Consider the following 56,368-nt stretch of genomic DNA (forward strand, 5'->3'; position numbering starts at 1 on the left):
CATCCGGCTGGTCTTTTTTTGTTTGTAATTAAAAAAAATTTCCTTTTTCAGGGACAGCACGGACTGGCCTTATTTGAATTGGTAGTCATATCATGAGGAGGAATGGATGAGCTGGGGAAATGGGGCAGAATTTAAGTGGTGAAACCTTAAGGAGAAGAAAAATTTCAGGTTTTACATCCATTAATATAGGGTATTTATGTAAGATATTTCAACTTTAATGTTCAATGGGGTATGTAACTACATATAATTTGGAGAAAATGGATATTACAGAAAGAAAGTGCGTTTAAGTTGCAAAATGCATTATTCCTTGTATAATAATAGTCAAATATAGTCAAAGTCAGAATGGAGGAGGCTGAGTGAGAAACATATCTGATGTTATCGAAACTTATTTGAAGCAGGTACTTGAAATAAGTCAAAAAGATATCTTGGAGATTAAAAGAAGTGAAATAGCAGATAAATTTCAGTGTGTTCCTTCTCAAATCAATTACGTAATCAATACCAGGTTTACCATCGAGAGAGGTTATGTTGTAGAGAGTAAGCGTGGAGGCGGCGGTTATATACGCATCATGAAAGTGGAATCACAGGATTCCGTGCAACTTATCAACCAATTATTATCGCTTATTGGTTCCAGGGTAACTCAATCGATGGCTGAAGGAGTAATTTCACGGCTGATGAATGAAGACGTCATTAATGAAAGAGAAGCAAAGATTATGATGAGCGTCATAGATAGATCGGTGATTTATATCGACCTGCCTGACCGCGATGAGCTTAGGGCAAGAATTTTAACTGCGATGCTTACGACTTTAAAATATAAATGAAACTGGCAGAGGTGATGAACGTTGATTTGCCAAGAATGTCATCAAAGGCCTGCTACCCTGCACTTCACCAAAATCATCAATGGAAAAAAGACTGAAGTCATGATTTGTGAGAAATGTGCTCAGGAAAAAGGTGAAATGTTCATGGAGGCAGGTGGACCTGGTTTTTCAATAAATAATTTATTAGCAGGATTGTTGAATATGGAGTCGAATATTCAACAGACAAAGGCAAATGCATTTCCGAAAACGGAGGAGAGACGTTGCCCGCATTGCCATCGATCTTATAAAGAATTTGTCCATATTGGCAAGTTTGGCTGTGCCGAATGTTATAAAACGTTCAATGAACAGTTAAATCCCATTTTAAAGAGGGTTCATAGCGGCAATACAGCACACATAGGAAAAATTCCAAAAAGGATTGGCGGCACCATATATCTTCGAAAGCAAATTTTGGATTTGAAAGAAGTTTTAAAGGTCCACATTGATCAAGAGGAGTTTGAGAAAGCGGCAGAAGTAAGAGATAAGGTTCGTTCCCTTGAAAAAAGGTATGAAGCACAAGAGGGAGGCGAGGAATTATGAGCTTGGAAAAGTTTGTAGAAAACGCCTTGAGTTCCTGGATGAGTGCCGAAGGGCCGGAAATCGATATTGTATTGAGTTCGCGGATTCGGCTGGCCAGGAATTTCAAAGACTTTACCTTCCCAACCTCCTTTTCGAACGAAGAAGCTAATAAAATCATTGAATTGGTCAAAAAAAGAATCGAAGAGGAAGTAACCCCGGAGATTGGAAAATTGGAACTATTAGAGATTGACCAATTGCAGCCACTGGAAAAGCGCGTTCTGGTTGAAAAACATTTAATCAGTCCTCATTTAGTTGAAGATTCAGCGAAAAGCGCTTGTCTCCTTTCGGAAAATGAAGAAATAAGTATCATGATAAACGAAGAGGACCATCTCCGTATTCAATGTTTAATGTCGGGATTGCAGCTAAAGGAAACCTTAAAGATTGCAAATGTTCTTGACGATTGGATTGAAGAATCCATAGACTATGCATATGATGAAGAAAGAGGATACCTAACTAGTTGTCCGACTAATGTGGGAACTGGGTTAAGGGCTTCAGTCATGATGCATCTGCCGGGCCTGGTCCTTACACAGCAGATGAATAATATCATACCGGCTATCAACCAATTGGGGTTGGTGGTTCGAGGGATTTATGGAGAGGGAAGTCAGGCGTTGGGGAATATTTTTCAAATTTCCAATCAGATCACTCTTGGAAAATCGGAAAGGGACATCGTTGAAGATCTAACGAGTGTAGTGCAACAAATCATAGCCCAGGAACGGTCAGCGAGGGATGCATTAGCGAGGACTTCCCACATACAATTAGAAGATAGAATTTTCCGTTCATATGGGGTTTTGTCCAATGCTCGAATCATCGAGACCAAGGAAGCAGCTACATGTATCTCCGATGTTAGGTTAGGGATAGATCTTGGGTATATAAAGAATATTTCCAAAAGCATTCTAAATGAATTGATGATTTTGACGCAGTCGGGATTTTTACAAAAGTACGCTGGCGGCCCTTTAAGACCCCATGAAAGGGATATCCGTAGAGCAGCACTCATCCGGGAACGCTTAAATTTCACGGAATCTTCCTCCTCATAGAGGTTATTGACCTCTTTAGGGAGAATTAAATTTCATTAATAGATATGGAGCAAGAATAAGCTTCTGCCATTACTTAGAGTATTGCCAGCAACTTTATTCAAAACGAAAATTCTAAAGGAGGAATTCCCTATGATGTTTGGTCGTTTTACTGAAAGAGCCCAGAAAGTATTAGCATTAGCTCAAGAAGAGGCAATCCGTTTAGGTCATAATAATATTGGCACGGAACATATTTTACTGGGCCTGGTTCGAGAGGGTGATGGTATTGCAGCCAAAGCATTATTCGCTCTTGGATTGGGTCCGGAGAAGATTCAGAAAGAAGTGGAAAATTTAATTGGCCGTGGACAGGATACGGCTCAAACGATACATTATACCCCAAGAGCCAAGAAGGTCATTGAGCTTTCCATGGATGAAGCAAGAAAATTAGGTCACTCATATGTTGGGACAGAGCATGTCCTTCTAGGTCTTATTCGAGAAGGGGAAGGTGTCGCTGCCCGCGTATTGAATAATCTGGGAGTAAGTTTAAATAAAGCTCGACAACAAGTATTACAGCTTTTGGGCAGCAATGAATCAGGTGGTCATCAAGGTTCAGCCGCTGCAAATGCAAGCACGCCGACACTGGATGGCCTTGCCCGTGATTTAACGGCGATTGCCAGGGAAGGAAGCTTGGATCCGGTTATCGGAAGAAGTAAGGAAATACAGCGTGTCATTGAGGTATTAAGCCGTCGTACAAAAAATAACCCAGTATTGATCGGTGAACCTGGCGTTGGTAAAACAGCCATTGCTGAAGGGCTTGCCCAACAGATCATCAATAATGAGGTACCTGAGATTTTACGTGATAAACGCGTCATGACACTTGATATGGGTACTGTTGTGGCTGGCACTAAATACCGGGGTGAATTTGAGGACCGGTTGAAGAAAGTCATGGATGAAATACGCCAGGCGGGTAATATCATCCTATTCATCGATGAATTGCATACATTGATTGGTGCAGGTGGTGCAGAAGGTGCCATTGATGCCTCCAATATCCTTAAACCATCATTGGCCCGTGGTGAATTACAATGTATCGGTGCTACAACTTTGGATGAGTACCGCAAGTATATTGAAAAGGATGCTGCCCTTGAACGTCGCTTCCAGCCAATCCAAGTCGATGAGCCGACAATTGAGGAATCCATCCAAATTCTCAAAGGTCTTCGTGACCGTTATGAGGCACATCACCGCGTATCGATTACTGACGAAGCGATTGATGCTGCAGTCAAATTATCAGACCGTTATATTTCCGATCGCTTTTTACCTGATAAAGCGATTGACTTGATTGATGAAGCTGGTTCCAAAGTTAGGCTGCGCTCATACACAACGCCACCTAACCTAAAGGAACTTGAAGTGAAACTAGATGATGTTCGCAAGGAAAAGGATGCTTCCGTTCAGAGTCAGGAATTTGAAAAAGCTGCTTCGCTTCGCGATACAGAACAACGCTTAAGAGAACAATTGGAAGAAACGAAAAAAACTTGGAAAGAAAAACAAGGGCAGGAAAACAGTGAAGTGACTGTGGATGACATTGCACACGTCGTATCCAGCTGGACGGGAGTGCCGGTCACTAAGTTGGCGCAAACGGAGTCAGACAAACTGCTTAATATGGAGTCAATCCTCCATGATCGTGTAATTGGGCAGGAAGAGGCCGTCATTGCGGTTTCTAAAGCAGTACGACGTGCAAGGGCAGGTTTGAAAGATCCTAAGCGTCCAATTGGTTCATTCATCTTCTTGGGGCCTACAGGGGTCGGTAAAACCGAGCTAGCCCGTGCTTTGGCTGAATCCATTTTTGGTGATGAAGATGCCATGATCCGCATCGATATGTCCGAATATATGGAGAAACATTCGACTTCACGTCTTGTTGGATCGCCTCCAGGATATGTTGGGTACGAAGAAGGCGGTCAGTTAACGGAAAAAGTGCGGAGGAAACCATACTCCGTCGTTCTGCTTGATGAAATAGAAAAGGCGCATCCGGATGTCTTCAATATTCTTCTTCAAGTGTTGGAAGACGGAAGACTGACAGATTCAAAGGGGCGTACTGTCGATTTCAGGAATACCATTCTGATTATGACATCGAATGTAGGGGCATCTGCCTTGAAAACTGATAAGTATGTCGGCTTTAACATCCAGGATACTGGTCAGGACTATAAAAATATGAAAGGGAAAGTGATCGAAGAACTCAAACGTGCATTCCGTCCGGAATTCCTGAATCGTATTGATGAAACTATCGTGTTCCACTCATTAGAGAAGGATCATTTGAAACAAATCGTTACATTAATGTCAAATCAGCTTACTACCCGTTTGAAAGAACAGGAGATATACTTGGAGCTGACAGATGCGGCTAGAGAAAAAATTGCCACGGAAGGTTTTGATCCGGAATATGGGGCAAGGCCAATCCGCAGGGCGCTTCAGAAGCATGTAGAGGATTATCTATCCGAAGAGTTGCTTAAAGGCAACGTGAAAAAAGGGCAAACGGTCGTAATGGATGTCGTGAATAATGAGTTTGCAATCCGACAAGGCGAGCCTGTTAATGTAAGTGAATAACCTAGTCCTAAACTTCGAGGTACACGCAGATTCTTTTGCAGTGTACCTCTGTTTTTTATCTATAGGTAGATATGAGTATATATGGGACAAGCAAAGTGAATATTTTTTTAAAAAAACTTATCCTTAAGAAGGATTAAATAAAACAGAGATATAATATCCTTAATATAGATATTTTTTCCAAAGAAAGAGGAGTAATTTATGGCTGTAAAAAAGAAAACAAAATTCATGTGTCAGTCTTGTGGGTATGAGTCCGCGAAATGGATGGGGAAATGCCCAGGCTGCGGTGAATGGAACAAAATGGTCGAGGAAACAGAAATCGTTAAACCTGCAAGAAAAGGCGCTTTTACCCATTCAGAGGTTAGAGTTTCCGGGGAACGGGATAAGGCAGCACCCATAACGACTATTCAATCAGAAAAAGAACCACGCATTAAGACGGATTTAATGGAATTGAATCGTGCTCTTGGGGGAGGGATCGTACAGGGATCACTTGTATTGATCGGAGGGGACCCAGGTATCGGTAAGTCCACCCTGCTTTTACAGGTATCATCCCAATTGGCGCATAAACAGAAAAAAGTGCTTTATATATCAGGTGAAGAATCAGTCAAGCAGACCAAATTGAGAGCGGACCGGCTTGGGACCATGTCGGAAAATCTATTCGTTTATTCTGAAACCGATATGGACTATATCCAACAGGCAATTGCAGACGTTAAACCGGATTTGGTCATTATTGACTCGATTCAAACGGTTTACCATTCGGAGGTTACATCTGCCCCTGGAAGCGTTTCACAAGTGAGGGAATGCACAGCCTCACTCATGCGCATTGCTAAAACGAACGGGATCGCGATTTTTATCGTCGGTCACGTTACAAAAGAAGGGGCCATTGCGGGACCACGGCTGCTTGAGCACATGGTCGACACCGTATTATATTTTGAAGGGGAAAGACACCATACATATCGAATTATACGTGCGGTTAAAAATCGCTTTGGTTCGACGAATGAGATGGGTATTTTTGAAATGAAAGAACATGGATTGGAAGAGGTTGCGAATCCATCGGAAATTTTCCTTGAAGAACGGTCGCAAGGAGCTTCGGGGTCCACAGTCGTCGCATCCATGGAGGGCACAAGGCCGGTGCTTGTTGAAATTCAAGCATTGATTTCTCCTACGAGTTTTGGCAATCCGAGGCGGATGGCCACGGGAATTGACCACAATCGAGTTTCGCTTTTAATGGCTGTCCTGGAAAAGAGAGTGGGCTTGCTGCTCCAAAACCAAGATGCGTATTTAAAGGTTGCTGGCGGTGTCAAGCTGGATGAACCGGCAATCGACCTCGCTGTCGCAATAAGCATTGCATCAAGCTTCCGTGATAAACCAACAAACCCAGCAGATTGCATCATTGGTGAAGTGGGGCTGACTGGTGAAGTGAGAAGGGTGTCACGAATTGAACAAAGGGTGCAGGAAGCCGCTAAATTAGGGTTTGAGCGGGTTATCATACCGGCTAATAATATAGGAGGGTGGACCGCGCCAAAAGGTATTAAGATCATTGGTGTTTCATCGGTTTCGGAGGCTCTTAAACAATCGTTAGGGGGTTAAGCATGACAGATAAAAAAGGGTATGAGAAAACAAAATTGGAAATTCTGCAAATCGTAGCACCGGGTACCCCGCTTCGGGAGGGCATCGAAAATGTTTTGAGGGCAAATACGGGCGGTTTGATAGTGGTCGGTTATAACGAGAAGGTGCGAACGATCGTGGATGGCGGCTTCGAAATCAACTGCAGCTGTACCCCCAGCACATTATATGAGTTGGCGAAGATGGACGGGGCCATCATTTTAAATGAAACCGCCGATAAGATCATTTTCGCAAATGCCCAATTAGTGCCTGATAACAGTACACCTTCCACTGAAACGGGAATGAGGCATAGGACAGCGGAACGAGTGGCAAGGGAGACCAAGTCGTTGGTCATCGCAATCTCACAACGCCGGAATGTCATCACTTTATATCAGGGCAATTTCCGGTATGCCCTTAAAGATATAGGAGTCATACTTGCCAAGGCTAATTTAGCCATCCAGACCTTGGAAAAATACAAGGTGGTCCTGCAGCAGAGCATATCGGTTTTAGGAGCGCTCGAGTTTGAGGAAATCGTGACCTATGCCGATCTTTTGCAGGTATTTCACCGTTATGTGATGGTGCTCCGGATCAAGGCGGAGCTGCTAACGTACCTTAATGAGCTTGGTACGGAAGGAAGGCTGATCCGTTTGCAAATGAATGAAATCCTGGCAGATATTGAAACGGAAGGGAAATGGCTTATCAAGGATTATACCTCCAGTAACGATGAAAATCCCGAGGAAATCATTTTTAGGCTTCAAGAGTTGGCCATGCAGGAAAAATTGGATGAAAGCATTCTACTTAAGGTGTTGGGCTATCATGGATATATACATCTTGATGAGTCAGTACATCCCCGTGGTTACCGTATTCTTCATAAAATCCCACGCTTGCCGGGTTTGATCATCGAAAATTTGGTGAAACAGTTCGGAAGCTTTAGTGAAGTCAATAAAGCTACGGTTGAAAACCTTGACGATGTGGAGGGTATAGGTGAAGTCCGGGCCAATAAAATTAAAGAAGGACTCCGGATTTTGAAAAATCAGCTGGTCACAAATAGAAGGATGTAAGGTTCGGCCGGCTTTTATAAAACTCCTGAATGGGCTTGAAATTGATTGGTGTTTATTTTTGACACTCAAAACTCAGGGTGCTAGGCTAATATTACGAAAAAGAGATGAATTCATATTTGTAAATCCACTAATTCCTTAAGTGAATTTAACGTATATAGTGAAAACGAATTTTCGAAGGTTTCATTTTATTTTATTGGTCAATAATGAGTAGAAGGAGGTGAAAGGGATGTTAAAACGCATTATACAAGCATGCTTCTTAATAGTCGGCGGAACACTTGGTATGTTGCTTATTCCGGAATTATTAATTGTTTTACATGCAGACGATATTGCTTTATTAAACAATCCTTATGTAAGTGTACTGTTGGGTGCCATTATCTTTTATCTTATAACTTTTTGGGCAGTAGATCACGTGATCTATTTTATGAAATGGCTGGAGGAACAGCTTGTAAAGATACCAATTACGGATATAATCTTTGGCAGCGTAGGTCTTTTAGTTGGACTGCTGGCAGCGTTCCTGGTTGGATACGCATTCAGTGCCATCAAGGTTCCCTTTTTGAATACAGTGGTTCCTATCATCCTTACGCTTTTATTTGGATATCTTGGTTTTCAGGTAGGCTTTAAAAAACGTGATGAGCTATTGAGTTTATTCACGAAAAGCAATAAGAAAAAGAACACGGATGGTGAAGTCAGCGAAGAGGATGAAGAGGGGTATAGCAAGCGCCTGAAGATTCTTGATACAAGCGTCATCATTGATGGCAGAATTGCGGATATTTGTCAGACAGGCTTTTTGGAGGGTACCATAGTCATTCCTCAATTCGTATTGAACGAATTGCAGCACATTGCCGATTCATCTGATGCTTTGAAAAGGAATCGTGGAAGGCGGGGTTTGGATATCTTGAATCGGATTCAAAAAGACCTACCGATTAAAGTGGAGATGTACGAGGGGGATTTTGAAGACATTCAGGAAGTGGACAGTAAACTGGTGAAGCTTGCCAAAATATCCGGCGGAATGGTCGTTACCAATGATTTCAATTTAAACAAAGTATGCGAGTTTCAAAATGTGGCGGTACTTAATATCAATGACCTGGCCAATGCCGTAAAACCTGTTGTACTTCCTGGGGAAGAGATGAACGTTCAGGTCATAAAGGACGGGAAAGAGCAGAACCAGGGAATCGCTTATTTGGACGATGGAACCATGATCGTTGTCGAGGGTGGCCGTGACCATATCGGGAAACGGATCGATGTACTTGTCACAAGTGTATTGCAAACCTCTGCAGGCCGGATGATATTCGCTAAACCGAAACTATTAGAAAAAGCATTATAAAGAAGAGTAGGAGAAACCGTTATGTTTTATGAAGTAGTGATCCCTGCAGCAGGACAAGGCAAAAGAATGAAAGCGGGCAAGAATAAACTTTTTATTGAACTATCTGGTATCCCGATCATTGTTTATACACTGCGTGTCTTCGAAGAAGATCCTGACTGTCGGGGGATTATCCTTTCGATAAACCCGGCAGAAAAGGAATATTTCAATCAATTGATAGCAGCGTATGGTCTTAAAAAGATCAAGAAACTGGTCATGGGTGGCAAGGAGCGCCAACAAAGCGTTTATAATGGACTGCAACATGCAGAAGAAGACATCGTTCTGGTCCATGACGGTGCCCGCCCTTTTATTACCCTAGGTCAAATCGGTGAATTGACTACTGCCGCCTCCCTTCATGGAGGTGCCGTAATTGCAGTGCCCGTTAAGGATACGATTAAAAAAGCGGCAAACAAAAAGGTATTGGAAACAGTGGAACGATCAAGCTTGTGGGCGGTGCAAACTCCACAAGCTTTTCGTGTATCCATATTAAAAAGTGCGTATGAACAGGCAGAAGCAGAAGAATTTTTAGGGACGGACGATGCAAGTTTACTAGAGCGGATCAATGAACAGGTAGTTATTATTGAGGGCAATTATGATAATATTAAGATTACGACTCAAGAAGACCTTTATTTTGCAGAAGCGATTTTACATAAACAACAACATGGAAAACGATGATTGGGGAGAATGATATGTTTAGAATAGGACAAGGATATGACGTTCATCAACTAGTGGAAGGCAGGCCTTTGATAATTGGCGGGATTACGATTCCGTATGAGAAAGGGCTGCTGGGTCATTCGGATGCGGATGTCCTTCTGCATACTGTTGCCGATGCCTGCTTGGGGGCAATTGGTGCAGGGGATATCGGTAAGCATTTTCCGGATACCGACCCTGAATTTAAAGATGCCGATTCGGCAAAACTGCTGCAATATATTTGGGCGATCGTAAAAAAAGAAGGATATTCCCTAGGCAATGCGGATTGTACAATCATTGCACAAAGCCCTAAAATGGCACCGTATATCGAGGAAATGCGAGGCAGGATTGCAGAACTTTTAGATTCCTCGATTGACAGGATTAATGTAAAGGCGACCACAACGGAGAAACTAGGATTTACAGGCAGGGGCGAAGGAATCGCGGCACAGGCTGTTGTCTTATTGGTCAAATCAAACTAAATCGTTTTTAGAGTCGATGCCTTTATCCCAATGTATTTAAATGATAATATAAACAATAGAATAGAACGACTGGGAGGTCTATATATATCATGAGCAGCGATATTCGAGTTCGCTATGCACCGAGTCCGACTGGACATTTACATATTGGTAATGCACGGACTGCTTTATTTAATTATTTATACGCACGAAATAAAGGCGGGAAATTCATCATCCGTATTGAAGATACCGACCAGAAGAGAAATATCGAAGGTGGAGAGGAAAGTCAGCTTAAATATTTGAAATGGCTTGGCATGGATTGGGATGAAGGTGTTGATGTTGGCGGTGAATACGGTCCATATCGTCAATCCGAAAGGAACGACCTTTATCAGGAATTGTATCAAGAGCTTTTGGATAAGGGTTTAGCATATAAATGCTATTGTACGGAGGAAGAGCTTGAAGCGGAGCGTGAAGGACAGGTCGAACGCAATGAAACGCCAAAATATTCCGGGAAGTGCAAGCATTTAACTGAGGAAGAGCAAGCGGAATTAGTGGCACAAGGAAGAAAACCGAGCATTCGCTTTGCCGTTCCAGCTGGGAAGGTCCTTACTTTCAAAGATATGGTCAAGGATGAGGTTTCATTTGAAACAGATGGTTTTGGTGATTTTGTCATCGTTAAAAAAGATGGCATTCCAACTTATAACTTTGCAGTGGCCGTCGATGATCACTTGATGAAGATTTCCCATGTCCTTCGCGGTGATGATCATATCTCCAATACTCCAAAACAATTGATGATTTATGAAGCTTTCGGCTGGGAACCGCCGGTATTCGGACATATGACGCTGATTGTAAACGAAAGCAGGAAGAAACTGAGTAAACGTGATGAGTCGATCATCCAATTCATTGAACAATATGAAGAGCTTGGTTATGTGCCTGAAGCTTTATTCAATTTCATTACATTACTAGGATGGTCTCCGGTCGGGGAGGAAGAGATTTTCACGAAGGAAGAATTCATTAATCTTTTCGATGCTGACCGCCTGTCTAAATCACCTGCACTTTTCGATAAGCAAAAGCTTACATGGATGAATAACCAATATGTGAAGCAATTGGACGTCAATCGTGCGGTGGAATTGTCATTGCCTCACTTAATTAAAGCCGGGAAGGTTTCAGAGACACTGACCGCCGAAGAAGAAGAGTGGGTTCATGGGCTTGTTTCACTTTTTCAAGAACAGATGAGCTATGGAGCGGAAATAGTCGAGCTTTCTGAACTGTTTTTCAAGGATGAGGTCGAGTTCGAGCAAGAAGCTAAGGAAGTGCTGGCCGAAGAACAGGTACCTGAAGTCATGAAAGCTTTCCTTCAGGAGATCGAAGGGCTTGAAGAATTTAATGCGGATGAAATCAAGAAGTCGATTAAAGCCGTACAAAAAAGTACAGGGCATAAAGGAAAAAAATTATTCATGCCGATAAGGGCTGCCGTCACGGGTCAAACACATGGTCCTGACTTGCCTAAGGCAATTTCATTACTGGGCCAAGAAAAAATTAAACAGCGTATTCAGAGTATTTTATATTAACAATTTGTCAAAAATGTAATATAGTATTTAATAATCTTACAAAAGAACGCGTAGATGGGGAGAAGTAAGTTAACGAAGCTTTTTAGAGAGAACCATAACCTGCTGAAAGTGGTTCAGGCCTCTCGTTTTCTGAAATGCACCCTTGAGTCCTTTGCTGAACTAACCTATAGTAGGCACAGGCGGAATGTCCTCCGTTACAGGGATTAAAGTTGGGGATGAAGAAACAGGAAAAAGCTATACCTGGTTCGTACATTCCAAACAGAGTGGAACCGCGCTTCAAGCGTCTCTGTCTATTTGGACAGAGACGCTTTTTTATATGCTTTAAAAGCTTCAAAAGGGGATGTTGGAAAAGGACGGAACATAGGGGGGAATCATTTTGTTAAAGATGTTTAAAGAAGATATCGAAGTGGTTTTTGATCAAGATCCTGCTGCGCGCAGCTATTTGGAAGTCATATTGACGTACGCGGGTTTACATGCGATTTGGAGTCATAGGATGGCTCACGCACTATTTAAGAGGAAATTCTTTTTCCTGGCGAGAAGCATATCTCAAATCAGCCGGTTTTTTACCGGAATCGAAATTCATCCAGGGGCTACGATTGGCCGTCGTTTCTTCATTGACCATGGAATGGGGATCGTCATTGGCGAAACTTGTGAAATTGGCGACAATGTATCCGTCTTTCAAGGTGTAACCCTTGGGGGGACCGGAAAGGAAAAGGGAAAACGTCATCCCACGATAAAGGATAATGTTTTAATAGCTACAGGAGCAAAAGTGCTGGGTTCCATCACTGTTGGGGAAAACTCGAAAATCGGTGCGGGATCGGTCGTTTTAAAGGAAGTGCCACCTAATTCTACAGTGGTGGGCATTCCAGGTAAAGTGGTCATACAAGATGGTATCAAAATCAATAAAGATCTAAATCATTGTGATCTTCCTGATCCAATCGCTGATCGCTTTAAGGAATTGGATAGTGAAATCAGAGCCTTAAGGGCAAGGTTGGCCGAACAGAAGCAGGAAGAAAGGAGTCTATAATATGGCGATTAAAATATATAACACAGCAACGAGAAAAAAGGAAACCTTCGTCCCGATTGAAGAGGGAAAGGTGAAGATGTATGTATGCGGACCCACTGTCTATAATTACATTCATATTGGCAATGCAAGACCGGCAATCGTATTCGATACCGTTCGTAGGTATTTGGATTACCGTGGATATGATGTGCAATTCGTTTCGAACTTCACGGATGTGGATGATAAGCTGATTCGCGCGGCAAAAGAATTGGGGGAAGATGTCCCGACCATATCGGAGCGTTTCATCAAGGCGTATTTCGAAGACGTGTCGGCATTGGGCTGCAAAAAAGCGGATGCTCACCCGACCGTAATGGAGAATATGGATGCAATCATTGAATTCATCTCTGCATTAATCGAGAAAGGATTCGCTTATGAATCTGAAGGGGATGTGTATTACCGCACTCGCCAGTTTGAGGGATATGGCAAGCTTTCACATCAGTCCATCGATGAGCTTCGAGTGGGGGCGCGTATTGAAATAGGGGAGAAAAAACAAGATGCCCTTGATTTTGCCCTTTGGAAAGCGGCCAAGGATGACGAAATATCATGGGAGAGCCCATGGGGCAAGGGGCGTCCTGGCTGGCATATCGAATGCTCCGCAATGGTCAAAAAGTATTTGGGGGACACCATCGATATTCATGCAGGAGGTCAAGATCTGGCATTCCCGCATCATGAAAATGAAATTGCACAATCCGAAGCATTGACGGGTAAGACTTTTGCGAATTATTGGATGCATAATGGGTATATAAATATTGAGAATGAAAAAATGTCTAAGTCCTTAGGCAATTTCGTCCTTGTGCATGACATCATTCAGAAGCATGATCCACAAGTGTTGCGCTTCTTTATGTTATCAGTACATTACCGTCATCCGATCAATTATAGTGAAGAAGTGCTTGAAAATGTAAAAGCGTCCCTAGAACGCTTAAGGACATCATATCAAAATTTAAAGCATCGCCTTCAAGTAAGTGACGGGTTGACTGAGAATAATGATGTTTGGTTGGAGAAGCTGAATGATTTACATGAACAATTCATTAAGGAAATGGACGATGATTTCAACACAGCTAATGCAATATCCATGCTTTTTGAACTTTCCAAACAGGCAAATTATTACTTGATGGAGAAAAACACGGACACGGAAGTGATTGATGCTTTCCTTGATAAATTCAACACCTTATTTTCTGTCCTCGGTTTGTCCCTTGAAGAAGAGGGGCTTCTGGATGAAGAAATTGAAGGATTGATACAGCAAAGGATTCAAGCGCGGAAAGACCGCAATTTTGGATTATCCGATGAAATTCGCGATCGCTTGAAAAACATGAATATCATATTAGAGGATACCCCTCAAGGTACAAGATGGAAAAGAGGGTAATTAATGCTTCATTACGATAGTAAGGTAGATGCAAAAATGCTGAACAGTCTTGCTTTAGCATATATAGGTGATGCTGTATACGAAACGTATATACGGCATCACCTCATTCAAAAAGGGGCGGTCAAGCCCAATCTACTTCACAAAAAGGCTACATCTTTTGTAGCTGCTAAAGCGCAAAATAAAATCATCCACTTCTTTCTGGAGTCAGATTGGCTATCGGAAGAGGAATCCGCTGTCGTTCGGCGCGGCCGAAATGCGAAATCAGGTACGGTACCGAAGAATACAGATGTGCAAACGTATCGCTACAGTACAGCCTTCGAGGCTCTTATGGGATTTTTGTATTTATCCGGTCGAATAGAAAGAATGGAAGAACTCATCAAAAAATCCATTGAATACATTGAAGAAGAAAAGGGGAGTAACCCATGAGCGAAGAATATATCATTGGCAGGAACCCCGTATTGGAAGCACTTCGCTCCGAACGGGAAGTTAATAAAATTTGGATAGCCGAGGGCTCGCAAAAAGGCTCGATGCAACCGCTTATCGGTCTCGCGAAGGAAAAGAAGGTGCTCGTGCAAATCGTACCGAAGAAAAAAATTGACCAAATGGTAGAAGGCATCCATCAAGGCGTTATCGCACAAGTGGCTGCATATGAATATGTGGAGCTGGATGACTTATTCGCAAAAGCGGCTGAACGGGACGAGGCACCTTTTTTCATGATTCTTGATGAGGTTGAAGATCCGCATAATTTAGGTTCGATCATGAGGACGGCTGATGCAGTCGGGGCGCATGGAATCATCATTCCGAAAAGAAGAGCGGTGGGCTTGACGGCAACGGTGGCTAAAGCTTCGACTGGTGCAATCGAATATATTCCCGTAGCACGCGTGACAAATTTGGCAAGAGCGGTGGAAGAATTGAAAGAGCGAGGGGTATGGATAGTCGGTACCGATGCGAAAGGCAGCGATGATTACCGTAACATGGACGGAAAGATGCCTATCGGACTTGTTATCGGCAGTGAAGGAAAAGGCATGGCCCGGTTAATGAAGGAGAAATGTGATTTTCTCATCCGTCTTCCAATGGCAGGAAAAGTAACTTCGTTAAATGCATCGGTAGCAGCCGGTTTATTGATGTATGAGGTTTATAGAAAAAGAAATCCCCTAGGGCAATGACGAAATGAATATTCTGTTGGTGGACGGTTATAACATTATTGGAGCTTGGCCGGAACTGAGAGAATTAAAAGAACGGGATCTTGCTGCTGCAAGGGATCGATTGATAGAAATGATGGCGGAATATCAAGCGTTTACCGGATACCGTGTAATTGTCGTATTTGATGCTCAATATGTTCAGGGAATTGCCCGCATATTCAAAAATCACAAAGTTGACGTAATTTTTACAAAAGAAAATGAAACTGCGGATGAAAGAATAGAAAAGATGGCCATCGAACTGAATAACGTCAAAACGCAAATTCAAGTGGCAACCTCTGACTTCACGGAACAGTGGGTGATCTTTGGCCAAGGGGCCCTAAGGAAATCCGCTCGTGAACTGCTTATTGAAATGGAAGAAATTCAAGGTGAAATCAAGAAAGATGTAAGGAAAACAACAACCATAAGACCCGTTGCTAAAATTCCTTTAAGTGAAGAAGTGGCAGAAATTTTCGAAAAATGGCGCCGGGGGAAAATTTGAACCATTGACGGGTAAAATTTACCTGCTGTATAATATTTCTATCTGAGTCAGGTCAGGGGGATATAATGTGGGTCTCAAATTCGGAATGAAGCTGAACGAAAAGTATCTTCAGTTTGAGGATGATGAATTGATAGGGTTGGTGCACACTGGAGACAGTGAAGCGCTTGATTATTTGATCCAAAAGTATCGTAATTTTGTAAGAGCGAAGGCAAGGACTTATTTCTTGATTGGTGCCGATAAGGAAGACATCGTGCAAGAAGGTATGATTGGTTTATATAAAGCCGTCCGTGATTTTAAAGGGGATAAGTTATCTTCTTTTAAAGCATTTGCAGAACTATGCATTACGAGGCAGATCATTACAGCTATCAAAACAGCAACACGTCAAAAACATATTCCGCTCAATTCCTATGTTTCCCTGGACAAGCCAATTTATGATGAGGAATCGGACCGAACTCTAATGGATATCATATCGGGTACGAAGGTTTTGGACCCGGAAGAACTGATCATCAACCAAGAAGAGTTTGACGATATCGAACTAAAGATGGCCGAGCTCCTGAGTGATCTTGAGAGAAAAGTGTTAGCTCTTTACCTGGATGGACAAACCTACCAAGAAATTTCGGAAGAGTTGAACCGGCATGTTAAGTCAATCGACAACGCCCTTCAGCGGGTGAAAAGAAAGCTCGAGCGCTATCTGGAAGTAAGGGAAATCAGTTTATAATCCCTCCGCTTTTTCCGCTTAATTTCATCTGTCCCTTCTCCACATGGAAGTTTTTTATTCACTAAGATTTTTTAGATACAAGCCGATGTTTTGATTTACGTTGTCCATAATGGGTGAAACCCGCTTTGATATTGACAATAAAAAACAGTCGTGATAAGGTTTTATGGATATAGTAGATAGGATAGGTGTATCTAATGCGAAAAAAAATAGTTCTTGCCTGCAACGATTGCGGTTCAAGAAATTATAGTTATGAGAGCAAACAATCGACAAGCGGCGAACGGCTGGAAATCAAGAAATTTTGCAGTACTTGCAACTCACACTCGATTCATAAAGAAACGAAATAACCGTTTTATAAATAGATTGACAGAAGCTTCTAATGCTTGGAGGTACATTCATGAAACGTTTTACCGAATTTTTCAGCGGAGTCGCTCGCGAAATGCAAAAAGTAAGCTGGCCGAAACGCAAGGAGCTTACCAAATATACAATCGTGGTGGTAACGACTGTAGTATTTATGGCTTTATTCTTTACAGTGGTCGATTTGGGTATTTCCGAATTAATTCGCTTAGTTATTGAATAAGAGATTCGAAAATAAGGTATAATAGTGATAGAATAATATGTGTCAGCAGAAAAGCCCGGAAACGGGTTTTTTAATTTGTCTTTTTTAATAAGTGAAGAAGTTTAAAAACGAGTGCTGCTGTAATATGAATCATCACAATATATTCTAGTTAAGTTCGGGATGACGCCTGTTTGGTTTTTGGCTAAAACGTTCAAAGATAAAGATTAATAAAGAAAATGATTGATTGCAGGGAGGGAAGGACGTTAAAGTCCTAACACATGGAAAAGAATTGGTATGTAGTTCACACCTATTCAGGTTATGAGAACAAGGTTAAAGCTAACTTGGAAAAACGTGTTGAAACTATGGGGATGGAAGACAAGATCTTTCGCGTTGTAGTTCCAGAAGAAGAAGAAACAGAAGTGAAAGATGGCAAAAAGAAAGTGACCAAAAAGAAAGTGTTTCCAGGTTATGTGTTGGTTGAGATCATCATGACGGATGATTCATGGTATGTTGTCCGGAATACGCCTGGGGTAACAGGTTTCGTGGGTTCATCTGGAGCCGGGTCAAAACCGACTGCATTGCTTCCGGAAGAAATTGAAGTCGTTCTTAAACGAATGGGCGTAGATGAAAGCAAAATCGAAGTTGATTTTGAAATCGGTGATACGGTTCAAGTTAAAGAAGGACCATTTGCAACTTTTGCAGGACCGATTGAAGAACTTGATAAAGACAAAGGGAAAGTAAGGGTCCTAGTCAATATGTTCGGCCGTGATACACCGGTTGAACTTGATTTTAATCAAGTGGAAAAATTATAAACGGAAAAAAACTTGAAATTGCCTTTTGAAAGTGGTAAAATTTCAAAGGTCAGTATGTTTCAATTTTTAGGCCTCAACGATACAAGCATTCTTTATTAATATATAAAGAATTCAAGATGAGTGGGAGGGTATTACCCTATTACCACATCACGGACTTATAAGGAGGTGTGTCTCGTGGCTAAAAAAGTAATTAAAATGGTTAAATTGCAAATTCCTGCTGGTAAAGCGAATCCGGCACCGCCAGTCGGTCCTGCATTAGGTCAAGCTGGTGTAAACATCATGGGATTCTGTAAGGAGTTCAACGCTCGTACAGCAGATCAAGCTGGTCTAATTATTCCTGTTGAAATCACGGTATTTGAAGACCGTTCATTTACATTCATTACAAAAACTCCACCGGCTGCAGTATTGCTTAAGAAAGTAGCAGGTATCGAGTCTGGTTCTGGTGAACCTAACCGTAATAAAGTTGCTACAGTCAAGCGTGATCAAGTGCGCGAGATTGCTGAAACTAAAATGCCTGACCTAAACGCTGCAAGCGTCGAAGCTGCAATGCGTATGGTTGAAGGTACTGCTCGCAGCATGGGTATTGTCATCGAAGACTAATCCATGTAATTGCTATTTGTTTCTACGGGGTTGCGATTGATACTCGCAACCTTTATTCGTGGGAGGTCATTCCGTTAAAACCACAATTTAGGAGGATTTATATCATGGCTAAAAAAGGTAAAAAGTATCTTGAAGCAGCTAAGCTTGTAGAAGTTTCTAAGGCTTATGCTGTAACTGAAGCAATCGAAGTTGCTAAAAAAGCAAACTTCGCAAAATTCGATGCGACTGTTGAAGTTGCTTTCCGTTTAGGCGTAGACCCTAAGAAAGCTGACCAACAAATTCGTGGAGCTGTTGTTCTTCCGAATGGTACTGGTAAAACTCAACGCGTATTAGTATTCGCAAAAGGCGAAAAAGCAAAAGAAGCGGAAGCTGCTGGTGCTGACTACGTTGGCGAATCTGACTACATCAACAAAATCCAACAAGGATGGTTCGAATTCGATGTAATCGTTGCGACTCCAGACATGATGGGTGAAGTTGGTAAACTTGGCCGTGTATTAGGACCTAAAGGATTAATGCCTAACCCTAAAACTGGCACAGTAACTTTCGATGTAACGAAAGCTGTTAATGAAATCAAAGCTGGTAAAGTTGAATACCGCGTAGATAAAGCTGGTAACATCCACGCTCCAATCGGTAAAGTATCTTTCGAAGATGCTAAACTAGTGGAAAACTTCACTACTATCTATGATACATTATTGAAAGTTAAACCTGCGGCTGCTAAAGGAACTTACATGAAAAACGTTTCTGTAACAACTACAATGGGCCCTGGCGTGAAAGTTGATCCTTCTTCTTTCAAATAAATAATTGACATACCAAAACTATTATTGTTATAATAAGTTTTGTTGTGAATAAATGAATACTATTTGTACCGTAGACAGTAGGTGCTCATTACGAGCTTAATTCCCTGCCGAGGTAATTCGATAATAATAGTCCTTGACTATGACTTTTGAAATTACTGCCTTCATGTCTGCAATAGAGATGAAGGCTTTTTCTTTGAAACGGTATAAATGTTTTCAAGCAAATCTACAGGAGGTGTAAGGATGAACGCAATTATTGAACAAAAGCAAAAAATCGTTGCTGAGATTTCTGAAAAGTTAACTTCAAGCCAATCAACAGTAGTTGTTGACTACCGTGGATTGACTGTTGCAGAAGTAACAGAACTTCGTAAGCAACTTCGTGAAGCTGGCGTTGAGTTTAAAGTTTACAAAAACTCTATGACTCGCCGTGCTGCTGAAAGTGCTGAGCTTAGCGCTTTGAACGAATCATTAACAGGTCCAAACGCAATTGCATTCTCAACTGAAGATGTTATTGCGCCAGCAAAAATCCTTAACGATTTTGCGAAAAAACATGAAGCGTTAGAAATCAAAGCTGGAGTTATCGAAGGAAATGTTGCAACTGCTGAAGAAATTAAAGCTCTTGCAGAACTACCTTCACGCGAAGGCCTACTTTCAATGCTACTCAGCGTGCTACAAGCACCTATGCGCGGACTTGCTCTTGCTACAAAAGCTGTTGCAGAGCAAAAAGAAGAACAAGGCGCGTAAGCTAACCGCTTATTTAGCCTGCTGATTCAAAAAAAACCAACCATTTCGAGGAGGAAATAAAAATGACTAAAGATCAAATCATTGAAGCAGTTAAAAACATGACTGTTTTAGAATTAAACGACCTTGTAAAAGCAATCGAAGAAGAATTTGGCGTAACTGCTGCTGCACCTGTAGCTGTAGCTGCTGCTGGTGGCGCTGCTGCTGAAGAAAAAACTGAGTTTGATGTAGTTCTTACATCTGCTGGAGATCAAAAAATCAAAGTTATCAAAGCTGTACGTGAAGTTACAGGTCTTGGACTTAAAGAAGCAAAAGAACTTGTTGACAACACTCCAAAAGCAATCAAAGAAGGCGCTTCTAAAGAAGAAGCTGAAGAAATCAAAGCTAAACTTGAAGAAGTTGGAGCTGGCGTTGAAGTTAAGTAATCTTGCATAAACAAAAAGCTCGCTATCATTGGCGGGCTTTTTTTCTTCATTTTTAAAGAAATGACGGGAACTGGCCGTTAATGGTTTGGTAACGAGGATATCGTTACTGGACATTCCGGCGTGCAAGCATCCTTCTTCAATTCTCTTCTCTCATTAAATCTTCAATATTCCTTTCTGATAGGGGGAGATGACTCTGACAGAGCATTACTACTCACATAAACCGGATGTCGTAAGCAATCCGAAATTTTGGGATTTCACATTAAAGGGACGTACATTTCGCTTCAAAAGTGATAATGGTGTTTTTTCGAAAAAGGAAGTTGATTTCGGATCGCGTCTTTTGGTTGAGAGTTTCAACCTTCGTGAAGCTGTGGAAGGAAATATTCTCGATGTTGGTTGCGGGTATGGACCGATCGGAATATCGATTGCGGCAGCTTATCCCGATAGAACGATAGAAATGATTGATATAAATAGCCGGGCGGTTGAATTGTCAAAAGAGAATGCTGCTTCTAATGGGATCGCAAATGTGAAGATTTACGAAAGCGATCGTTTTGACAAAGTTGCCTCCAATCAATTCGCAGCGATTCTTACGAACCCTCCCATTCGCGCAGGTAAAAGTGTAGTCCACGAAATTTTGGAAGAAAGCTATCGCAGTTTGGTAGCTGGTGGAGAATTATGGGTTGTCATTCAAAAAAAACAAGGGGCTCCATCCGCAATGGATAAAATGGAGCAATTATTTGGAAAAGTTGAAGTGCCTGTTAAGAAAAAAGGTTACTATATACTATTATCCAAAAAGGTTTGACTCTAAATTTTTGCTATGTTAGTATTATAAAATGCATATATATAATTCCGTAACTATGCAATTTTTATACCATTGGTGTATAATCAATGGATAATATGGGAAAAATATATAAATAATAGTTCGTTTTATGAGAAATAGTGGTTTTTAAAATAAAAACCATTTTCTTTTTGTCTATGGAAATGATTCCTTTTCCGAGGCAAATGGATCCTTATAACGCTTGATTTAAGGGGTGAATCAGTTGACAGGTCAACTTGTTCAGTATGGACGACACCGCCAACGTAGAAGTTATGCAAGAATCAGTGAGGTTTTGGACCTTCCGAATCTGATTGAAATTCAAACAGCTTCTTATCAATGGTTTCTAGATGTAGGTTTAAAGGAAATGTTCCAGGATATTTCTCCTATTGAGGATTTTACAGGTAATTTATCGTTAGAATTCATCGATTACAGCTTAGCTGAGCCGAAGTATTCTGTGGAAGAAACAAAAGAACGCGATGTTACGTATTCTGCACCACTTCGTGTGAAAGTGCGCCTTGTTAACAAAGAAACAGGGGAAGTAAAAGACCAAGATGTATTTATGGGTGACTTCCCGCTGATGACTGAAACAGGTACATTTGTCATCAATGGTGCTGAACGGGTAATTGTATCCCAATTAGTGCGCTCACCGAGTGTTTACTACAATGGGAAAATGGATAAAAACGGTAAGCTTGGGTTCTCCGCGACCGTTATTCCTAACCGTGGCGCATGGCTCGAATACGAAACAGACGCCAAGGATGTTGTGTATGTTCGAATCGACCGCACCAGGAAATTACCGATCACGGTATTGATGCGTGCCCTTGGATTCGGAACTGATCAAGAAATCATCGATTTGATCGGTGACAACGAATACCTTCGCAACACTCTTGAAAAGGATAACACCGAGAGTGTGGAAAAAGCATTACTAGAAATCTATGAGCGTCTACGCCCAGGTGAACCGCCTACTGTCGAAAACGCGAAAAGTCTTTTAGTATCACGCTTTTTTGATCCGAAACGTTATGATTTAGCTAATGTAGGCCGTTATAAAATAAACAAAAAACTGCATATTAAGAACCGTTTATTCGGACAACGTATTGCAGAGACTTTGATTGATCCTGAAACGGGAGAAATCATTGTTGAAAAAGGTACAATGCTTGATCGTCGGACTCTTGATAGGATTCTGCCTCATATCGAAGGTGGAATTGGATTCAAAACATTCCATCCATCAGGTGGTGTAGTAGAGGAAGAAACTCTTCTTCAACCTATTAAAGTGTTTGCACCAAACGATGCTGAAGGCGAAAAAGTGATCAATATCATCGGTAATGCTTATGTGACCGACCAGGTCAAAAACATTACACCGGCTGATATCATTTCTTCCATCAGTTATTTCTTTAATTTATTGCATGGTGTGGGAATCACGGATGACATTGACCATTTAGGTAACCGTCGTCTGCGTTCCGTTGGTGAATTGCTGCAAAACCAATTCAGAATTGGTTTATCCCGTATGGAGCGTGTTGTCCGTGAAAGAATGTCCATTCAGGATACGAACACAATCACTCCACAACAACTAATCAACATTCGCCCGGTCATTGCATCCATTAAAGAGTTCTTTGGAAGTTCACAGCTTTCCCAGTTCATGGATCAAACGAACCCGTTGGCTGAGTTGACCCATAAACGTCGTCTATCTGCATTGGGACCTGGTGGTCTGACACGTGAGCGTGCTGGCTTTGAAGTACGTGACGTTCATTATTCCCACTATGGCCGCATGTGTCCGATTGAAACGCCTGAGGGACCGAATATTGGTTTGATTAACTCGTTATCCAGTTTTGCAAAGGTTAACCCATATGGCTTCATTGAAACACCATACCGCCGTGTGGACCCTGAAACAGGTAAAATTACAAGCCAAATCGATTACTTAACAGCTGATGAGGAAGATAACTATGTAGTTGCCCAAGCGAATGTACGACTGTCGGATGATGGCTCATTCCTTGATAACGATGTTGTTGCACGTTTCCGCGGTGAAAATACCGTTGTTCCGCGTGACCGTGTAGATTACATGGATGTATCTCCTAAACAGGTTGTATCTGCCGCGACTGCATGTATTCCTTTCTTGGAAAACGATGACTCCAACCGTGCCCTTATGGGAGCGAACATGCAACGTCAAGCAGTTCCTTTGCTTCAACCGGAAGCCCCTCGGGTAGGAACGGGTATGGAGTATGTTTCAGCGAAAGACTCCGGTGCTGCCGTAATCTGTAAACACCCTGGTATCGTAGAGCACGTTGAATCAGGTGAAGTATGGGTACGTAGGGTAAGTGAAGTAGACGGGCAGCAGGTAAAAGGAAATCTTGATAAATATCGTCTATTAAAATTCATTCGTTCCAACCAAGGAACGTGCTATAATCAACGCCCTATCGTAAGCGTTGGCGACAACGTCGTAAAAGGTGAAATTCTTGCTGATGGTCCTTCAATGGAAAAAGGTGAGTTGGCACTTGGACGTAACGTATTGGTAGCCTTCATGACATGGGATGGATATAACTATGAAGATGCCATCATCATGAGTGAACGATTGGTTAAAGATGATGTGTACACTTCCATTCATATTGAAGAATATGAGTCTGAATCACGCGATACAAAATTAGGGCCTGAAGAAATCACACGTGATATCCCTAACGTAGGGGAAGATGCGCTTCGTAATCTTGATGAGCGCGGAATTATCCGTGTGGGTGCTGAAGTGAAAGACGGAGACCTTCTCGTTGGTAAAGTCACGCCTAAAGGTGTAACGGAACTGACTGCTGAGGAACGTTTATTACATGCAATCTTCGGTGAAAAAGCACGTGAAGTAAGGGATACATCACTTCGTGTACCTCACGGCGGCGGCGGAATCGTTCTTGATGTTAAAGTGTTTAACAGAGAAGACGGCGATGAACTGCCTCCTGGTGTAAACCAACTCGCACGTGTATATATCGTTCAAAAACGTAAAATCCATGAAGGCGATAAAATGGCCGGACGACATGGTAACAAAGGGGTAATCTCCAGGATTCTTCCTGAAGAAGATATGCCTTATCTACCGGACGGCACTCCAGTCGACATCATGTTAAACCCATTGGGTGTACCTTCACGTATGAACATCGGTCAGGTGTTGGAGCTACACTTAGGTATGGCTGCACGCGCACTTGGCATTCATGTAGCATCTCCTGTATTCGATGGTGCCACTGAGGAAGACGTTTGGGGTACGATTGAAGAAGCCGGTATGTCCCGTGATGCAAAAACTGTCCTTTATGATGGCCGTTCAGGTGAAGCATTCGATAACCGTGTATCAGTTGGTGTCATGTACATGATCAAACTGGCGCATATGGTCGATGATAAACTTCATGCACGTTCAACTGGACCTTACTCCCTTGTTACGCAGCAACCACTTGGTGGTAAAGCGCAATTTGGTGGACAGCGTTTCGGTGAGATGGAAGTATGGGCGCTTGAAGCTTATGGTGCCGCTTATACATTACAAGAAATCCTAACCGTTAAATCAGATGATGTCGTGGGCCGTGTTAAAACGTACGAAGCGATTGTCAAAGGTGAAAATGTCCCTGAACCAGGCGTTCCTGAGTCATTCAAAGTATTGATTAAGGAGCTTCAAAGTTTAGGATTGGATGTTAAAATCCTCAATGCCGAAGATCGTGAAATCGAAATGCGTGATTTGGAAGATGAAGATGAAGCCAACCAAGCAGACAAATTAAGCCTTGATTCAGAAACTAAAGATATGGTTGCTTCCGAAGTAGGGGCACCTGTCAAAGAATAAAATTAAATATAAACATATCCAGTTATATATTACCTGCTCTGACTGGCAGCGAGATGTTCATTAGAACATCATGCTGCCTTGTTAGAGCCTTATTGATTCAATCAACCATCATCCGGTGTAAGATTGCCTCATAACGTGACGGCAATCAAGGGTTAAACCTGGAGATTAAAAGGGAGGTAGGCCCCTTGTTAGACGTTAATAATTTTGAGTATATGAAAATTGGTCTTGCTTCACCAGACAAGATTCGTTCTTGGTCCCATGGAGAAGTTAAAAAACCAGAAACAATCAACTATCGTACGTTAAAGCCAGAAAAAGACGGTTTATTCTGTGAGAGAATTTTTGGACCTCAAAAGGACTGGGAATGTCATTGCGGAAAATATAAACGTGTTCGTTATAAAGGCGTAGTCTGTGACCGTTGTGGCGTTGAAGTCACCCGTGCTAAGGTGCGTCGTGAGCGTATGGGTCATATTGAGCTGGCAGCACCAGTTTCACACATATGGTATTTTAAAGGAATTCCTAGCCGTATGGGACTTGTTCTTGATATGTCTCCACGGGCTTTGGAAGAAGTTATTTACTTTGCATCTTACGTAGTAACTGAAACGGGCGATACGACTTTAGAAAAGAAACAGCTTCTTTCTGAAAAGGAATATCGTACATACCGTGAAAAATACGGTAAGAAATTCCAAGCTGCCATGGGTGCGGAAGCTATTAAGAAACTATTACAAGATATTGATACGGAAAAGGAAGTAGAGTCGTTGAAAGAGGAGCTTAAAACAGCCCAAGGACAACGCAGAACCCGTGCAATCAAACGCTTGGAAGTGCTTGAAGCATTCCGTAACTCCGGAAATGAGCCTTCATGGATGATCCTTGACGTGCTTCCGGTCATTCCACCGGAGCTTCGTCCTATGGTTCAACTTGATGGAGGACGTTTTGCCACATCTGATTTAAATGATTTATATCGCCGTGTTATCAACCGTAATAATCGGTTGAAAAGATTACTGGACCTTGGAGCACCAAGCATTATCGTTCAAAATGAGAAGCGTATGCTGCAAGAAGCTGTCGATGCTCTTATCGATAATGGCCGTCGTGGCCGTCCGGTAACTGGACCAGGTAACCGTCCGTTAAAATCTTTATCTCACATGTTAAAAGGTAAACAAGGTCGTTTCCGTCAAAACCTTCTTGGTAAACGTGTTGATTACTCTGGCCGTTCCGTTATCGTAGTCGGACCAAACCTAAAGATGTACCAATGTGGTCTTCCGAAAGAAATGGCGATTGAATTATTCAAACCATTCGTAATGAAGGAGCTTGTTCAAAGAGGTCTGGCGCATAACATCAAATCCGCTAAGCGCAAAATTGAACGTTTATCTCCTGAAATATGGGATGTCCTAGAAGAAGTCATTAGAGAACACCCAGTACTATTGAACCGTGCACCGACTCTTCATAGACTTGGGATCCAAGCATTTGAACCAACGTTGGTTGAAGGTCGCGCAATTCGTTTGCATCCGCTCGTATGTACAGCTTACAACGCTGACTTTGACGGTGACCAAATGGCGGTCCACGTTCCTCTATCTTCTGAAGCACAAGCCGAAGCACGCATGCTTATGCTTGCAGCACAGAACATTTTGAACCCTAAAGATGGTAAACCTGTCGTTACACCTTCTCAAGATATGGTATTAGGTAACTATTACTTAACGTTGGAAAGAGAAGGCGCTATCGGTGAGGGTATGATCTTTAAAGATACAAGTGAAGCATTACTTGCATACCAAAACGGATATGTACACTTACATTCCCGTTGTGCCGTACATGCATCGTCACTAACTAATGAAACATTCACTGAAGAACAAAACGGCCAACTTCTAATTACGACTGTTGGAAAATTGATCTTCAATGAAATTTTACCTAAATCATTCCCGTATATTAACGAACCGACACGTTATAATCTGGAAACCAAAACTCCAGAGAAATATTTTGTGGAAAAGGGCGCTAATATCCCTGAATTGATTAAGTCCCAACCTGCTATCGATCCTTTCAAGAAGAAAATTCTTGGAAATATCATCGCGGAAGTCTTTAAACGCTTTAAAATTACCGAAACATCCAAAATGCTTGACCGGATGAAAGATCTTGGATTCAAATATTCGACAAAAGCTGGTATTACCGTTGGTGTGGCTGATATTGTCGTTTTAAAAGAAAAACAAGAAATCATTACTGAGGCTCAAACCAAAGTGGATAACGTCTTGAAACAATTCAGACGCGGTCTTATTACTGAGGATGAGCGTTATGATCGCGTCATTTCGATTTGGAGTGCTGCCAAGGATACCATTCAGTCCAAACTTATGGACTCCCTGGACCGACGCAACCCAATCTTCATGATGAGTGATTCCGGTGCCCGTGGTAATGCTTCCAACTTTACGCAGCTTGCTGGTATGCGTGGTTTGATGGCCAACCCGGCTGGACGTATCATTGAATTACCGATCAAATCAAGTTTCCGTGAAGGTTTAACAGTGTTGGAGTACTTCATCTCTACACATGGTGCTCGTAAAGGTCTTGCCGATACAGCGCTTAAAACGGCCGATTCCGGTTACCTTACCCGTCGACTTGTTGACGTTGCCCAAGATGTCATCATCCGTGATGACGATTGTGGAACGGACCGCGGCTTGAAAATTTCAGCCTTGAGAGAGGGTACTGAAATAATTGAGCATCTTGAAGAGCGCCTAGTTGGCCGTTATGCAAGAAAAGCGATCAGACATCCAGAAACAAATGAAGTAATCGTGGCTGAAAATGATCTTATTACTGAAGATCTTGCTAACTATATTGAATCACTTGGAATCGAAACGGCATGGATTCGTTCTGCCTTTACATGTAACACCAGCCATGGTGTATGTAAAAAATGTTATGGTCGCAACTTGGCTACCGGTCAAGAAGTTGAAGTGGGCGAAGCAGTCGGTATCATTGCCGCTCAATCAATCGGAGAACCTGGTACACAGTTGACGATGCGTACATTCCATACAGGTGGGGTTGCTGGGGACGATATCACTCAAGGTCTTCCTCGTATCCAAGAAATATTTGAAGCAAGAAACCCTAAAGGTCAAGCTGTCATTTCCGAAATTGAAGGAACGATTGTTTCCATCAATGAAATCCGGGATAAACAACAGGAAATCGTCGTTCAAGGTGCTGTTGAATCACGCACATATACTGCGCCGTACACAGCACGTTTAAGAGTAACTGTCGATACACCTGTCCGTCGTGGTGAAGAGTTGACAGAGGGTTCCATCGATCCGAAAGAATTGCTGAAGGTTACAGACGTGCTTACTGTTCAGGAATACCTGCTTCATGAAGTTCAAAAAGTATACCGGATGCAAGGTGTTGAAATTGGTGATAAGCACATCGAGGTAATGGTTAGACAAATGATGCGTAAAGTCCGTGTGCTTGATGCAGGTGAAACTGAAGTGCTTCCAGGAACATTATTGGATGTCAACCAGTTCACTACTGCAAACACTGATGCATTGTTGACCAACAAATTACCGGCAACAGGCCGTCCTGTATTGCTAGGTATCACAAAAGCATCTCTTGAAACGGATTCCTTCTTGTCCGCCGCGTCATTCCAAGAAACAACTAGGGTCTTGACTGATGCAGCAATAAAAGGAAAACGTGATGAATTGCTTGGGCTTAAAGAAAATGTCATCATCGGTAAACTTGTCCCTGCAGGAACGGGAATGCTTAGATACAGAAAAGCAAACCCTGTCGTTGTTGACGAAAGTGCCGATACAGTAACAGTGGATTAATGGAAAAAGGACCAGCTCAATAATTTAAACTGAAAACCACACTCCCGTTTCCTATAGGAGATGAAGGATCAGAATTTATTGAGCTGGTCTCTCTTATTACTAAAGGCCGGCTGAAAAGCCTATGAGAATTTGATAATTTCCGTTTGGGCAAATTGAAAATCTTAATAGAATTATGTAAGGAAAACCTTTTGCTTGAATTATTTTTTTGAAAGAAGTTGACAGTATCCGACTTATAATGATACTATAGCAAAGGTGCTCCTATGTTACCCTGTAACTTTGGAGGATATGGACCATGTCTTATGAAAAAGTAATACAGGCAAAGTCAGTGATTATAGGGACGAAGCAAGCAGTTAGAGCTCTTAAAAACAATTTAATTCAAGAAGTTATCATCGCTGATGATGCAGATATATACTTGACTGGGCGTGTCGTTGAGACCGCCAAAGAATTGGATGTTCCTATCACATATGTTGATTCGATGAGAATGCTTGGCAAAGCATGTGGTATTGATGTCGGAGCAGCAACTGTTGCCATTAAAAAGTAAAAATGTTTTTGCAATAATATTTGCAAAGACTTTGTTTTTACCCATTTATGAACCACCTGGATGTGTGGTACTAGAAATGAAAACGTGAAGGGAGGAAAAATGTAATGCCTACTATTAATCAATTAGTGCGTAAAGGACGCGAGTCTAAAGAGGTTAATTCAAAATCTCCAGCACTTAACAAAGGCTACAACAGCTTTAAAAAAGCACAAACTAACGTATCATCTCCGCAAAAACGTGGTGTTTGCACTCGTGTGGGTACTATGACACCGAAAAAACCAAACTCCGCGTTACGTAAATATGCGCGTGTACGTTTAACAAACGGTATCGAGGTAACAGCTTATATCCCAGGTATCGGTCACAACCTACAAGAACACAGCGTGGTTCTTATCCGTGGCGGACGTGTAAAAGATTTACCAGGGGTACGTTACCATATCGTACGTGGTGCTCTTGATACAGCTGGAGTTAACAATCGTATGCAAGGCCGTTCTAAATACGGTACTAAGCGTCCGAAAGCAGCAAAAAAATAATCTAAAACCAAAATTGAACTTTCTTGAAAGGAGGAAATATAATGCCTCGTAAAGGACCTGTAACGAAAAGAGACGTATTACCAGATCCAATATATAATTCAAAACTTGTGACTCGCTTAATCAACAAATTAATGGTTGATGGACAAAGAGGTAAATCACAAAAAATTCTTTACTCTGCATTTGATTTAATCAAAGAACGTACTGGCAATGAGCCGATCGAAGTTTTCGATCAAGCACTTAAAAACATCATGCCTGTACTAGAAGTAAAAGCACGCCGTGTGGGTGGAGCTAACTACCAAGTACCAGTTGAGGTGCGTCCAGACCGTAAATCGACTCTAGGACTTCGTTGGTTAGTAAACTACTCTCGCCTTCGTGGAGAAAAAACGATGGAAGAGCGTTTAGCTTATGAAATCATGGATGCTGCCAACAATACTGGAGCAGCAGTTAAGAAACGTGAAGATACACACAAAATGGCTGAAGCCAACAAAGCTTTCGCTCATTATCGCTGGTAAGATTAATCACTATAAAATCCTTATAGAAGGAAGGAGAAAGACAAATGGCAAGAGAGTTCTCCTTAGCAAACACTCGTAATATCGGTATCATGGCTCACATCGATGCTGGTAAAACGACAACAACAGAACGTGTTCTATATTACACTGGTAAAATTCACAAAATTGGTGAAACGCACGAAGGTGCTTCACAAATGGACTGGATGGAACAGGAACAAGAACGCGGAATCACGATCACTTCCGCTGCAACAACTGCGCAGTGGAAAGGTCACCGTGTAAACATCATCGATACACCAGGACACGTAGACTTCACAGTTGAAGTTGAACGTTCTTTGCGCGTACTTGATGGAGCTGTAGCTGTACTTGATGCCCAATCAGGTGTTGAGCCTCAAACTGAAACGGTTTGGCGCCAAGCTACAACTTACGGTGTACCACGTGTCGTATTCGTAAATAAAATGGACAAAATCGGTGCAGACTTCTTGTATTCAGTTGGAACTATCCACGATCGTTTACAAGCTAACGCTCACCCAGTTCAGTTACCAATCGGAGCAGAGGATCAATTCTCTGCAATCATTGACCTAATTGAAATGAAAACTCATTTCTACGGTAATGACCTAGGAACTGATATCACTATCGGTGAAATTCCTGAAGAACACCGGGAATTAGCTGAAGAATACCGTGAAAAGTTAATTGAAGCAGTAGCAGAAGTTAATGAAGACTTAATGGAAAAATACCTTGGCGGCGAAGAAATCAGCATTGCTGAATTAAAAGCAGCCATCCGTACAGCAACCGTTAATGTTGAATTCTTCCCAGTTATCTGCGGATCGGCTTTCAAAAACAAAGGTGTTCAATTAATGCTTGATAACGTTATCGACTTCCTTCCTTCTCCATTGGATGTACCAGCTATCAAAGGTACATTACCGGATTCAGAAGATGAAGTTGAACGTCATTCAGATGATTCTGAACCGTTCTCTGCTTTAGCGTTTAAAGTTATGACTGACCCTTACGTTGGTAAACTTACATTCTTCCGTGTGTACTCTGGTACACTAGAATCAGGATCTTATGTAATCAACTCAACTAAAGGAAAACGTGAGCGTATTGGACGTATCCTTCAAATGCACGCAAACAGCCGTGAAGAAATTTCTACTGTATATGCAGGAGATATAGCAGCAGCCGTTGGTTTGAAAGATACTACAACTGGAGATACTCTATGTGATGACAAGAACCAAGTAATTCTTGAGTCCATGGTATTCCCAGAGCCAGTTATCTCTCTATCAGTTGAGCCGAAATCAAAAGCAGACCAAGACAAAATGTCTCAAGCTTTACAAAAGCTTCAAGATGAAGATCCAACATTCCGTGCGCATACTGACCAAGAAACTGGTCAAACGATCATCGCTGGTATGGGTGAACTTCACTTGGACATCCTTGTTGACCGTATGCGTCGCGAATTCAAAGTGGAAGCAAACGTTGGTGCTCCTCAAGTAGCATACCGTGAAACTTTCCGTGGTTCAGCTAAAGTTGAAGGTAAATTCGTTCGCCAATCTGGTGGTCGTGGACAATTCGGACACGTATGGATCGAATTTGGTCCAAACGAAGAAGGTAAAGGATTCGAATTTGAAAATGCTATCGTAGGTGGTGTAGTACCACGTGAATATATCCCTGCTGTACAAGCTGGATTAGTTGATTCACTTGACCGTGGTGTACTTGCTGGTTACCCGCTAGTCGACATCAAAGCTAAATTATTCGACGGATCTTACCATGACGTTGACTCCAATGAAATGGCATTTAAAATCGCTGCATCTATGGCACTTAAAAATGCGGCATCTAAATGTAGTCCTGTCATCCTTGAACCGATCATGAAAGTGGAAGTAGTTATTCCAGAAGATTACCTAGGCGACATCATGGGAGATATCACATCTCGTCGTGGTCGTGTAGAAGGTATGGAAGCTCGCGGCAACACGCAAATGGTTAAAGCGATGGTTCCACTATCTGAAATGTTCGGATATGCTACATCTTTACGTTCTAACACTCAAGGACGCGGAACATTCTCTATGCACTTCGATCATTATGAAGAAGTACCTAAGAGCATTTCTGAAGAAATCATCAAAAAAAATAAAGGTGAATAATTGATTTTCATCTCTTATTAAAGTATAACTATCTTATGTAAGCTGTGATGGAAGAATTAGTCTTCTTTCACAGCCCCTATATACTTAATTTTTTATTTATAATTTTAAGGAGGAATTCCTAATGGGAAAAGCTAAATTTGATCGTTCAAAACCGCACGTTAACGTTGGAACAATTGGTCACGTTGACCATGGTAAAACAACTCTAACTGCTGCAATCACAACTGTACTTGCTAAATCTGGTGGAGCTGAAGCTCGCGCTTATGACCAAATTGATGGTGCTCCAGAAGAAAGAGAACGTGGTATCACAATCTCTACTGCACACGTTGAGTACGAAACAGCTACTCGTCACTATGCACACGTTGACTGCCCAGGACATGCTGACTATGTTAAAAACATGATCACAGGTGCTGCACAAATGGACGGCGGAATCCTAGTAGTATCTGCTGCTGATGGCCCAATGCCACAAACTCGTGAGCACATCCTTCTTTCTCGTCAAGTAGGTGTACCATACCTAGTAGTATTCATGAACAAATGCGACATGGTAGATGACGAAGAACTTCTTGAATTAGTAGAAATGGAAATCCGTGATCTACTATCTGAATACGAATTCCCTGGCGATGACATTCCAGTTATCAAAGGATCTGCCCTAAAAGCTCTTCAAGGAGAAGCTGCTTGGGAAGAAAAAATTCATGAATTAATGACAGCTGTTGACGAGTACATCCCAGAACCAACTCGTGACACTGACAAGCCATTCATGATGCCAGTTGAGGATGTATTCTCAATCACTGGTCGTGGAACAGTTGCAACTGGTCGTGTTGAGCGTGGACAAGTTAAAGTCGGTGACGTTGTTGACATCATCGGTTTCAACGAAGAGTCTAAACCAACAACTGTAACTGGTGTTGAAATGTTCCGTAAACTTCTTGACTATGCTGAAGCTGGTGACAACATCGGTGCACTTCTTCGTGGTGTATCCCGTGAAGATATCCAACGTGGACAAGTTCTTGCTAAACCAAGCACTATCACTCCACACACAAAGTTCAAAGCTGAAGTTTATGTTCTTTCTAAAGAAGAAGGTGGACGTCACACTCCATTCTTTACAAACTACCGTCCTCAGTTCTACTTCCGTACAACTGACGTAACTGGTATTTGTAACCTTCCTGAAGGCGTAGAAATGGTTATGCCTGGAGACAACATCGAAATGACTGTAGAACTTATCGCTCCAATCGCTATCGAAGAAGGTACTAAATTCTCTATCCGTGAGGGTGGACGTACTGTAGGCGCTGGCGTAGTTGCTACAATCCAAGAATAATTGATTGATAAAACAATATTGGAAGGGACGCCTTCCGGAAGAAGCAGATGGGACGCCATCTGCTTCTTTTCTTTTTGTAAAGAATATTCATTCTTTCTTCTATAATAACTGGAGTTTATTTAATGGGTTTCTTGATAATTTCAAATGAAGAAAATGGATACGAAAGACCGCGTAGAATGTACTTGTAAATACTTGTGATAGTATGTATAATAATAAAAGTGTGTTGCACAAGAAAAAATCTAAGTTTGACTTGCATTTCACTTGTGTTATATGTAAAATAGACAATGTTGGTCTTTGACTGCGATGATATGGAAGGTTGCTGACACACCCGGCCGCTTTGCCATGGCGAGTGTGTGGGAAATTTCCATTGAGAAGGTCTATTTTAAAATAGGCGAAAAGGAGGGAAAATTATGGCAAAACAAAAAATTCGTATCCGTTTAAAAGCATATGATCACAGAATCCTTGATCAATCTGCTGAGAAAATTGTTGAAACTGCAAAACGTTCTGGTGCGGCTGTATCTGGTCCGATTCCATTACCTACTGAAAGATCGGTTTACACGATCCTACGTGCGGTTCATAAATACAAAGATTCTCGCGAACAATTCGAAATGCGTACGCATAAACGTCTAATCGACATCGTTAATCCAACTCCACAAACAGTTGATTCATTGATGCGTTTAGATTTACCGTCAGGCGTTGACATTGAAATCAAATTATAATTCATATAAATATGAACAATTACTCTAGGAGGTGTGACTTATGACCAAAGGAATCTTAGGAAGAAAAATCGGTATGACTCAAGTTTTTGCTGAAAACGGTGAACTTATTCCGGTAACAGTTATCGAAGCTGCTAATAACGTGGTTCTTCAAAAGAAAACTGTTGAAACTGATGGCTATGAAGCAGTTCAAGTTGGTTTTGAAAACAAACGTGAAAAGCTTTCTAACAAACCTGAAAAGGGCCATGTTGAAAAAGCAAATACTACTCCTAAGCGCTTCATTCGCGAATTCCGCGGAACGGATCTTACTGAATATGAGATCGGTCAAGAAGTCAATGTTAGTATTTTCGCTGAAGGCGATTTAGTAGATGTATCAGGAATTTCAAAAGGTAAAGGTTTCCAAGGCTCTATCAAGCGTCATGGACAATCTCGCGGACCTATGTCTCATGGTTCTCGTTACCACCGTCGCCCAGGTTCAATGGGTCCTGTAGCTCCAAACCGCGTATTCAAAGGTAAACTTTTACCAGGACGTATGGGTGGAGATCAAATCACTGTTCAAAACTTAGCTATCGTTAAAGTTGATGTTGAACGTAACCTACTATTGATCAAAGGTAATGTACCTGGTGCTAGAAAAGCATTGATCAAAGTTAAATCTGCTGTTAAAGCAAAGTAATTTCTGAGAAAGGAGGAGCAATAGAATGCCAAAAGTTACATTGTTCAACCAAACAGGTTCACAAGTTGGCGACATCGAACTAAATGAATCCATCTTTGGTATCGAACCTAATAATCACGTATTATTTGAAGCAATCATCATGCAACGAGCTTCCTTACGTCAAGGAACTCATAAAGTTAAAAACCGTTCTGAAGTTGCAGGCGGTGGACGTAAACCTTGGAAACAAAAAGGAACTGGACGTGCGCGTCAAGGTTCTATCCGTTCTCCACAATGGCGTGGCGGTGGCGTTGTTTTTGGACCAACTCCAAGATCTTACGCTTACAAGCTACCTAAAAAGGTACGTCGTTTAGCTATTAAATCTGCATTGTCTGCAAAGGCATTGGAAGAGAACATTTTGGTACTTGAAAGCTTGTCTTTCGAAGCTCCAAAAACAAAAGAGTTTGTAGCGGTACTTAAAAACCTTTCTGTAGATACTAAAACGTTAGTCGTTACTGACGGTTTAGATGAGAAAGTTGCTCTTTCTGCACGTAACATCCCTGGTGTTACTGTAGTTGAAGCTGATGGTCTTAATGTTCTTGATGTTGTTTCACACAACAAATTGATCTTGACTAAATCAGCTGTCGAAAAAGTAGAGGAGGTGCTTGCATAATGGATGCACGCGATATCATTAAGCGCCCCGTAATCACTGAACGCTCTTCAGACATAATGGCTGAAAAGAAATATACTTTTGAAGTTGATGTTAGAGCTAATAAAACTCAAGTTAAAGATGCTGTTCAAGAAATTTTCGGCGTTAAAGTTGAGAAAGTAAACATCATGAACTACAAAGGTAAATTCAAACGCATGGGCAAACATGCAGGCTATACTAACAAGCGCCGTAAAGCTATTGTTAAATTAACTGCTGACAGCAAAGAAATCGAGCTATTCGAGGCTTAATTCATTAGAGAAGGAGGGAAATACAAATGGCGATTAAGAAGTATAAACCTACCTCTAACGGTCGACGTAATATGACAACTTCCGATTTTGCTGAGATCACTACAGACAAACCGGAAAAATCATTACTTGCTCCTTTACACAGCAAAGGCGGCCGTAATAACCAAGGTAAGTTAACAGTTCGTCATCAAGGTGGCGGCCACAAGCGTCAATACCGTATCATCGATTTCAAACGGAATAAAGATGGTATACCAGGACGCGTTGCTACTATTGAGTACGATCCAAATCGTTCTGCAAACATTGCATTAATTAATTACGTTGATGGAGAAAAACGTTATATCCTAGCTCCGAAAAACCTAGAAGTAGGTTTGGAAGTTATGTCAGGTCCAGAAGCTGACATCAAAGTGGGTAACGCACTACCTCTAATTAACATCCCAGTTGGTACAGTAATTCATAACATCGAGCTTAAACCAGGAAAAGGTGGACAATTAGTCCGTTCAGCAGGTACATCTGCTCAAGTACTTGGTAAAGAAGGCCGTTATGTACTTGTACGTTTAAACTCAGGTGAGGTTCGTATGATTCTTGCTACTTGCCGTGCTTCAATCGGTCAAGTCGGTAATGAACAACATGAACTTATCAACATTGGTAAAGCTGGCCGTAACCGTTGGTTAGGTAAACGCCCAACAGTTCGTGGATCTGTAATGAACCCGAATGATCACCCACACGGTGGTGGTGAAGGTAAAGCGCCAATCGGACGTAAATCACCAATGTCTCCATGGGGTAAACCTACTCTTGGATTCAAAACTCGTAAGAAGAAAAATAAATCCGATAAATTTATCGTACGTCGTCGTAAAAAATAACGGGATTGAGCTACGGTTCATAAATAGAACCGTAGAACAGTCACGAAGGGAGGTACTCGCATGGGTCGTAGCTTAAAAAAAGGACCTTTTGTTGATGATCATTTATTGGTAAAAGTTGAAAAATTAAATGAAGCTGACAAGAAACAGGTAGTAAAAACTTGGTCTCGTCGCTCAACAATCTTCCCGCAATTCATCGGACACACAATCGCCGTTTATGACGGTCGTAAGCACGTGCCGGTTTATGTAACAGAAGATATGGTAGGTCACAAACTAGGCGAATTCGCGCCTACACGCACTTATAAAGGTCACGCAAGTGATGACAAGAAAACAAGACGTTAATGAGAGGAGGGCATCTCATGCAAGCTAAAGCTGTCGCTAAAACAGTTCGTATTGCTCCTCGTAAAGTGCGTTTAGTCGCAGATTTAATTCGAGGAAAACAAGTAGGTGAAGCAGTGGCGATTCTTCGCTTAACACCAAAATCTGCTTCTCCAGTCGTAGAAAAAATTCTGAAATCTGCTATCGCAAATGCAGAACATAACTACGAAATGGATATTAATAACCTAGTCGTTTCAGAAGCATACGTTAATGAAGGACCAACATTAAAACGTTTCCGTCCTCGCGCTCAAGGTCGTGCGAGTGCAATTAACAAACGTACTAGTCATATTACAATCGTTGTATCAGAAAAGAAGGAGGGGTAATCTGTGGGTCAAAAGGTAAATCCAATCGGTATGCGTATCGGGATAATCCGTGACTGGGAATCCAAATGGTACGCTGATAAAGACTACGCAGTTCTTTTGCATGAAGACATCAAAGTTCGTGAATATATCGCGAAACGTCTAAATGATGCTTCTGTTTCAAAAGTTGAAATCGAGCGTGCAGCTAACCGTATCAATGTATCTGTCCACACTGCTAAACCAGGAATGGTTATCGGTAAAGGCGGTACTGAGGTCGAAGCACTTCGTAAAGCTTTGAACCAGTTGACTGGCAAAAGAGTTCATATCAATATCATCGAAATTAAAAGAGCAGATCTTGACGCAAAATTGGTTGCAGAAAACATCGCTCGTCAATTAGAAAACCGTGTTTCATTCCGTCGTGCTCAAAAGCAAGCTATCCAACGTACTATGCGTTCTGGAGCAAAAGGAATCAAAACTCAAGTTTCTGGTCGTCTTGGCGGTGCTGATATTGCTCGTGCTGAACATTACAGCGAAGGAACAGTTCCACTTCACACACTTCGTGCAGACATAGACTATGCTCATGCTGAAGCAGATACTACTTACGGTAAGCTAGGCGTGAAAGTTTGGATCTACCGTGGAGAAGTTCTTCCTACTAAGAAGAAATCTGAGGAAGGAGGAAAATAATATGTTATTGCCAAAACGCGTAAAATACCGTCGTGAACACCGCGGTAAGATGAGAGGGATGGCTAAGGGCGGCACTGAAGTTCACTTCGGAGAATTTGGACTTCAAGCTCAAGAAGCTTCCTGGATCACGAACCGCCAAATCGAAGCAGCTCGTATTGCGATGACTCGTTATATGAAACGTGGAGGTAAAGTTTGGATCAAAATCTTCCCAAGCAAACCTTACACAGCTAAGCCGCTTGAAGTACGGATGGGTTCCGGTAAAGGTGCTCCTGAAGGATGGGTAGCAGTTGTTAAACCGGGCAAAGTCATGTTTGAAATCTCTGGTGTATCTGAAGAGGTGGCAAGAGAAGCATTGCGCCTTGCAGCACACAAACTTCCAATCAAATGCAAGTTTGTAAAAAGAGAGGAAATTGGTGGTGAAACAAATGAAAGCTAATGAAATCAAAGATCTAACCACTGCTGAAATTGAACAAAAACTAAAATCTCTTAAAGAAGAACTATTTAATCTTCGTTTCCAGTTAGCTACTGGACAACTTGAAAATACAGCTCGCATCCGTGAAGTTCGCAAATCGATTGCTCGTATGAAAACAGTTGTTCGTCAAAGAGAAATCGGTGTCACTAATCGATAATGAATGGAGGTTTGCAGAATGAGCGAACGCAACCAACGCAAAATCTACACTGGACGCGTAGTATCCGACAAAATGGATAAAACAGTTACAGTTGTTGTAGAGACCTATAAAAAGCATTCTTTATACGGTAAACGCGTGAAATATTCTAAAAAGTTTAAAGCTCATGACGAGCTAAACGAAGCTAAAGCAGGCGACGTAGTACGTATCATGGAAACTCGTCCACTTTCAGCTACAAAACGCTTCCGTCTTGTAGAAGTAGTAGAAAAAGCAGTAATCATTTAATCTAGTTCGGATTAAGCTAATTCCGAAGGGAGGTACCGTACATGATTCAACAAGAATCTCGTTTAAAAGTCGCTGACAATTCAGGTGCTCGTGAAGTGCTAACAATTAAAGTCCTAGGTGGTTCAGGCCGTAAGACTGCAAACATCGGTGATATCATCGTTTGTACAGTTAAACAGGCAACACCAGGAGGCGTTGTTAAAAAAGGTGAAGTCGTTAAGGCTGTTGTTGTCCGTACAAAACGTGGTATGCGTCGTCCTGACGGTTCTTACATTCGTTTCGATGAAAACGCATGTGTAATTATCCGTGACGATAAGAGCCCACGTGGAACTCGTATTTTTGGACCTGTTGCTCGTGAATTACGTGACAATAGTTTCATGAAGATCGTTTCTCTTGCTCCAGAAGTTCTATAATATGTAAAATTTGTATAAAGCCTTTCAAGGAGGTGCCAAGCTAATGCATGTTAAAAAAGGTGACAAAGTCGTAGTCATCTCTGGTAAGGACAAAGGCAAACAAGGAACAATTCTTTCTGCATATCCGAAACAAAATCGTGTACTTGTTGAAGGAATTAACATCGTGAAAAAGCATTCAAAGCCATCTCAACTTAATCCACAAGGTGGAATTATCAGTAAAGAAGCTGCTATTCACGTATCCAATGTAATGCCACTTGATCCTAAATCAGGTAAACCGACTCGTGTTGGATATAAGATCGAAAATGGTAAAAAAGTACGCGTAGCTAAAATATCAGGTGAATCTTTAGATAAATAAGTCATAAATGAAGGGAGGTACACTAAGCAATGAGCCGCCTTAAAGAAAAATTCAAAAGTGAAATTACACCATCATTGATGGGTAAATTCAACTATCAATCAGTAATGCAAGTACCAAACATTGAGAAAATCGTTATTAACATGGGTGTGGGTGACGCAGTTTCTAACTCGAAAGCTTTAGATACAGCAGTTGAAGAACTTACATTGATCACTGGTCAAAAACCCGTTATAACAAAAGCAAAAAAATCAATCGCAGGTTTCCGTTTGCGTGAAGGTATGCCTATCGGAGCGAAAGTTACATTACGTGGTGAGCGTATGTATCAATTCCTTGATAAGCTAGTATCTGTATCTTTACCGCGTGTACGTGATTTCCGTGGCGTTTCAAAGAAATCCTTTGACGGACGTGGAAACTATACATTAGGCGTTAAAGAACAACTTATCTTCCCTGAGATTGATTACGATAAAGTGAGCAAAGTTCGTGGTATGGACATCGTTATCGTAACGACTGCCAACACTGACGAAGAAGCTCGTGAACTACTTACTCAAGTTGGAATGCCGTTCCAAAAGTAATCTCTAAATAAAGGGAGGCGAAATCGTGGCTAAAAAGTCTATGATCGTAAAGCAAAAACGCGAACAGAAGTTTAAAGTACAAGAATATACACGTTGCGAACGTTGCGGACGTCCACATTCTGTATTACGTAAATTTAAACTTTGTCGTATTTGTTTCCGCGAACTTGCATATAAAGGACAAATTCCTGGCGTTAAAAAAGCTAGCTGGTAAAACCCGAGTTTGGGAAGGAGGTAAAATATAATGGTCATGACAGATCCTATTGCAGATATGCTTACTCGCATCCGTAATGCGAATATGGTTCGTCACGAAAAACTGGAAGTTCCTGCTTCAAAGATCAAAAAGGAAATTGCTGAGATCTTAAAAAGTGAAGGCTTCGTACGTGACTTTGAATTAATCGAAGACAACAAACAAGGTATCATCCGTATCTTCTTAAAATACGGTGCAAACAACGAACGTGTTATCACTGGTCTAAAACGTATCAGCAAACCTGGTTTGCGTGTATATGCTAAAACTGGAGAGGTACCACGCGTTCTTAACGGTTTAGGTATCGCAATTGTTTCTACTTCTCACGGAGTTTTAACAGACAAAGAAGCTCGCTCTAAACAAGTTGGCGGAGAAGTTTTAGCATACGTTTGGTAATACATTTTCACAAGAATGGAGGTGCACATTATGTCTCGTATAGGTAAAAAACCTATTGAAATCCCTGCAGGCGTAACAGTTACTGTTACTGGAAGTGAAGTAACTGTTAAAGGACCTAAAGGTGAATTATCTAGATCATTCAGTCCTGACCTTTCAATCGTTGTTGAAGAGAACGTGTTAACTGTTACACGTCCGTCTGACGAGAAGACTCACCGTTCTTTACACGGTACTACTCGCGCGCTTATCTCTAACATGATCGAAGGTGTATCAACAGGTTTCGTAAAATCACTTGAACTTATTGGGGTTGGGTACCGTGCACAAAAGCAAGGTAACAAGCTTATCCTTAACGTAGGATATTCCCACCCTGTAGAAATAGAGCCAGAAGCTGGCGTTGAAGTAGAAGTTCCTTCTAATACAAAAGTAATCGTCAAAGGTGCAAGCAAAGAACGTGTAGGAGCTCTAGCAGCTAATATCCGTGATGTTCGCCCGCCTGAACCGTATAAAGGTAAAGGTATCCGTTACGAAGGCGAATTCGTTCGTCGTAAAGAAGGTAAAACTGGTAAGTAATGCCGCATAAGTAAACGAAAGGAGTGACGTAAATGATTACGAAGCTTGATAAAAATGCTACTCGTCAGAAAAGACATGCGCGTGTACGTGCTAAGCTTTCTGGAACAGAAGCTCGTCCTCGTTTAAATGTGTTTCGTTCAAACAAACACATTTACGCACAATTAATTGACGATGCAAAAGGCGTAACATTGGCAAGTGCTTCAACTCTTGATAAAGAGATCGGTATCGAAGCAGGTAGCAATGCTGAAGCAGCTCAAAAAGTTGGCGAACTTATTGCGAAACGTGCTGTTGAAAAAGGTTTCAAAGCTGTGGTTTTTGACCGCGGTGGTTACCTCTTCCATGGTCGTGTTAAAGCATTGGCTGACGCTGCTCGTGAAAACGGCTTAGAATTTTAATGGATAAGGAGGGACATAACAGATGCGTAGCATTGATCCTAATAAATTAGAACTTGAAGAACGCGTAGTTACAGTAAATCGTGTAGCTAAAGTTGTTAAAGGCGGACGTCGTTTCCGTTTCACTGCACTAGTTGTTGTTGGTGATAAAAATGGTCATGTTGGATTTGGTACTGGTAAAGCTCAAGAAGTTCCGGATGCTATCCGTAAAGCTATTGAGGATGCTAAGAAAAATCTAATTACTGTACCAATGGTTGGTACTACTATTCCTCACCTTGTGAACGGTCGCTATGGCGCAGGTCACATTCTATTGAAACCAGCTTCTGAAGGTACAGGAGTAATTGCTGGTGGTCCTGTTCGTGCGGTACTTGAATTAGGCGGAGTTAGCGATATCTTGTCTAAATCACTAGGTACTAATACACCTATTAATATGGTTCGCGCAACAATTGAAGGATTGAAGCAATTGAAACGTGCTGAAGACGTAGCTAAGTTACGTGGAAAATCAGTACAAGAACTGTTAGGATAAGGAGGGAAATCGAATTATGGCTAATAAATTAGAAATCACCCTCACTCGCAGCTTGATTGGTCGTCCTGAAGATCAACGTGTTACAGTTAACACTTTGGGTTTACGCAAAATGCATCAAACGGTTGTTCAAGAAGATAACCCTGCGATTCGCGGTATGATTACCAAAGTTGCTCATCTTGTTACTGTAAAAGAACAATAAAATAATTTTTAACTTAACAAGGAGGTGCCAACATGAAACTTCATGAGTTAAAAGCTGCAGAAGGTTCTCGTAAAGAACGTAAACGTAAAGGTCGCGGTATTGGATCTGGTAACGGTAAAACAGCAGGTAAAGGACACAAAGGACAAAACGCTCGCTCCGGCGGCGGTGTGCGTCTTGGATTTGAAGGGGGTCAAACTCCTCTATTCAGACGTTTACCTAAACGTGGATTTACCAACATCAACCGTAAAGACTATGCTATCGTAAACCTTGATACGTTGAATCTTTTCGAAGACGGTACTGAAGTAACACCAGCTCTTTTACTTGAGACTGGGGTTGTAAGTAAAGAAAAAGCAGGAATCAAGATTCTTGCCAAAGGAAGCATTGAGAAAAAGCTTACTGTTAAAGCTCACAAATTCTCGTCTACTGCTAAAGAAGCTATCGAAGCTGCTGGCGGTAATACAGAGGTGATCTAATGTTTCGCACGATCTCCAATTTTATGCGCGTGGGTGAAATAAGGAATAAGATTATTTTTACCCTTCTAATGTTAATCGTCTATCGCATCGGTACATTTATACCTGTACCGCATGTGAATGCCGATTTTCTCGCTGAACAGGACCAGCTGAGCGTCATCGGGCTTTTAAATACCTTTGGCGGTGGGGCACTGCAAAACTTTTCCATATTAGCGATGGGTATCATGCCGTACATCACGGCATCCATCATCGTTCAGCTGTTACAGATGGATGTTGTTCCTAAGTTCACTGAATGGTCTAAACAAGGGGAAGCAGGGCGCCGTAAATTAGCTCAATTTACTCGTTACTTCACTATTATCCTAGGATTTATCCAAGCAGTTGGTATGTCCTATGGGTTCAATAATATGTCAGGTGGACAGTTGATTGAAAATCCTGGGATTGCAACATACTTGCTTATTGCGACTGTCTTAACGGCAGGAACAGCTTTTCTTTTGTGGTTAGGGGAGCTGATCACTGCTAAGGGTGTGGGTAATGGGATTTCCATCATTATCTTTGCTGGTATCGTAGCTAGTTTGCCTACTACGGCAAATCAGATTTACGCACAGCAATTTGAAAATGCCGGGGATCAATTATTCTTACGAATCATAACGATTATCCTCATTGTTTTAGCAGTATTAGCAATCGTGGTTGCTGTTATCTTCATTCAGCAGGCATTACGTAAAATTCCTATTCAGTATGCGAAACGTGCTGCGGTAGGTCGTACGCAAATGGGTGGCCAGTCTACTCATTTACCATTGAAAGTAAATGCTGCGGGGGTTATTCCGGTAATCTTTGCAATGGCATTTATCATTACTCCCACTACAATCGCTTCTTTCTTTGGAAAGAACAGCGTGACTAGCTGGATTTCAACAAATCTTGATTACACCAAACCAATTGGTATGATCATATATGTTGCTCTTATCATTGCTTTTGCGTATTTTTATGCTTTCATTCAGGTTAATCCAGAACAAATGGCTGAGAATTTGAAAAAGCAAGGTGGCTATGTGCCGGGGATTCGTCCAGGTAAGAGTACACAAGAATATTTAACACGTGTTTTATACCGTTTGACGTTTGTAGGCTCGATATTCTTGGCCATCATTGCCGTTTTACCGGTATTTTTCATTAAGCTTGCTGATCTGCCTCAATCTGCACAGATTGGTGGTACCAGTTTGCTGATCGTAGTCGGGGTTGCCCTTGATACGATGAAGCAGCTGGAATCACAACTTGTGAAGAGACACTATAAAGGCTTTATAAAGTAATGAGTTTTGGGAACGGCTTGTTCCCTTTACCCATTATAGAGTTTGAGGGGGAAGAAAATTGAATCTAGTGTTAATGGGTCTGCCGGGTGCTGGTAAAGGCACTCAAGCTGAACAAATCGTAGAAAAATATAATATCCCTCATATCTCTACTGGAGATATGTTCCGAACAGCTATCAAAGATGGAACAGACCTAGGTCTAAAGGCGAAATCATTCATGGACAAAGGCGAATTGGTACCTGATGAAGTTACCATTGGCATCGTACGTGAGCGTTTAAGCAAGGAAGACTGCCTAAGAGGATTTTTGCTTGATGGATTTCCACGTACTGTGGCACAGGCAGAGGCACTTGAAAGCATTCTAACTGATTTAGATCGCAATATGAATTTTGTCATTAATATCGATGTTGATAAAAGCATCTTAATGGAAAGATTGACAGGACGTCGTATTTGCAAATCATGTGGTGCGACATACCATCTTGTATTCAATCCTCCTGCTAAAGATGATGTATGCGACCGCTGCGGCGGAGAATTATATCAACGTGCCGACGATAATGCTGAAACGGTTCAAAATCGCTTAGATGTGAATTTGAAACAAACCAAGCCACTTCTTGATTTCTACGGAGACAAAGGTTACTTGGTCAACATTAACGGACAGCAAGATATTAATAAGGTATTTGAAGATATCGATGTGTTGCTTGGTGCTTTACAAAATTAATCATATGTATTGATTTATGAAATTCATACCATTTTTATAACTTACTAGTTAAACTTGGTGCATTCCTATAATACAAAGGGTATAATGGATTTCGCGAGAGCATTCGCACATTTATTAATCAGGTTCTTGTACTTGGTATTCCCTGAATTGGGCGATTACTTTTTAAGTGATCTTCATGGACATATCCGGTCGGCAAAATTGATGAAGAAATGCAGTGACTCTATTGGGATTCCTAAAGAGTCGTGATATAGAGGGTTGAAAGAAGCTATGTCAGGCGTGCGCCTTTCAAACATCTCCCATGCTATTCAAACCTATGTCGAGACTAATTGCTTCTCTATTTCGAGAGTATGTCGGTCACGGAATCGGTCAAGACTTACATGAGGACCCATAAAATCCTCATTTCGGTCCAACTGATAAAGGTCCTCAGTTAAAGCCTGGTTCTACAAAATGGTGAATACTTGATGCAGAATTGTAAGACTTATGAGGATAATTGGACTGTAGTAATGTTGACGGAAAGATGTGCACCTTTAATAGGTTCACGCATAGAGAAGGGAGAATCACTTTAATGGCGAAAGATGATGTAATTGAAGTAGAAGGCACAGTACAAGAGACTTTGCCAAATGCAATGTTTAAGGTAGAATTAGAAAATGGTCATACTGTTTTAGCTCATGTATCCGGTAAAATTCGTATGCACTTTATTCGCATTTTGCCTGGAGATAAAGTTACGGTTGAGCTTTCCCCGTATGATCTAACTCGCGGCAGAATCACATACCGGTTCAAATAATCCGGTTACGCTCCGATCTGTATAAGGAGGTTAGATAGCAATGAAAGTCAGACCATCAGTCAAACCAATCTGCGAAAAGTGTAAAGTTATCCGCAGAAAAGGTAAAGTAATGGTTATTTGCGAAAACCCTAAACATAAACAAAAACAAGGCTAAATAGAAGGAGGTGCACTCAAGCATGGCACGTATTGCTGGAGTAGATATTCCCCGTGACAAACGTATTGTTATCTCATTAACATATATATATGGTATTGGAAAACAAACAGCGATCAAGATTCTTGCAGAAGCAGGCGTTTCTGAAGAGACTCGCGTTCGTGACTTAACGGAAGACGAATTGAACAAAATTCGTGATATCATTGACAAGCTTAAAGTAGAAGGCGACCTTCGTCGTGAAATCTCCCTAAACATCAAACGTTTAATGGAAATCGGTTCTTACCGTGGTTTACGTCACCGTCGTGGTCTTCCTGTTCGCGGTCAAAATACAAAAAACAATGCTCGTACGCGTAAAGGACCTCGTCGTACTGTAGCTAACAAGAAAAAATAATTAGTAAAGGAGGTTACTTTTCATGGCACGTAAAACTAATACACGTAAACGTCGTGTGAAAAAGAATATAGAAACTGGTATTGCACATATTCGTTCAACTTTCAATAACACTATCGTTACGATCACTGACTCTCATGGTAATGCTATTTCTTGGTCAAGTGCTGGAGCTCTAGGATTCCGTGGATCTCGTAAATCCACTCCATTTGCTGCACAAATGGCTGCTGAAACAGCTGCTAAAACATCAATTGAACATGGTATGAAAACTCTTGAAGTTACAGTTAAAGGACCTGGTGCTGGACGTGAGGCTGCCATTCGTGCACTTCAAGCTGCTGGCCTAGAAGTAACTGCAATTAAAGATGTAACTCCAGTTCCACATAACGGATGCCGTCCACCAAAACGTCGCCGTGTTTAATTTTTCTGTATAGATTTTGTATTCCTGTCAATAATGGGATATAATACTGAGTTTGCGTTCTTACAGAGGATTAATTTTCAGTTGTTGCGCACAGCGGGAACGTATACATGGGGAATTTCGGTTTAAGTGACTTCGTTTACTTGCCGGGGTTTTGACGTTTTGAAGGAGGGTTTATTGATGATCGAAATAGAAAAACCAAAAATCGAAACGGTTGAAATCAACGACGATACCAAGTACGGTAAATTCGTCGTAGAGCCACTAGAGCGTGGGTATGGTACTACATTGGGTAACTCCTTACGTCGTATCCTTTTATCCTCACTCCCAGGTGCTGCTGTCACAGCTATACAAATTGATGGAGTGCTACATGAGTTCTCAACAATTGAAGGCGTCGTGGAAGATGTAACATCTATCATTCTTAATGTGAAAAAACTAGCTCTTAAGATTTACTCTGATGAAGAGAAGACGCTGGAAATTGACGTTCAGGGTGACGGAGTCATCACGGCTGCTGATATCACTCATGATAGTGATGTAGAAATTCTTAATCCGGATTTATATATTGCTACAATTGGTAAAAACGGTCATATGCGTATGCGTTTATCTGCACGTCGCGGCCGCGGCTACACTCCTGCTGTTCAAAACAAGAGAGAAGACCAGCCAATTGGTGTAATTCCAATCGATGCTCTTTACACTCCGGTTTCACGCGTATCTTTCCAAGTTGAAAATACACGTGTTGGACAGTTGTCTAACTTTGACAAGTTAACGTTTGATGTTTGGACTGATGGCAGTACTGGTCCGCAAGAAGCGGTAGCACTTGGAGCTAAGATTTTAACAGAGCATTTAAATATCTTTGTTGGTTTAACCGATGAAGCTCAAAATGCTGAAATCATGGTTGAAAAAGAAGAAGATCAAAAAGAAAAAGTTCTTGAGATGACGATCGAAGAATTGGACCTTTCTGTTCGTTCTTACAACTGCTTGAAGCGTGCTGGAATCAATACCGTTCAAGAGCTAGCTCATAAAACGGAAGAAGATATGATGAAAGTACGTAATCTAGGTCGTAAATCACTTGAAGAAGTGAAAGCGAAACTAGAAGAATTAGGCTTAGGTCTTCGTAAAGACGACTGATAACATGGCGGAATCAATCCATTATGTTGTGAGCCTTGTTATTGACACACAATATAGAACTTCAACAAAGGAGGGAATCTCTAATGGGTTACAGAAAGTTAGGACGCACTAGCGCACAACGTAAAGCATTACTTCGTGATTTAGCTACGGATCTTATTATCCATGAGCGCATTGAAACTACTGAAGCACGTGCAAAAGAATTACGTTCTGTAGTAGATAAAATGATCACTCTTGGTAAACGTGGTGACTTGCATGCACGCCGTCAAGCTGCATCTTTCATCCGTAACGAAATCGCTGACGCTGAGAATGGCACAGATGCCCTTCAAAAACTATTCAGTGACGTGGCTCCACGTTATGAAGAACGTCAAGGTGGATACACTCGTATCATGAAAGTTGGTCCACGCCGCGGTGACGGTGCACCAGTCGTGGTTATTGAATTAGTTTAATAACAACGATGAAAAAGGGCGGGACAAATGAATATACTCACTTGTTCTATGCCCTTTTTCTTTTTTTTAATAGAAATTCTGTACTTTAGAAATTCGCATTGAGTGTTACGATGGCTGGCGGAACCTGTACATACGGGGAGCCTTCACGTCTAGCTCAAGCATCCCTTCCCGCTTTTGATAAGCGATTATAAGATAACCTGTTTTTCGTAACAGGCCCGCTGTTAGCTGCTCTTAATTTACCGAAAATTCTTTCGGTGGAAGGGGTGCAGCGTTTTTTTATATTTTCAGAAGGAAAAACTACTATTTTTATATTGAGTGAGCAGAGATTAGTTTAGGCGAGTGCAGTCGAGGATGAGGAGGGCCACATGGTGAAGAAGCTGGTTTCTTTAAATAATATTGTTTTTAAATATGAGGGTCAGTCTCGAAACGCCTTGGATGATGTTTCTTTTGATATTCATCAAGGGGAGTGGCTAGCGATTGTCGGACATAATGGTTCTGGCAAGTCGACATTAGCGAAGTTATTGAATGGCCTTCAGTTCGCTAACTCAGGTACCATTACGATTAATGATCAACTTTTGACAGAAGAATCCGTTTGGGATGTACGCCAGAAAATTGGCATGGTTTTTCAAAACCCAGATAATCAATTTGTAGGCACTACAGTTCAGGATGATGTGGCTTTTGGTTTAGAAAACGCCGGTGTTTCTCAGCAGGTTATGGTGGAGCGTGTTCATGGTGCGTTAAATAAGGTTAAGATGAATGCCTTTCTTAATCAAGAGCCGCACCATCTATCCGGCGGTCAAAAGCAAAGAGTGGCCATCGCGGGTGTAATAGCCTTGCAGCCAGACATAATCATCTTAGATGAAGCAACCTCCATGCTTGACCCAAGAGGCCGTGAAGAAGTGCTTGAAACAGTTAGGGAATTAAAACAGGAAAACGAGATCACTGTCATATCAATCACCCATGATCTTGAGGAAGCTGCGAAAGCTGATCGAATGATAGTCATGAACCAAGGTCGGTTATATCGTGAAGGATCGCCTCAGGATATTTTTGAGTTAGAGGAAGAATTGATTGCTCTTGGTCTGGATATTCCCTTTTCAGTGAAACTAACCAAGGAGTTACAAAAAAATGGTGTTCGTGTAGTTGATGGGCATTTGACAGAGGAAGAGTTGGTGAAGGATTTATGCGAATTACACTCGATGATGTAGAATACCGCTATCAGGTGAATACTCCTTTTGAACATCTAGCCCTTCATGATGTCAATATTTCAATGGAGCCGGGAACCTATACCGCAATCATCGGGCATACAGGGTCCGGGAAATCCACGCTACTGCAGCATTTGAATGCTCTTTTAAAACCGACGAAGGGTCGGGTTTTCATTGGGGATCGGACGATTGAAGCCGGAAGAAAAGAAAAGGCTTTGCGGCCAATAAGACAAAAGGTCGGAATTGTTTTTCAGTTTCCGGAACATCAGTTATTTGATGAAACGGTTGAAAAGGATATATGTTTCGGTCCTATGAATTTTGGCGTTTCTGAAATCGATGCAAAGAAACTGGCCAGGAAAGCCATTGCGCAAGTCGGATTGAATGAGGAAGTTCTTGAGAAGTCTCCATTCGACTTATCCGGCGGACAAATGCGACGGGTGGCCATCGCTGGGGTACTTGCCATGGAGCCGGAAGTATTGGTCCTTGATGAGCCCACAGCGGGACTGGATCCGCGAGGACGCAAAGAAATCATGGATATGTTTTATGAGCTCCATAAAGCAAGGGGCATTTCAACGATTCTGGTGACCCATAGCATGGAGGATGCAGCCAAGTACGCGGATGACATCATTATCATGCATAAGGGTACGGTGTTCAAAAAAGGAACCCCCCAGGAAATTTTCTCAGAGCCGGAACAATTAATGGAGCTAGGCCTGGATGTTCCTGATACGGTCCGCTTTCAGCTAAAGCTCCAGAAGGAACTTGGTGTTCGATTTGATCATCCATGTCTTAATATTGGTGATTTAGCGATAGAAATAGATAAAGCCATGAAACGGGGGAACCGCTGATGCTGGATAAAATGATTATCGGGCGTTATGTCCCTGCGAATTCATTGATGCACAAGATGGACCCAAGGGCTAAACTGCTCCTCGTGTTCCTGTTTGTTTGTGTCGTCTTTTTGGCGAATAATGTCGTTTCTTACGGTTTGCTTGCTGTATTCACCATCCTTTTGATCAGTCTTTCCAAAATACCGCTTCGTTATCTTTATAATGGGTTGAAGCCAATTTTTTTCTTGATCGTATTTACATTCCTTCTCCATATATTGTTTACGAAGGAAGGGGAATTGCTTTTTGAATACGGGTGGTTTGAAATCTATGAAGGCGGTTTGATTCAAGGTTTTTTCATATCCATTAGATTTACTTTACTAATCCTTGTTACGTCACTTTTAACTTTGACGACATCCCCGATTTCCATTACAGACGGGATGGAAGAGCTGTTGGGACCTTTGAAAAAGTGGAAGATGCCTGTACATGAACTGGCATTGATGATGTCCATTGCCCTTCGATTCATCCCAACGCTAATGGAGGAAACGGAAAAAATCATGAAGGCCCAAACTGCAAGGGGCGTTGATTTTTCTTCTGGCCCGATAAAGGACAGAGTTAAATCGATTGTACCTCTGCTGGTTCCTTTATTTGTTAGTTCGTTCAAACGGGCCGAGGAATTGGCAACTGCCATGGAATCAAGAGGATACCGTGGCGGGGAAGGCCGCACGAAATATCGCCAATTGAACTGGAAGACGAGTGATAGTCTTTTGATGGTCTCAATAGGTGTTCTAACGGTCATGTTATTTTTATTACGTTCATAATAAGGAAGAGAACTATGCCAAAATATAAATGTGTGATCGCTTATGACGGCACGGATTTTGCTGGCTATCAGGTGCAGCCTGAGAAACGCACCATACAAAGTGAATTCGAGGCAGTCTTGGCCCAAATGCATAAAGGCACAATTATAAAAGTGACTGCTTCAGGCAGGACAGATTCTGGGGTCCATGCAAAGGGGCAGGTACTTCACTTTGAGTCACCCCTTACATTCCCTACTGAAAATTGGATAAAGGCGTTCAGCGCGCTTCTTCCGACCGATATCATCGCTCTGGAAGTCGATATCGTGCCTGACGATTTTCATGCGAGGTTCCATACCACTGGGAAAGAGTACCGTTATATCGTAGCCCGTTCGAAACTGCGGGATCCGTTTAAGCGGAATTACGCCTATCATTATCCGTACCCGTTAAATGTGAAGGCGATGAGGGAAGCAATCTCCTATTTGATAGGGACACATGACTTTACAAGTTTTTGTTCGGCAAAAACGGAAGTGGTCGATAAAGTTCGAACCATAAAAGAAATGGATTTTGAAGAGAGCGATGATTTCCTGGTTTTCCGCTTCGTTGGCGAAGGCTTTTTATATAATATGGTGCGTATCTTGGTTGGGACGCTCCTGGATGTCGGCAGCGGCAAGATGTCACCCCAAGATATGAGCGGGATTTTGGACAAAAAGGACCGCAGCTTTGCAGGGAAAACAGCACCTGCCCAAGGCTTGTATTTATGGAAAGTATTTTACAAATAAAAATATTTTCAAAGTGATACCAGTTTTTTTACAAATGGGTAATGGGCTGAAATCAGTAATGGAGCGGTTTGATGCGATACTGAGCTTTTCCTGGAGTTGCAGAGAGTGTTTTATAGACAACTTATCCTAGTGTAACATTCCCTTGACAATGAATCTGGGAGAAGTTAATATAATATGGTATGTATTTTAATCCCACGATAAGCCCCGGAAGTTTATTGTGATTGAAAATAAATATAAAAAATTAAAAAGTTTTTTAGGAGGTTAACCATGCGTACGACATTTATGGCGAAAGCTAATGAAGTAGAACGTAAATGGTATGTGATTGACGCTGAAGGCAAAACTTTGGGTCGCCTTTCTACTGAAGTAGCATCCATCTTACGTGGTAAACATAAACCAACTTTTACACCGAACATTGACACTGGTGATCATGTAATTCTTATCAATGTTGAAAAAATCCATTTGACTGGTAAAAAATTGACTGACAAAATTTATTACCGTCACACTATGCATCCAGGCGGTCTTAAAACTAGAACTGCTCTTGAAATGCGTACAAACTACCCTGAGAGAATGCTTGAACTTGCTATCAAAGGTATGCTTCCAAAGAATTCTCTTGGTCGTCAAATCTACAAAAAATTACACGTATACGCTGGAGCTGAGCACCCACACGCTGCTCAACAACCAGAAGTATACGAATTACGCGGATAATTACTAAGGAGGTTACTATCTTGGCACAAGTTCAATATTATGGTACTGGTCGCCGTAAGAGCTCAGTAGCTCGTGTACGTTTAGTACCAGGCGAAGGTCGCATCGTTATTAACGGTCGTGACATCAATGAATACATTCCTTTTGCAGCATTACGTGAAGTTGTTAACCAACCACTAGTTGCAACAGAAACTACTGGAAATTACGACGTTCTAGTAAATGTTAGCGGTGGTGGATATACTGGTCAAGCTGGAGCAATCCGTCACGGTATCGCTCGTGCATTGCTACAAGTTGATCCAGAATACCGTCCATCTCTTAAAACTGCTGGTTTACTAACTCGTGACCCACGTATGAAAGAACGTAAAAAATACGGTCTTAAAGGCGCACGTCGTGCACCTCAGTTCTCAAAACGTTAATTCTATTACCGTTTCGAAAGGCTCTCAACCATATTGGTTGGGGGCTTTTTTTTTGACTGGAATATTAAAAAGCATATCCGTGATCTCCCGGATATGCTTTATTTTAACTACTTCAGTTAACAATCTTAGTTTTGAGATTCACCTTCACCTTTATTGATTGCGGCTCTTTTCGGCATGAAGCATGCAATTATTAATGCGACAAAAGATAAGGCCAGCATGAAAACATAGGCATCGCTTGAGCCAAGAATGGAAGCTAATGCCTCTAGTTGTATAGCTGTATTGTTTTCATTTTCCATTGATAGCTCAGTGGCATGTGATGTTGCCTGCATGGTATATACTGTGATGATAACTGCTGTCCCGATGGCACCTGACAATTGGCGAATGGTATTATTTACAGCTGAACCATGGGAACCCAATTCTCTTGGTAAAGCATTCAACCCTGCTGTATTTAATGGCATGGTAATGAAGCTCAAACCAACTCGTAATATTATGGTACGAACCATGATATAGATATACGGCGTTGAGTCGCTTATATCTATGACTCCCCACATCGAAACAATGATGAATACCAAACCTGTAATAAAGAGTGGCTTAGCACCATATTTATCAAACATTTTACCTGTGACAGGGGATAAGAAGGCATTGATCACAGCTCCTGGTAATAGCAGTAAACCTGCTTCAAATGCTGTAAAACCTCGTCCATTCTGCAAGTAGATTGGCAAAAGGATTAAATCCGCATACATGATCATCGTAATTAGTACATTGATGAAGGATGTAAGCGTGAAAACTTTATACTTGAATACAGTTAAATTTAATAGTGGTTCGCTCGATTTCATTTGACGCAAACAGAAAAGAGTCGACACGATCATTCCGGCGATTATTGCAGTGATGACAACGGGGTCATTCCATCCCTTGCTTCCTGCGCTACTAAATCCAAATAATATACAGCCGAAACCAATCGTTGATAAAATGACACTTGTGATATCCAATTTTGCTTTTGTTGTCTCTGCAACATTCATTAAGTATTTGAACGCTAGAACGATGACGATCAGTAAGAATGGGATTAACCCAATGAATAGCCATCTCCATGAAACATATTCAATGATAAAACCAGATAAGGTCGGGGCTATGGCCGGGGCAAAAATTATCGCAAAGCCGATCGTCCCCATGATGCTTCCGCGCTTTTCGCTAGGATATAAATATAAAATTACCGTCATCATTAGAGGTATAATAATCCCGGCACCGATTGCTTGAATCATTCTGCCCGTTAACAGCATGCCAAAATTCCCCGCACATGCGCAAAGTACAGAGCCGATGAACAAAAAGAACATCGAGCTAATAAAAAGCTGTCTTGTTGTAAACCGTTGCATTAAAAAGGCAGTGATTGGCACTAAAACACCGTTCACTAGCATAAACCCTGTAGATAACCATTGTACAGTTGCTGCCGTTACATGAAATACTTCCATTAAACCGCTCAATGCGACATTTAATAAAGTCTGATTCAATGTTGATAAAAAACAACCGGCAATCAGCACAATTAATAAAACTTTTTTATTTCTTTCAGTTATGTCCATTCGTAAACCCCTTCATTTTTGGCTTGCATTCTCAACACTGTGTCGATAAAATCGATGGTAACAAAAATATATGTTACTTACCATGAACAGTTTTCTTGAAAATGTTCACTAATCGACATAGAAATATATGCTGTTGAGAAAGTTAAAGAAAATCTATAAAGGAGATTAAAATGTCTATATCTAAAAAAGAAGATCCTCGTACAATTCGCTCAAGGGAAATGTTTAAAAATGCGGTAATTGCTCTCTTATGCGAGGACCCCATCATTTCAAATTTAACGGTCCGGGAAATCGCAGCCAAAGCAGGGCTGAATCGGACAACATTTTACCTGCATTTTCAGGATATTCAAGATTTACTAACGCAAATCACCGACGAGATTCTAAATGAGCTATCGGAGAAAATTTTTGCTTTAATGCATGCAAAAGACTTATCGGAAAAACAACAGCTGACACAATTGCTTGATTATTTATATATCCATCGAAGTTATTTACTTATTTTATTTAAAACGAATCAGTTTGAAGAACAATTGTTTTCATTATTAAAGCAGTTAGTAGAAATAAGAAGGAAGAATACCAAGAAGGATTTACCTGCTGATTATGTTGATATTGACATTAAAACGGCATCTTTGGCAGGCATTATAATATGGTGGTTAAGAAAGGGGCTTCATTTTAGTTCAGATTATATTGCCAATCAAATTCATTTAATGTACAGAGTGCAATGATTCTTAATCCGTTAGAATGAATGGCCGCATCACGCCCCATGAACCTTCTGTGTCATGATATAAATCCTTATTTAACGCCGTGGGGAGGGTGCTTCGGATGTTGGGGATGGTAGGTCCCATTTGTATACACATGAGTTTATTTGTGGAATACAGAATTATTTGTAAAATCGATATTTATTAAGTCTTTGTTTAGGAGTATGATAATACTTAAAAAAAGAAAGAGGACTTCATATGAATTCAACATACTCACCGATTGAAACAACTAAAACAAAAGCCTTGGTCATCAATGCACTATTCATTGCGTTAACCCTTGTAGCGACAATGTTCATCAACATCAAGCTTCCGATAATGGGTAACGGCGGCCTGGTCCATTTGGGCAACGTTCCCCTTTTTATAGCAGCACTGGTATATGGGAAAAAAACAGGGGCGATAGCAGGTGCCTTCGGTATGGCCTTCTTCGATCTTTTCTCCGGGTGGGCAGCATGGGCACCGTTTACATTCGTCATCGTTGGAACAATGGGCTTTCTAGCAGGCCTAAT

69 protein-coding genes, 1 pseudogene and 2 other annotated features (1 of these 72 cut by a window edge) are annotated in these 56,368 nt (G+C 41.5%); of the genes and pseudogenes, 69 read left to right on the forward strand and 1 reads right to left on the reverse strand.

Annotated elements, in window-relative coordinates:
- Window positions 1-356: 356 nt before the first annotated feature.
- The 67 genes and pseudogenes from J7I96_RS25415 to rpsI all read left to right on the forward strand — a co-directional run bounded on the left by J7I96_RS25415 (window position 357) and on the right by rpsI (window position 53,536).
- Window positions 357-818 carry a CtsR family transcriptional regulator gene (locus J7I96_RS25415; protein WP_048677843.1) on the forward strand — a complete coding sequence of 154 codons (462 nt, stop codon included), beginning with the start codon at window positions 357-359 and terminating at the stop codon, window positions 816-818.
- 21 nt (window positions 819-839) lie between these two features.
- Window positions 840-1,391, forward strand: a complete 552-nt coding sequence (gene mcsA / locus J7I96_RS25420) for a protein-arginine kinase activator protein McsA (RefSeq protein ID WP_214773334.1) — start codon at window positions 840-842, stop codon at window positions 1,389-1,391.
- Window positions 1,388-2,464, forward strand: a complete 1,077-nt coding sequence (gene mcsB, locus J7I96_RS25425; RefSeq protein WP_053537034.1) for a protein-arginine kinase McsB — start codon at window positions 1,388-1,390, stop codon at window positions 2,462-2,464. The genes mcsA and mcsB overlap by 4 nt, the downstream gene beginning before the upstream one ends.
- A gap of 129 nt (window positions 2,465-2,593) precedes the next feature.
- The gene (clpC, locus tag J7I96_RS25430; RefSeq protein WP_214773333.1) at window positions 2,594-5,035 is read left to right on the forward strand and encodes an ATP-dependent Clp protease ATP-binding subunit; all 2,442 of its coding nucleotides are present in this window, start codon (window positions 2,594-2,596) and stop codon (window positions 5,033-5,035) included.
- A gap of 198 nt (window positions 5,036-5,233) precedes the next feature.
- Complete coding sequence (gene radA, locus J7I96_RS25435; RefSeq protein ID WP_214773332.1) at window positions 5,234-6,622, forward strand: DNA repair protein RadA; 1,389 nt, start codon at window positions 5,234-5,236, stop codon at window positions 6,620-6,622.
- Between the two features lie 2 nt (window positions 6,623-6,624).
- Window positions 6,625-7,698, forward strand: a complete 1,074-nt coding sequence (gene disA / locus J7I96_RS25440) for a DNA integrity scanning diadenylate cyclase DisA (protein ID WP_063595517.1) — start codon at window positions 6,625-6,627, stop codon at window positions 7,696-7,698.
- A 226-nt stretch (window positions 7,699-7,924) separates the two neighbouring features.
- The gene (locus tag J7I96_RS25445; protein WP_214773331.1) at window positions 7,925-9,022 is read left to right on the forward strand and encodes a PIN/TRAM domain-containing protein; all 1,098 of its coding nucleotides are present in this window, start codon (window positions 7,925-7,927) and stop codon (window positions 9,020-9,022) included.
- A 21-nt stretch (window positions 9,023-9,043) separates the two neighbouring features.
- Window positions 9,044-9,733, forward strand: coding sequence for a 2-C-methyl-D-erythritol 4-phosphate cytidylyltransferase (gene ispD, locus J7I96_RS25450; RefSeq protein WP_214773330.1), 690 nt, complete (start codon window positions 9,044-9,046; stop codon window positions 9,731-9,733).
- Window positions 9,734-9,747: 14 nt separating this feature from the next.
- The gene (gene ispF / locus J7I96_RS25455) at window positions 9,748-10,227 is read left to right on the forward strand and encodes a 2-C-methyl-D-erythritol 2,4-cyclodiphosphate synthase (RefSeq protein ID WP_057276469.1); all 480 of its coding nucleotides are present in this window, start codon (window positions 9,748-9,750) and stop codon (window positions 10,225-10,227) included.
- 89 nt (window positions 10,228-10,316) lie between these two features.
- Window positions 10,317-11,774 (forward strand): glutamate--tRNA ligase, encoded by a 1,458-nt coding sequence (gene gltX, locus J7I96_RS25460; RefSeq protein ID WP_095394230.1) that lies wholly within the window; start codon window positions 10,317-10,319, stop codon window positions 11,772-11,774.
- A gap of 42 nt (window positions 11,775-11,816) precedes the next feature.
- Window positions 11,817-12,065: a binding site (T-box leader), on the forward strand.
- A gap of 94 nt (window positions 12,066-12,159) precedes the next feature.
- Entirely contained in the window at window positions 12,160-12,801 is a 642-nt protein-coding gene (cysE, locus tag J7I96_RS25465) for a serine O-acetyltransferase (protein WP_194719511.1), read from the forward strand.
- A 1-nt stretch (window position 12,802) separates the two neighbouring features.
- A complete protein-coding gene (cysS, locus tag J7I96_RS25470) occupies window positions 12,803-14,200 on the forward strand; it encodes a cysteine--tRNA ligase (RefSeq protein WP_214773329.1) in 1,398 nt (465 codons plus the stop codon).
- 3 nt (window positions 14,201-14,203) lie between these two features.
- A complete protein-coding gene (locus J7I96_RS25475; protein WP_034305071.1) occupies window positions 14,204-14,626 on the forward strand; it encodes a Mini-ribonuclease 3 in 423 nt (140 codons plus the stop codon).
- Window positions 14,623-15,366 (forward strand): 23S rRNA (guanosine(2251)-2'-O)-methyltransferase RlmB, encoded by a 744-nt coding sequence (rlmB, locus tag J7I96_RS25480; protein WP_034305069.1) that lies wholly within the window; start codon window positions 14,623-14,625, stop codon window positions 15,364-15,366. Before J7I96_RS25475 ends, rlmB begins: the two co-directional genes overlap by 4 nt.
- 4 nt (window positions 15,367-15,370) lie before the next feature.
- A complete protein-coding gene (locus J7I96_RS25485) occupies window positions 15,371-15,880 on the forward strand; it encodes an NYN domain-containing protein (RefSeq protein WP_034305067.1) in 510 nt (169 codons plus the stop codon).
- Between the two features lie 85 nt (window positions 15,881-15,965).
- A complete protein-coding gene (gene sigH / locus J7I96_RS25490; RefSeq protein ID WP_094246690.1) occupies window positions 15,966-16,598 on the forward strand; it encodes an RNA polymerase sporulation sigma factor SigH in 633 nt (210 codons plus the stop codon).
- A 194-nt stretch (window positions 16,599-16,792) separates the two neighbouring features.
- Window positions 16,793-16,942 carry a 50S ribosomal protein L33 gene (rpmG, locus tag J7I96_RS25495; protein ID WP_072273931.1) on the forward strand — a complete coding sequence of 50 codons (150 nt, stop codon included), beginning with the start codon at window positions 16,793-16,795 and terminating at the stop codon, window positions 16,940-16,942.
- Window positions 16,943-16,992: 50 nt separating this feature from the next.
- Window positions 16,993-17,175, forward strand: a complete 183-nt coding sequence (gene secE / locus J7I96_RS25500; RefSeq protein WP_034305062.1) for a preprotein translocase subunit SecE — start codon at window positions 16,993-16,995, stop codon at window positions 17,173-17,175.
- A gap of 257 nt (window positions 17,176-17,432) precedes the next feature.
- A complete protein-coding gene (nusG, locus tag J7I96_RS25505; RefSeq protein ID WP_048677866.1) occupies window positions 17,433-17,966 on the forward strand; it encodes a transcription termination/antitermination protein NusG in 534 nt (177 codons plus the stop codon).
- A 174-nt stretch (window positions 17,967-18,140) separates the two neighbouring features.
- Window positions 18,141-18,566, forward strand: coding sequence for a 50S ribosomal protein L11 (gene rplK / locus J7I96_RS25510; protein WP_034305057.1), 426 nt, complete (start codon window positions 18,141-18,143; stop codon window positions 18,564-18,566).
- 104 nt (window positions 18,567-18,670) lie between these two features.
- Entirely contained in the window at window positions 18,671-19,363 is a 693-nt protein-coding gene (rplA, locus tag J7I96_RS25515) for a 50S ribosomal protein L1 (protein ID WP_048677868.1), read from the forward strand.
- Window positions 19,364-19,413: 50 nt separating this feature from the next.
- Window positions 19,414-19,564, forward strand: a sequence feature (ribosomal protein L10 leader region).
- A gap of 39 nt (window positions 19,565-19,603) precedes the next feature.
- On the forward strand, window positions 19,604-20,104 hold the full coding sequence (rplJ, locus tag J7I96_RS25520) for a 50S ribosomal protein L10 (protein ID WP_048677870.1): 501 nt from the start codon (window positions 19,604-19,606) through the stop codon (window positions 20,102-20,104).
- Window positions 20,105-20,166: 62 nt separating this feature from the next.
- Window positions 20,167-20,526, forward strand: a complete 360-nt coding sequence (gene rplL / locus J7I96_RS25525; RefSeq protein ID WP_048677872.1) for a 50S ribosomal protein L7/L12 — start codon at window positions 20,167-20,169, stop codon at window positions 20,524-20,526.
- Between the two features lie 193 nt (window positions 20,527-20,719).
- Entirely contained in the window at window positions 20,720-21,325 is a 606-nt protein-coding gene (locus J7I96_RS25530; protein WP_214773336.1) for a class I SAM-dependent methyltransferase, read from the forward strand.
- 238 nt (window positions 21,326-21,563) lie between these two features.
- Window positions 21,564-25,133: a DNA-directed RNA polymerase subunit beta gene (rpoB, locus tag J7I96_RS25535; protein WP_214925801.1), complete on the forward strand. Its 3,570-nt coding sequence runs from the start codon at window positions 21,564-21,566 to the stop codon at window positions 25,131-25,133.
- Between the two features lie 185 nt (window positions 25,134-25,318).
- On the forward strand, window positions 25,319-28,915 hold the full coding sequence (rpoC, locus tag J7I96_RS25540) for a DNA-directed RNA polymerase subunit beta' (RefSeq protein WP_214925802.1): 3,597 nt from the start codon (window positions 25,319-25,321) through the stop codon (window positions 28,913-28,915).
- A gap of 292 nt (window positions 28,916-29,207) precedes the next feature.
- A complete protein-coding gene (locus tag J7I96_RS25545; protein ID WP_034305040.1) occupies window positions 29,208-29,456 on the forward strand; it encodes a 50S ribosomal protein L7ae-like protein in 249 nt (82 codons plus the stop codon).
- Between the two features lie 104 nt (window positions 29,457-29,560).
- On the forward strand, window positions 29,561-29,983 hold the full coding sequence (gene rpsL / locus J7I96_RS25550) for a 30S ribosomal protein S12 (RefSeq protein ID WP_034305038.1): 423 nt from the start codon (window positions 29,561-29,563) through the stop codon (window positions 29,981-29,983).
- A 41-nt stretch (window positions 29,984-30,024) separates the two neighbouring features.
- Window positions 30,025-30,495, forward strand: a complete 471-nt coding sequence (gene rpsG, locus J7I96_RS25555; protein ID WP_048677878.1) for a 30S ribosomal protein S7 — start codon at window positions 30,025-30,027, stop codon at window positions 30,493-30,495.
- A 44-nt stretch (window positions 30,496-30,539) separates the two neighbouring features.
- Window positions 30,540-32,618 (forward strand): elongation factor G, encoded by a 2,079-nt coding sequence (gene fusA / locus J7I96_RS25560; RefSeq protein WP_048677880.1) that lies wholly within the window; start codon window positions 30,540-30,542, stop codon window positions 32,616-32,618.
- Window positions 32,619-32,739: 121 nt separating this feature from the next.
- Window positions 32,740-33,927 (forward strand): elongation factor Tu, encoded by a 1,188-nt coding sequence (tuf, locus tag J7I96_RS25565; RefSeq protein ID WP_054398381.1) that lies wholly within the window; start codon window positions 32,740-32,742, stop codon window positions 33,925-33,927.
- Between the two features lie 410 nt (window positions 33,928-34,337).
- On the forward strand, window positions 34,338-34,646 hold the full coding sequence (gene rpsJ, locus J7I96_RS25570; RefSeq protein WP_019244375.1) for a 30S ribosomal protein S10: 309 nt from the start codon (window positions 34,338-34,340) through the stop codon (window positions 34,644-34,646).
- Between the two features lie 40 nt (window positions 34,647-34,686).
- On the forward strand, window positions 34,687-35,316 hold the full coding sequence (rplC, locus tag J7I96_RS25575; protein WP_048677885.1) for a 50S ribosomal protein L3: 630 nt from the start codon (window positions 34,687-34,689) through the stop codon (window positions 35,314-35,316).
- Between the two features lie 25 nt (window positions 35,317-35,341).
- Window positions 35,342-35,965, forward strand: coding sequence for a 50S ribosomal protein L4 (rplD, locus tag J7I96_RS25580; protein WP_034305025.1), 624 nt, complete (start codon window positions 35,342-35,344; stop codon window positions 35,963-35,965).
- Window positions 35,962-36,249: a 50S ribosomal protein L23 gene (gene rplW, locus J7I96_RS25585; protein ID WP_170946989.1), complete on the forward strand. Its 288-nt coding sequence runs from the start codon at window positions 35,962-35,964 to the stop codon at window positions 36,247-36,249. The genes rplD and rplW overlap by 4 nt, the downstream gene beginning before the upstream one ends.
- Before the next feature lie 26 nt (window positions 36,250-36,275).
- Window positions 36,276-37,106 carry a 50S ribosomal protein L2 gene (gene rplB, locus J7I96_RS25590; protein WP_034305021.1) on the forward strand — a complete coding sequence of 277 codons (831 nt, stop codon included), beginning with the start codon at window positions 36,276-36,278 and terminating at the stop codon, window positions 37,104-37,106.
- Window positions 37,107-37,166: 60 nt separating this feature from the next.
- A complete protein-coding gene (gene rpsS, locus J7I96_RS25595; RefSeq protein ID WP_034305018.1) occupies window positions 37,167-37,445 on the forward strand; it encodes a 30S ribosomal protein S19 in 279 nt (92 codons plus the stop codon).
- Between the two features lie 17 nt (window positions 37,446-37,462).
- Complete coding sequence (rplV, locus tag J7I96_RS25600; RefSeq protein ID WP_034305017.1) at window positions 37,463-37,804, forward strand: 50S ribosomal protein L22; 342 nt, start codon at window positions 37,463-37,465, stop codon at window positions 37,802-37,804.
- A 3-nt stretch (window positions 37,805-37,807) separates the two neighbouring features.
- On the forward strand, window positions 37,808-38,464 hold the full coding sequence (gene rpsC / locus J7I96_RS25605) for a 30S ribosomal protein S3 (protein WP_034305014.1): 657 nt from the start codon (window positions 37,808-37,810) through the stop codon (window positions 38,462-38,464).
- Between the two features lies 1 nt (window position 38,465).
- Window positions 38,466-38,900, forward strand: coding sequence for a 50S ribosomal protein L16 (gene rplP / locus J7I96_RS25610; RefSeq protein ID WP_034305012.1), 435 nt, complete (start codon window positions 38,466-38,468; stop codon window positions 38,898-38,900).
- Entirely contained in the window at window positions 38,890-39,093 is a 204-nt protein-coding gene (gene rpmC / locus J7I96_RS25615) for a 50S ribosomal protein L29 (RefSeq protein WP_034305010.1), read from the forward strand. Before rplP ends, rpmC begins: the two co-directional genes overlap by 11 nt.
- 18 nt (window positions 39,094-39,111) lie before the next feature.
- A complete protein-coding gene (gene rpsQ, locus J7I96_RS25620; protein WP_048677887.1) occupies window positions 39,112-39,375 on the forward strand; it encodes a 30S ribosomal protein S17 in 264 nt (87 codons plus the stop codon).
- Between the two features lie 41 nt (window positions 39,376-39,416).
- Window positions 39,417-39,785 (forward strand): 50S ribosomal protein L14, encoded by a 369-nt coding sequence (rplN, locus tag J7I96_RS25625; protein WP_034305005.1) that lies wholly within the window; start codon window positions 39,417-39,419, stop codon window positions 39,783-39,785.
- 43 nt (window positions 39,786-39,828) lie between these two features.
- Window positions 39,829-40,140 (forward strand): 50S ribosomal protein L24, encoded by a 312-nt coding sequence (gene rplX, locus J7I96_RS25630; RefSeq protein WP_034305002.1) that lies wholly within the window; start codon window positions 39,829-39,831, stop codon window positions 40,138-40,140.
- A 29-nt stretch (window positions 40,141-40,169) separates the two neighbouring features.
- Window positions 40,170-40,709 carry a 50S ribosomal protein L5 gene (gene rplE, locus J7I96_RS25635; RefSeq protein WP_048677889.1) on the forward strand — a complete coding sequence of 180 codons (540 nt, stop codon included), beginning with the start codon at window positions 40,170-40,172 and terminating at the stop codon, window positions 40,707-40,709.
- Between the two features lie 25 nt (window positions 40,710-40,734).
- Entirely contained in the window at window positions 40,735-40,920 is a 186-nt protein-coding gene (locus J7I96_RS25640) for a type Z 30S ribosomal protein S14 (RefSeq protein WP_034304998.1), read from the forward strand.
- Between the two features lie 30 nt (window positions 40,921-40,950).
- Window positions 40,951-41,349 carry a 30S ribosomal protein S8 gene (gene rpsH, locus J7I96_RS25645; RefSeq protein ID WP_034304995.1) on the forward strand — a complete coding sequence of 133 codons (399 nt, stop codon included), beginning with the start codon at window positions 40,951-40,953 and terminating at the stop codon, window positions 41,347-41,349.
- A 30-nt stretch (window positions 41,350-41,379) separates the two neighbouring features.
- A complete protein-coding gene (gene rplF, locus J7I96_RS25650) occupies window positions 41,380-41,916 on the forward strand; it encodes a 50S ribosomal protein L6 (RefSeq protein ID WP_048677892.1) in 537 nt (178 codons plus the stop codon).
- Window positions 41,917-41,948: 32 nt separating this feature from the next.
- Window positions 41,949-42,311 (forward strand): 50S ribosomal protein L18, encoded by a 363-nt coding sequence (rplR, locus tag J7I96_RS25655; protein ID WP_034304989.1) that lies wholly within the window; start codon window positions 41,949-41,951, stop codon window positions 42,309-42,311.
- A gap of 22 nt (window positions 42,312-42,333) precedes the next feature.
- Complete coding sequence (gene rpsE / locus J7I96_RS25660; protein ID WP_034304987.1) at window positions 42,334-42,834, forward strand: 30S ribosomal protein S5; 501 nt, start codon at window positions 42,334-42,336, stop codon at window positions 42,832-42,834.
- Between the two features lie 16 nt (window positions 42,835-42,850).
- On the forward strand, window positions 42,851-43,033 hold the full coding sequence (gene rpmD / locus J7I96_RS25665) for a 50S ribosomal protein L30 (protein ID WP_034304984.1): 183 nt from the start codon (window positions 42,851-42,853) through the stop codon (window positions 43,031-43,033).
- Window positions 43,034-43,065: 32 nt separating this feature from the next.
- Window positions 43,066-43,506, forward strand: a complete 441-nt coding sequence (gene rplO, locus J7I96_RS25670; protein WP_034304982.1) for a 50S ribosomal protein L15 — start codon at window positions 43,066-43,068, stop codon at window positions 43,504-43,506.
- Window positions 43,506-44,801, forward strand: a complete 1,296-nt coding sequence (gene secY, locus J7I96_RS25675) for a preprotein translocase subunit SecY (RefSeq protein WP_034304981.1) — start codon at window positions 43,506-43,508, stop codon at window positions 44,799-44,801. The genes rplO and secY overlap by 1 nt, the downstream gene beginning before the upstream one ends.
- 58 nt (window positions 44,802-44,859) lie before the next feature.
- Complete coding sequence (locus J7I96_RS25680; protein ID WP_048677894.1) at window positions 44,860-45,513, forward strand: adenylate kinase; 654 nt, start codon at window positions 44,860-44,862, stop codon at window positions 45,511-45,513.
- 71 nt (window positions 45,514-45,584) lie between these two features.
- A pseudogene (locus tag J7I96_RS28235) lies at window positions 45,585-46,036 on the forward strand (M24 family metallopeptidase); the annotation flags it as partial.
- A gap of 42 nt (window positions 46,037-46,078) precedes the next feature.
- Window positions 46,079-46,297 carry a translation initiation factor IF-1 gene (gene infA, locus J7I96_RS25685; RefSeq protein ID WP_028390440.1) on the forward strand — a complete coding sequence of 73 codons (219 nt, stop codon included), beginning with the start codon at window positions 46,079-46,081 and terminating at the stop codon, window positions 46,295-46,297.
- Window positions 46,298-46,337: 40 nt separating this feature from the next.
- Entirely contained in the window at window positions 46,338-46,451 is a 114-nt protein-coding gene (rpmJ, locus tag J7I96_RS25690; protein ID WP_003156543.1) for a 50S ribosomal protein L36, read from the forward strand.
- Window positions 46,452-46,473: 22 nt separating this feature from the next.
- Window positions 46,474-46,839: a 30S ribosomal protein S13 gene (rpsM, locus tag J7I96_RS25695; RefSeq protein WP_034304978.1), complete on the forward strand. Its 366-nt coding sequence runs from the start codon at window positions 46,474-46,476 to the stop codon at window positions 46,837-46,839.
- A 22-nt stretch (window positions 46,840-46,861) separates the two neighbouring features.
- The gene (gene rpsK / locus J7I96_RS25700; RefSeq protein ID WP_028390438.1) at window positions 46,862-47,251 is read left to right on the forward strand and encodes a 30S ribosomal protein S11; all 390 of its coding nucleotides are present in this window, start codon (window positions 46,862-46,864) and stop codon (window positions 47,249-47,251) included.
- A gap of 177 nt (window positions 47,252-47,428) precedes the next feature.
- Window positions 47,429-48,373 carry a DNA-directed RNA polymerase subunit alpha gene (locus J7I96_RS25705; protein ID WP_034304976.1) on the forward strand — a complete coding sequence of 315 codons (945 nt, stop codon included), beginning with the start codon at window positions 47,429-47,431 and terminating at the stop codon, window positions 48,371-48,373.
- 83 nt (window positions 48,374-48,456) lie between these two features.
- Window positions 48,457-48,819 (forward strand): 50S ribosomal protein L17, encoded by a 363-nt coding sequence (rplQ, locus tag J7I96_RS25710; protein WP_034304973.1) that lies wholly within the window; start codon window positions 48,457-48,459, stop codon window positions 48,817-48,819.
- 365 nt (window positions 48,820-49,184) lie between these two features.
- A complete protein-coding gene (locus J7I96_RS25715; protein ID WP_034304970.1) occupies window positions 49,185-50,024 on the forward strand; it encodes an energy-coupling factor ABC transporter ATP-binding protein in 840 nt (279 codons plus the stop codon).
- On the forward strand, window positions 50,000-50,866 hold the full coding sequence (locus tag J7I96_RS25720) for an energy-coupling factor ABC transporter ATP-binding protein (protein WP_214773327.1): 867 nt from the start codon (window positions 50,000-50,002) through the stop codon (window positions 50,864-50,866). Before J7I96_RS25715 ends, J7I96_RS25720 begins: the two co-directional genes overlap by 25 nt.
- On the forward strand, window positions 50,866-51,663 hold the full coding sequence (locus tag J7I96_RS25725) for an energy-coupling factor transporter transmembrane component T family protein (protein WP_048677921.1): 798 nt from the start codon (window positions 50,866-50,868) through the stop codon (window positions 51,661-51,663). Before J7I96_RS25720 ends, J7I96_RS25725 begins: the two co-directional genes overlap by 1 nt.
- Before the next feature lie 14 nt (window positions 51,664-51,677).
- Window positions 51,678-52,418 (forward strand): tRNA pseudouridine(38-40) synthase TruA, encoded by a 741-nt coding sequence (gene truA, locus J7I96_RS25730; protein ID WP_251025378.1) that lies wholly within the window; start codon window positions 51,678-51,680, stop codon window positions 52,416-52,418.
- A 267-nt stretch (window positions 52,419-52,685) separates the two neighbouring features.
- Complete coding sequence (gene rplM, locus J7I96_RS25735; protein ID WP_034304960.1) at window positions 52,686-53,123, forward strand: 50S ribosomal protein L13; 438 nt, start codon at window positions 52,686-52,688, stop codon at window positions 53,121-53,123.
- 20 nt (window positions 53,124-53,143) lie between these two features.
- A complete protein-coding gene (rpsI, locus tag J7I96_RS25740; protein WP_034304957.1) occupies window positions 53,144-53,536 on the forward strand; it encodes a 30S ribosomal protein S9 in 393 nt (130 codons plus the stop codon).
- A 125-nt stretch (window positions 53,537-53,661) separates the two neighbouring features.
- On the opposite strand, the gene J7I96_RS25745 is transcribed toward rpsI, so the two are convergent.
- Complete coding sequence (locus J7I96_RS25745) at window positions 53,662-55,110, reverse strand: DHA2 family efflux MFS transporter permease subunit (protein WP_214773326.1); 1,449 nt, start codon at window positions 55,108-55,110, stop codon at window positions 53,662-53,664.
- Between the two features lie 170 nt (window positions 55,111-55,280).
- On the opposite strand from J7I96_RS25745, the gene J7I96_RS25750 reads away from it, so the two are divergent.
- Window positions 55,281-55,829: a TetR/AcrR family transcriptional regulator gene (locus tag J7I96_RS25750; RefSeq protein ID WP_214773325.1), complete on the forward strand. Its 549-nt coding sequence runs from the start codon at window positions 55,281-55,283 to the stop codon at window positions 55,827-55,829.
- A 231-nt stretch (window positions 55,830-56,060) separates the two neighbouring features.
- Window positions 56,061-56,368: the 5' portion of an ECF transporter S component gene (locus J7I96_RS25755; protein ID WP_214773324.1), read on the forward strand. Its footprint extends 223 nt past the window's final position; 308 of the gene's 531 nt are visible here — the first part of the coding sequence; its start codon is at window positions 56,061-56,063; the stop codon falls past the right edge of the window.

The organism is Bacillus sp. ISL-78 (assembly GCF_018613455.1).
In the GTDB taxonomy this organism is placed as follows: domain Bacteria; phylum Bacillota; class Bacilli; order Bacillales; family DSM-1321; genus Peribacillus; species Peribacillus frigoritolerans.

Excerpts from the sequence above, each read along its gene's own strand:
- rpsM (WP_034304978.1), top strand. The coding sequence starts at position 46,474 with ATGGCACGTATTGCTGGAGTAGATATTCCCCGTGACAAACGTATTGTT.
- rplE (WP_048677889.1), top strand. The coding sequence starts at position 40,170 with ATGAGCCGCCTTAAAGAAAAATTCAAAAGTGAAATTACACCATCATTG.
- tuf (WP_054398381.1), top strand. The coding sequence starts at position 32,740 with ATGGGAAAAGCTAAATTTGATCGTTCAAAACCGCACGTTAACGTTGGA.
- mcsB (WP_053537034.1), top strand. The coding sequence starts at position 1,388 with ATGAGCTTGGAAAAGTTTGTAGAAAACGCCTTGAGTTCCTGGATGAGT.
- rpsK (WP_028390438.1), top strand. The coding sequence starts at position 46,862 with ATGGCACGTAAAACTAATACACGTAAACGTCGTGTGAAAAAGAATATA.
- J7I96_RS25715 (WP_034304970.1), top strand. The coding sequence starts at position 49,185 with ATGGTGAAGAAGCTGGTTTCTTTAAATAATATTGTTTTTAAATATGAG.
- ispF (WP_057276469.1), top strand. The coding sequence starts at position 9,748 with ATGTTTAGAATAGGACAAGGATATGACGTTCATCAACTAGTGGAAGGC.
- ispD (WP_214773330.1), top strand. The coding sequence starts at position 9,044 with ATGTTTTATGAAGTAGTGATCCCTGCAGCAGGACAAGGCAAAAGAATG.
- disA (WP_063595517.1), top strand. The coding sequence starts at position 6,625 with ATGACAGATAAAAAAGGGTATGAGAAAACAAAATTGGAAATTCTGCAA.
- rpsS (WP_034305018.1), top strand. The coding sequence starts at position 37,167 with ATGGGTCGTAGCTTAAAAAAAGGACCTTTTGTTGATGATCATTTATTG.
- rpsQ (WP_048677887.1), top strand. The coding sequence starts at position 39,112 with ATGAGCGAACGCAACCAACGCAAAATCTACACTGGACGCGTAGTATCC.
- rpsE (WP_034304987.1), top strand. The coding sequence starts at position 42,334 with ATGCGTAGCATTGATCCTAATAAATTAGAACTTGAAGAACGCGTAGTT.
- nusG (WP_048677866.1), top strand. The coding sequence starts at position 17,433 with ATGGAAAAGAATTGGTATGTAGTTCACACCTATTCAGGTTATGAGAAC.
- rplP (WP_034305012.1), top strand. The coding sequence starts at position 38,466 with ATGTTATTGCCAAAACGCGTAAAATACCGTCGTGAACACCGCGGTAAG.
- fusA (WP_048677880.1), top strand. The coding sequence starts at position 30,540 with ATGGCAAGAGAGTTCTCCTTAGCAAACACTCGTAATATCGGTATCATG.
- rplB (WP_034305021.1), top strand. The coding sequence starts at position 36,276 with ATGGCGATTAAGAAGTATAAACCTACCTCTAACGGTCGACGTAATATG.
- rplR (WP_034304989.1), top strand. The coding sequence starts at position 41,949 with ATGATTACGAAGCTTGATAAAAATGCTACTCGTCAGAAAAGACATGCG.
- rplO (WP_034304982.1), top strand. The coding sequence starts at position 43,066 with ATGAAACTTCATGAGTTAAAAGCTGCAGAAGGTTCTCGTAAAGAACGT.
- rplL (WP_048677872.1), top strand. The coding sequence starts at position 20,167 with ATGACTAAAGATCAAATCATTGAAGCAGTTAAAAACATGACTGTTTTA.
- rplC (WP_048677885.1), top strand. The coding sequence starts at position 34,687 with ATGACCAAAGGAATCTTAGGAAGAAAAATCGGTATGACTCAAGTTTTT.
- secY (WP_034304981.1), top strand. The coding sequence starts at position 43,506 with ATGTTTCGCACGATCTCCAATTTTATGCGCGTGGGTGAAATAAGGAAT.
- rpsL (WP_034305038.1), top strand. The coding sequence starts at position 29,561 with ATGCCTACTATTAATCAATTAGTGCGTAAAGGACGCGAGTCTAAAGAG.
- rplX (WP_034305002.1), top strand. The coding sequence starts at position 39,829 with ATGCATGTTAAAAAAGGTGACAAAGTCGTAGTCATCTCTGGTAAGGAC.
- gltX (WP_095394230.1), top strand. The coding sequence starts at position 10,317 with ATGAGCAGCGATATTCGAGTTCGCTATGCACCGAGTCCGACTGGACAT.
- rpmJ (WP_003156543.1), top strand. The coding sequence starts at position 46,338 with ATGAAAGTCAGACCATCAGTCAAACCAATCTGCGAAAAGTGTAAAGTT.
- infA (WP_028390440.1), top strand. The coding sequence starts at position 46,079 with ATGGCGAAAGATGATGTAATTGAAGTAGAAGGCACAGTACAAGAGACT.
- J7I96_RS25705 (WP_034304976.1), top strand. The coding sequence starts at position 47,429 with ATGATCGAAATAGAAAAACCAAAAATCGAAACGGTTGAAATCAACGAC.
- J7I96_RS25475 (WP_034305071.1), top strand. The coding sequence starts at position 14,204 with ATGCTTCATTACGATAGTAAGGTAGATGCAAAAATGCTGAACAGTCTT.
- rplN (WP_034305005.1), top strand. The coding sequence starts at position 39,417 with ATGATTCAACAAGAATCTCGTTTAAAAGTCGCTGACAATTCAGGTGCT.
- rplV (WP_034305017.1), top strand. The coding sequence starts at position 37,463 with ATGCAAGCTAAAGCTGTCGCTAAAACAGTTCGTATTGCTCCTCGTAAA.
- rplQ (WP_034304973.1), top strand. The coding sequence starts at position 48,457 with ATGGGTTACAGAAAGTTAGGACGCACTAGCGCACAACGTAAAGCATTA.
- cysE (WP_194719511.1), top strand. The coding sequence starts at position 12,160 with ATGTTTAAAGAAGATATCGAAGTGGTTTTTGATCAAGATCCTGCTGCG.
- truA (WP_251025378.1), top strand. The coding sequence starts at position 51,678 with ATGCCAAAATATAAATGTGTGATCGCTTATGACGGCACGGATTTTGCT.
- sigH (WP_094246690.1), top strand. The coding sequence starts at position 15,966 with ATGAAGCTGAACGAAAAGTATCTTCAGTTTGAGGATGATGAATTGATA.
- rpmG (WP_072273931.1), top strand. The coding sequence starts at position 16,793 with ATGCGAAAAAAAATAGTTCTTGCCTGCAACGATTGCGGTTCAAGAAAT.
- cysS (WP_214773329.1), top strand. The coding sequence starts at position 12,803 with ATGGCGATTAAAATATATAACACAGCAACGAGAAAAAAGGAAACCTTC.
- rpmD (WP_034304984.1), top strand. The coding sequence starts at position 42,851 with ATGGCTAATAAATTAGAAATCACCCTCACTCGCAGCTTGATTGGTCGT.
- J7I96_RS25745 (WP_214773326.1), bottom strand. The coding sequence starts at position 55,110 with ATGGACATAACTGAAAGAAATAAAAAAGTTTTATTAATTGTGCTGATT.
- J7I96_RS25485 (WP_034305067.1), top strand. The coding sequence starts at position 15,371 with ATGAATATTCTGTTGGTGGACGGTTATAACATTATTGGAGCTTGGCCG.
- secE (WP_034305062.1), top strand. The coding sequence starts at position 16,993 with ATGAAACGTTTTACCGAATTTTTCAGCGGAGTCGCTCGCGAAATGCAA.
- J7I96_RS25750 (WP_214773325.1), top strand. The coding sequence starts at position 55,281 with ATGTCTATATCTAAAAAAGAAGATCCTCGTACAATTCGCTCAAGGGAA.
- rpmC (WP_034305010.1), top strand. The coding sequence starts at position 38,890 with ATGAAAGCTAATGAAATCAAAGATCTAACCACTGCTGAAATTGAACAA.
- radA (WP_214773332.1), top strand. The coding sequence starts at position 5,234 with ATGGCTGTAAAAAAGAAAACAAAATTCATGTGTCAGTCTTGTGGGTAT.
- rplF (WP_048677892.1), top strand. The coding sequence starts at position 41,380 with ATGTCTCGTATAGGTAAAAAACCTATTGAAATCCCTGCAGGCGTAACA.
- J7I96_RS25725 (WP_048677921.1), top strand. The coding sequence starts at position 50,866 with ATGCTGGATAAAATGATTATCGGGCGTTATGTCCCTGCGAATTCATTG.
- rpsJ (WP_019244375.1), top strand. The coding sequence starts at position 34,338 with ATGGCAAAACAAAAAATTCGTATCCGTTTAAAAGCATATGATCACAGA.
- rpsH (WP_034304995.1), top strand. The coding sequence starts at position 40,951 with ATGGTCATGACAGATCCTATTGCAGATATGCTTACTCGCATCCGTAAT.
- clpC (WP_214773333.1), top strand. The coding sequence starts at position 2,594 with ATGATGTTTGGTCGTTTTACTGAAAGAGCCCAGAAAGTATTAGCATTA.
- J7I96_RS25720 (WP_214773327.1), top strand. The coding sequence starts at position 50,000 with ATGCGAATTACACTCGATGATGTAGAATACCGCTATCAGGTGAATACT.
- rplD (WP_034305025.1), top strand. The coding sequence starts at position 35,342 with ATGCCAAAAGTTACATTGTTCAACCAAACAGGTTCACAAGTTGGCGAC.
- rplJ (WP_048677870.1), top strand. The coding sequence starts at position 19,604 with ATGAACGCAATTATTGAACAAAAGCAAAAAATCGTTGCTGAGATTTCT.
- rplA (WP_048677868.1), top strand. The coding sequence starts at position 18,671 with ATGGCTAAAAAAGGTAAAAAGTATCTTGAAGCAGCTAAGCTTGTAGAA.
- J7I96_RS25445 (WP_214773331.1), top strand. The coding sequence starts at position 7,925 with ATGTTAAAACGCATTATACAAGCATGCTTCTTAATAGTCGGCGGAACA.
- rlmB (WP_034305069.1), top strand. The coding sequence starts at position 14,623 with ATGAGCGAAGAATATATCATTGGCAGGAACCCCGTATTGGAAGCACTT.
- rplM (WP_034304960.1), top strand. The coding sequence starts at position 52,686 with ATGCGTACGACATTTATGGCGAAAGCTAATGAAGTAGAACGTAAATGG.
- J7I96_RS25545 (WP_034305040.1), top strand. The coding sequence starts at position 29,208 with ATGTCTTATGAAAAAGTAATACAGGCAAAGTCAGTGATTATAGGGACG.
- rpsG (WP_048677878.1), top strand. The coding sequence starts at position 30,025 with ATGCCTCGTAAAGGACCTGTAACGAAAAGAGACGTATTACCAGATCCA.